Below are 54,715 nucleotides of genomic sequence, written 5' to 3'. Positions count from 1 at the left end.
AGGGCGATCCACCGGTGCAGGGGCAGGCCGGCTTCGCGGGCCAGCGCCCGGGACGCCGCGATCGAGGTCGCGACGACGGCGTTGGCGCCGAGCCTCGACCAGTTCGGGGTGCCGTCGAGGTCGGCGAGGGCACGGTCGATCTCGCTGATCCCGGCCCAGGGGCGTGAGGTGAGGAGGTCGCTGATCTCGGTGGTGACCATCTGCGCGGCTCGTCGGACGCCCTTGCCGCTGAACGCTGCGCCACCGTCCCGGAGTTCGACGGCCTCGTGGGCACCGGTCGAGGCTCCTGCGGGGGCGGCGCCCGAGACGAGGGTGCCATCGGCGAGTTCGAGGTCGACTTGGACGGTGGGGAATCCGCGGGAGTCCAAGATCGACCGCCCGAGGGCGGACACGATCTGGACGGGGTGTGCTCCACCGTGGGTGACGTAGGTGCCGACGTCGTGGGTGTGGATGGTGCGGTTGCTGATGTAGTCGTTCATGTCAGGTTCCTCCTTCGTGGGTGATGACCGCGGCGGCGAGGGCCGCCGCGGCCGGGTCGAGATACGTGCCGCCCCGCGTCAGCGGATGCCCATCGGAGGCGAGGTCGTATATCAGGGGGTGTCCGGTCGGGATGTTGAGCGCGGCGACCTCGAGCGGGGTCAGCGCATCGAGCAGCAGGCAGAGCGCGCGGAGGCTGTTGCCATGGCCGACCACGAGCACGGTGCCGCCGGCGGTCCCGGCCTTGACCGCCTCGGTGACGGGGCGGACCCGGGCGATGACGTCGAGCAGGCTCTCGGCCCGGGTGCGGTTCTCGGGTTCCACCTGACGGAGGGCATCCTGAGCCCACAGCTTGGCGAACAGCGCGTCAGAGGACGGCGGGGGCGGGGTCTCCAGGGAGCGCCGCCACAGGGTGAAGTCCTCCTCGCCGGCGGAGCGGCGCACCTCCGCCTTGGTCCGTCCGGTCAGGTCGCCGTAGTCGCGTTCCCGGAGTCGCACGTCGACGGTGACGGGCACGGGCCACCGGTTCTCGGCCACCATGATGCGGGCAGTCTCAGTTGCACGGGCCAGCGGTGAGCACAGGATCGACGCCGGGCGGAAACCCGCCTCGTCGAGCAGGTGTGCAGCACGGCGGGCTTCTTCCCGGCCTCCGGTGGTGAGGGGTGAGTCGGTGATGCCGGTGAACAGCCCGTCGGCATTGGCCTGGCTTTCGCTATGTCGCACGAGGGCGATCCGGGTTGTCACGGCCGTGCCTCTGAGACCGGCACGACGAGGACCGGCACGAGCTGATGGTGCATGAGGAACGATGCCGTGGACCCGTGCAGTGCAGCCTTCAGGCCCGCGGCCGGACCGTTCGAGGATCCGACGACGATCATCACGGCGTGCGTGTCGGCGGCGACGCGGGCCAACGACTTTCCGGGGTCACCGGCGAGGACACGGACGTCGACCGTGATCTGCGCGTCGGTGCGGAGGCGGGCTACCGTCGCCTCGAGGGCAGATCTGTCCGCGACGACGTCGTCGTACTCGTCGGGGTCGAGGGGAACGGTCGCCCCTCGGCCGCTGCCGTCGTCGGGTTCAGCGGGGACGCGGGAGTCGTCGACCCGGACAACGACGAGTCGCGCCGACAGCCGGGCCGCGAACCGGGCGGCGGTCGAGAGAACGGTGTCGGTCGTTCGGGCATGTGCCCCAACGACGATGGTGTCGGTGGTCATCTGGTCTCCTATCTCGGTTTCTGGGCACGCCAGTGGTTGAGATAGGGACTGTTGTCGACCTGAGTCGAGGTTGGTGACGGCGAGCCCCACCGCCGTGGCGTTTCCGCCACACTCAGTGAAGCACTGATCCGACCAAGCTGCACCTGCTGATACAACATTCTTTTCGACCAAGAAAAGGGTGTGTTCGCCTGTCCCGATAGGGGATCGGTCAGCGGGTCGCCCTGTCTCGTTCCTCGAGCGAGAGCAGCACCCTCCCGCGATGGCCGGCATCGACGTCGTCATGGGCGCGGGCGATCCGATGAAGAGGGAGGACTTCGCGTAGCGGGATGGTGAGGGCGCCCTCGTCGACGGCGGCCACGAGGTCGACCATCGCGGTCCGCTTGGCCTTGAGCGGGAGGTCATCGCTGCCGAGGAACCGGATGACCACGTCGGCGAAGAGCAGCGGCGGGAACGGAAGGGAAACCCTGTCGCCGTGAGCGAAGTAGGTCGCTGTGACGCCGTCGTCAGCGATCACGGCCGCGTCGAGGTCAGCGTTCGCGTCGAGGGCGACCTCGATGATGCGGTCTGCTCCTCCAGGGGCGATCCGGCGGATCGCGGCCACCGGGTCGCTGTCGAGAGCGACGACGTGGTCGACGGGGGTCAATTCGACACGGTCGAGGTCTGTGGACCGGCGGACCGTTCCGATGACGGTCGCACCCTGCCAGGAGGCGAGCTGTGCGGCGATGCCGCTGACCCCGCCGAGGACGCCCTGTACGAGCACGGTGAGTCCTTCGACGGGGCCGTCGGCGAACACGGCCCGGTGCGCGGTGATCCCCGGGATCCCGGGTGCCGCGGCGACGTCGTCGGAGACGGTGTCCGGCACAGGCACCACCAGGTGTTCCGGGGTGACGACGTACTCGGCTGCGGTGCCGAACGCGCGGTACGACTGCGCGCCGTACACGGCGACGCGGCTGCCCAGAAGGGCTGGATCTGCGCCCGCGCCTACCTGGTCCATTGTTCCTGCGCCGTCACTGTGCGGGATGACGAGTGGGACGGGCATGGCCGACCCCAGCCAGCCCTCACGCTTCTTCGTGTCTCCGGGGTCCACTCCCGAACGGGTGAGCCTCACCCGGACCTCGCCAGGTCGGGGCTCAGGTGACGGAGGCCCTCCGCCTAGTCGATGGTCGGCTTGCTGAACAGGTTGACGACGTTGCCGTCGGGATCGCGCACCAGCGCGGACCGGTTCCCCCATGGCATCGTGGTCGGTTCAAGGACGACGTCCTCATCCTTGGGCTGGAGCTCGGCGAACTCCCCGTCGACGTCAGCGACTTCGAACTCGATGAGCACGGATCGATCGGTCGCAGGGGCCAGTGCACCGTCGAGCACGGCGACGGTGGCTGTGCTGGCGATCGCGAGGTTCGCGCCGGGGCCGTTGAACTGGGCGAAGACCGGTGCGGGGCGCTCGGCTCGCTGGCCGGTGACCTGCTCGTAGAAGGCGACGAGGCCGTCGAGGTCGTCGGTGACGATGCGGATGGAGGCGAACGACATAGGGGTTCCTTCGGGCGGGCTGACGAGGTGTGGGCATCAGCTTCACCGGTCGGCGCGACAGCGTCCTGTCGGTGTTTCCAGAGATGACCGGCAGCGGATCAGTCGTCGATGACGGTTCGCAGCCGCCCGTAGGGAATCGCGAGGTCCTCTGCTCGCAGCGTTCGTCGCGGCGATGGTTCGTCGGTCACCTCGACGGAGAGCATCCGGTCTCCCCGGAACGCTCGCACCCCGTCCCGGAGCCGACACCACGCGACCAGGTACCACTGCCCGTCCTTCCCGATCGACCCCAACGGCTCGACGTCTCGTGTGGAGGCAGCGCCGCTGGCGTCCTGGTACCGAAGCCGCACGACACGGTCCGCACGGAGTGCCGCCGCGAACTCCGCCGGCACGACCGTGTCATCCTCGTCCTCCAGGAAGTGGACCCGGGAAGCGAGCGCACCGGCACGTGCAGCGTCGCCGTCCGGCATGACCGCGAGCACCTTCCGCGCGGCGGTCTGAGCGGACTGCCGGAACGGGCTGCGCCGAAGGGAACCGAGCCCGATCAGCACTGCAAGGGCCTCGTCCAGCGTGAATCCTGCTGGGCCGAGCGTGGCTGACGCGTCGATGACGTACCCACCGGTCCGGCCGGGCTCCGCCCAGATCGGCATGCCCGACTGCTGCAACGCAGCGAGGTCCCGCTCGATCGTGCGCACTGACACCTCGAACCGGTCCGCGAGACGACGCGCACTTCGTGGCCGCGGCGACACGGCACGCAACTCCTCCACGAGGCCGTAGAGCCGATCGGTCCTGTTCACTGTTCCATCATCCGACAGGTCGCTCTCTCGATCATGTCGGCAGCTCCGCCGCCGTCCCACAGACGATCGATGGCCGGGTCAGCTCGCGTCGGCCGCGGGTCGCACCCTGGAGCTGGTTTGCGTCGGCGGGTGAGGGCGCCGTGGTTGCATGGTTCGATGGCACCGAACGAGTCGTCGGACGACCGCACCCTGAGCTTCTCGCTCGGTCGCGATGAGATCGTGATCTGGCACAAGTACGAAGTCGCGAGCATCGTCAACGACATCATGGTCGCGGTGTGGTTCGTCGTCGGCAGCATCCTCTTCTTCTCCGAGTCGACTACGACCGCCGGCACCTGGTTGTTCCTCCTCGGAAGCGTCCAGCTGATGATCCGCCCTCTCATCCGGCTCGCCAGGCGCGTGCACCTCCAGCGCTCCGGGAGAGGTTCCCCCGGAGACGCCAGCGGAGACTTCTGACGGCCCCGGCCATCCGGTGCCTCCACGCTCTCGTTCGTCACCTCCGACCTCTCCGACGGAAGGCCCGACATCGGCTGACCGAGCGGGGCATCACCGACGGGTCGTCCTGTGCGCGCCGTCTCATGCCACGGCGTGAGCGGCGCCTCCGACGACGACGCCGATGAGGGTGGACCACCCGGCGATGGCGAGTCCCTGCCAGAACAGCACCCGCGCCTTGCTCACCCCGGAGCTGGCGAGCAGGGTCGCGGTGAACTGGGTGGGCAGCAGGAGGGGGCCCAGCAGGCTCACGCCGGGAACGCCGTAGCGGACGAGCGCGTTCTGGAACTTAGCCCTGCGGGCAGACTTCCTGCCGCGCTCGTCGACCTCGGCGGTCTGGTCCAGAGTGGCCAGTGCGGTTCCCCCTCCGGCAGGGACACCGACAGCGGCCTCTCTCCGGCTCGCCGCTGCCCGGCGGCGCCGTGAGACGAGGGCCGACCGCGCCCTCGAGCTGGTCGTCACCAGCACGAAGACGCACAAGAAGTTGCCGACGGCGCCAGCAGTGATGGCGACGGCGGGGTGAAGGCCGCCGACGATGCCGATGGCTGCGGCGCCCTCGCCCTCGATGAACGGGACCGCGCCGGCGAGGGCCACGATGAGAGGCTGCAGGATCTCGGGCATCTGCGCCACCAGCTCCTGGAATCGTGTGATCAGGTCCATGACGGTCGCTCCTGTCGTTCTCGGGAGGGGCCTGGTCGACCTCTCCGCTGTGGTGACCAGTCCACGACACGGGCGACGTCACCGGCAGTGTCGGGCCGTCACTGGCGAAGGGGCGATGTACCCGTCGGACCCGTGACTTCTGTCACGGACCTATGGTGGGGCCATGACCGCTCCGGCCGACGCCCCCACCGTCGAGGCAGCGTCGTCCCCGCCGGTCTCCAGGGGCACGGCACGTGCCGTCACTGCGACCTGGTGGTACACCGTCGTCGCGCTCGTGCTCTTCGAGCTGACCGTCGTGCTGGTCTGGGCGGCCACGCTCCTGCAGGCGCGCCTCGACCGAGGTGTCGTCCTCGCCGTCCTGGTCGGCGGTCTCGTCTGGATCCTCTCCACGGCTCCTCTGCTGCGTGCCTATCGGCACGGCGGAGGCGACGCCACCGCTCTCGACTGGCGCAGCACCCTCGTGCCGCTGGTCGTCGCCACTGCCTACGGCGTCACGGTGTGGTCGCTGTCCGGGCTCTGGGTGCTGCTGATCTTGCCTCTCGCCCAGTCCCTGCAGCTGCTCCACTGGCCCCGGTTCGTGCGCGCGCGGATGGTATTGGCGGTCACGGCCCTGTTGGCGGGCGTCTTGGTCGTCGACGTCGCCACGGCCTTCTCCGAACCGCCGTTCTCAGCCCACGAAGACCCGTACGTCGCGGGTGTCTTCTCGGTCCTGCTGCCTCTGACCACGGTGCTGTCGCTCTGGTGGTGGGACGTGCTGATGGTGCTCGACCGTGCTCGCGTCTCCGAGGCGCGGCTCGCCGCGACCCAGGAGCGACTCGCCGTCGCCACCGACGTCCACGACCTCCAGGGACACCACCTGCAGGTCATCGCCCTGCAGCTCGAACTCGCCGAGAGACTGCTGCCGGACGACCGCGACGCCGCCCTCCATCAGCTGAGAGCCGCACGCCTCAGCGTCGACGAGGCCCGGCAGGGCACCCGCGATCTCGCGACCCGGTTCCGCACCGTCCCCCTTCCCGATGAACTCGCCAACGCTCGTGACCTGCTGCGCGCCGCCGGCCTCACGGTCGAGGCGGTCATCGACGTCGAAGCCGACACCGCCCCGGCCTCGGTCTTCGGTCCCGTCATCCGCGAGACGACCACCAACGTCCTCCGACACGGCGGGGGGAGGCGAGCCCGCCTGGCCCTCACGCGTCTCGATGACGAGTGGCGGTACGAGATCAGCAACGACGTCCCCGCACCCCTGCCTCCCGCGACGGCACCGTCACCCGGTGACGCCGGGGCACCTCCTGAGCGCATGCGGCAGGGCACCGGGCTCGAAGGCACGGCCAGGCGCGCGGGAGATGTCGGGGGATCGATGGAGGTCCGCGCGGCGGAGGACGACTTCACCGTGATCGTGACGGTTCCCGCAGAGTCGGCCGCGGGCGGGCCGCGATGAGCATCGACACGACTTCCGACGTCGCTGCTCCGGGCAGCTCCCGGCCCATCCGTGTCCTCGTCGCCGACGACGAGGCGATGATCCGCTCGGCGCTGGCCGCGCTGTTGCGCCTCGAGGGCGACATCGAGGTCATCGCCGAGTGCTCCGACGGTGAGCAAGCCGTCGTCGCGGCGGAGCGCCTGCACCCGGACATCTGCTTGCTCGATCTCGAGATGCCCGGCCTCGACGGAGTCCAAGTAGCGGAGCGGCTGCGACGCACCGTCACCGCTCGCTGCGTGGTGGTCACCCGACACGCCCGTCCCGGCGTGCTCCGCCGCGCACTCGCCGCGGGAGTAGCAGGATTCCTGCCGAAGAGCCGCGACGCGAAGGAGGTGGCCGCAGTCATCCGCCGGGTCGCCGCAGGAGCGCGGTACGTCGACCCCGAGATCGCGGCCGACGCGCTGAGCGACGAACGTTGTCCCCTGACCGATCGCGAACGGGACGTGCTGAGGGTCGGGCGTCAGGGCCAGACGACCGCTCAGATCGCGCGCGAGCTCTCCCTCGCGCCCGGCACCGTGCGCAACCACGTCTCGGCCGTCCTCGCGAAGCTGTCCGTGCCGACTCGGCAGCAGGCAGTCCTGATGGCGCTCGAGCGCGGGTGGATCTAGATGCGACCTCAGGCGACGCCCGCCCTGCTCTCGGACGGCAGGGCGACGACGTCTCGTGGTGCTGTCAGTGGAACGGGCACCGGGACGGTGCCCCCGTGGCGCGTACGCGGCCGCCCGACGACGGCTTGGTCGGCAACCGTCGCCGGTCGACGCCGAGACCCTCGTCGAGGATCGCCAGGCGAGGGTCGCTGAGGGCCGCGACCGCGGCGGCGAGGCCTGCGATGGCGAGTTTCTCTCCGGGGCATCGGTGTCCGCCCGCGGGGTCCCCGCCCCCGTGAGGGACGAACGTCGAGATCGCCTCGTAGTCGTCGACGCCGATGAAACGTCCTGGGTCGAACTCGGAGGCGCGGTCCCACGACGCGTCATCCGTGTCGGTGCCGAGGATGTCGAGCAGCACCCGCCCACCAGCAGGCAGACTCCGTCCGTCGATCTCGACGTCGGTGCGGGCCCAGCCAGGCAGCATCGGGACGAACGGCGCGGTCCGCCTGACCTCCTGCGCAAACGCGACGGCGAGCGGCCCACCTGCCGACGCTCCACGCTCGGTGGCTTCCGCGGCGATGCGACCCCGCCACTCGGGGTGCTCGTGCAGGGCCTTGGCGGCGAAGGCGACGAAGCGGGCCACCGCGATCATCGGGCGGATGCTGTTCTGCAGCTCGATCCCCGCCAGCTTCGCGGGCAGCAGCGCGCCGTCGGGGTCCCTGTGCCGAGCCCACTCGTCGAGGGCCGTCCCTGCCCCGGGCTCGAGAGCGCCGGCGCGCGCCGCCTCGACGAGGCGGCGAGCGTGCCGATCTGACCAGGCCCGGTTCGCCGCCGCCAGCAGGTACTCCGGGGAGTAGGGCACACCGAAGCCGTCGACGATCTGCGCGAGACGGCTCGCCCAGCGCGTCCTGGCCGCCGAGGTCCCGGGCAGGCCCGCCCACCGCATGCTCGCGCGGCCGAACGCCCCGACGGCTGCGTCGTAGGCGGAGCGTCGTCCCCCGGACAGCCAGGCATCGATCTCGTGGCGCCACTCGCGCTCGAGCAGGGGCGTCAGCCGGGCGACCTGTTCGTCCTCGTACGCGACGTCGAGGAACGTCGCCTTGCGGTGCCGGTGTTCCGCTCCGTCGAGGCTGTGCACGGACCCACGGCCGAAGAGCGTCTGCTGGATGATCGAGGGCATGGCCCCGTGCCGGACGATGCGCCGCTCGTCGTAGAACAGCTCGACGGCCTCGGCGCCTCGGACCAGCAGCGCCTCCCGCCCGAGGAGGCGAAGTGGCACAGCCCGTGCGCCTGACCGTCTTCGTTCCCAGAGTCGTGCACCGAAACCGTACCCCCGGGTGAGCAGGGAGATCGAGTCGTCGCGAAGCGGGTTCGTCACGGGTGTCGAGGGGAACATGCGGCCATCGTGCCAGCCTCCACGAACTCGCGACCACACCACCTGTCGGAGCGGCAGTCACGTGGCCCTGCAGGCTGCCGCCCGGTCGATCGGGCGACGGCTCGTCCTCGTCTCGGGCCTCAAGCGGCTCAGGTCTCGAGATCGTCCGTGGGGAGCCACACGCGCATCGTCGACGGGCCGCGGTTGCCCCAGGCGGCGTAGGGCACGAGCGGCACGCTGCCGAGGGACAGGGCGGTGGCCGCGGCGTCGCCGTAGGGCCATCCGCTCGCGGGCGTGTGGCTTCGCGAGAGCTCGACCCGCGCACCCGTCGACGTCGTGACCGGGTCGACGGTCGTGTCGACGAGCACGTCGTTGACGCTGCCGGAGGGCAGGTCGACGGATTCGAGCGCCAGCACGAGCGGTCCGCGCTGGACGGCGACCTGACCACGGACGGCGTCGATCGTCGGGGCCGCGCGGACCCACTCGGCCGTCGTCGGCAGCTCGAGCACGACGACGTCGCCCGCCGAGAAGCGGCGGCGGACGACGGTCGTCGAGCCCCGGGCCTGCCTGACCTCCCCGTCCGGCAGGACCACCGTGGCCGGGGCGCCGTCGGCCCACGAGGGGACACGGAGCGTGAGCTCCACCTCGCGCTCGACGTCGCCGCGCCACGTCACCTCGACGCGCCCGTCGAGGGGGTATCCGCTCGCGACCGACAGCGCCAGCGGCGTGCCGTCGTCGAGCACGGTGTCGACGTCGTAGCTGCCGTACTGGTGCAGCTGCACCCCGTCGGAGCTACGGGTCGCGAAGTACTGCTCCACGCTGGCCAGGGTGCGGGCCACGTTCGTGGGGCAGCACGACACCTCGAACCAGGGCGCGCGCAGGCTGGACAGGGCGCGGGCGTTCAGCTCGTCCTCGTCGGGCTCGGTGCCGAGCGTCCTCTGGTGCAGCGTGTTCGTGTAGAAGAACGCGCGACCGTCCTCTCGAGGCGAGGCGAGCACGACGTTGAGCAGTGTGCGCTCGATCAGGTCGGCGTACCGGGGATCGCCCTCCGCGAGCAGCAGCCGCCACGAGAGCATCGTCGAGGCGATGCCCGCGCAGGTCTCGGAGTACGCGCGGTCCGGCGGCAGCTCGTCGTCGGCGCCGAAGGCCTCGTCCTGGTGGTGGGAGCCCATGCCGCCCGTGACGTACGTGCGGTGGGCGACCGTCGCCTCCCACTGTCGCCGGACGGCAGCGGCGAGCTCGTCGTCGCGCGTCTCGACGGCGACGTCGAGTGCGCCCGCGGCGAGGTAGAGGGCACGGACGGCGTGTCCGCGCAGCACGTCGGCGTCGCGCACCGGCAGGTCGTCCTGGAAGTACTCGGAGCCGTACTCGATCTGGCCGAGCAGCCCGTGCCCGCGGCGGTCGACGAAGAGGCGGGCGAGCTCGATCCACCGGGGCTCGTCCACGGCGCGGCCGAGCTCGGCGAGCGCCACCTCGATCTCGGGGTGCCCGCAGATCGCGACGCGCCCCTCGGGGCCGAAGACCGTCCAGAGGTGCTCGGCGAGACGGCGACCGACCTCGACCAGACGGGGCGAGGAGGCGGTGCGCTCGGCGGCGACGACGGCCTGCAGCAGGTGGCCCATCGAGTACAGCTCGTGGCCCCACTCGAGGTCGCTCCACCTCGGTCGCTGCCAGGCGCGGCCGAAGCTCGTGTGGAGGTAGCCGTCGGCCTCCTGGGCCGCGGCCACGCGGTCGACGAGGGAGTCGTAGCGCGCCTGCAGGGCCGGGTCGTGCTCCCGCCCCAGCTCCCACGCCATGCCCTCGAGGAGCTTGTAGACCTCGGAGTCGACGAACTCGATGCCGGAGTGCTCCCACGGCGTGCCGGGGTCGGTGAGGCCGGCTGCGGCGCGGTCGAAGTTGCACGTCCAGCCGATGCGCTCCATCCAGTCTTCGCAGTGCCTCAGCACGACGTCGGCGTTCAGGGCCTGCTTCTCGGCCCAGAAGCCGTCGGTGAGCCGGATCTCGGTCGCGTCGAGCGGGGTGAGGACGGAACGGGACGGATCGACCGGGCCGGCGAAGGGGCGGCTGTCGCCGAAGTCGGTGCGGGAGGCGCCGGTGCGCGGAGAAGTGGTGGTCACGATGTGCTCCAAGAAGAGAGGGGAAGCAGGAGGAAGTGGTGCCGAGGTCGATGTGCGGGTCAGTCCTTGACTGCGCCGGCCGTGACGCCCGCGGCGACGTAGCGCTGGGCGACGACGAGCAGCACCGTCGCGGGGATCGACGCGACGACGGCGGTCGCCATGATCGAGTTCCACTCCTGGTTGTTGTTGCCGATGTAGCGGTAGATGCCGAGCGTGATGGTCTGCGCGTCGCCGCCGCTGTTGAGGGTCGACGAGAAGACGAAGTCCGACCACGCCCAGAGGAACGCGAACAGGCCGACGGTGACGGCGGAGTTGCGGCTCACGGGCAGGACGACCGAACGGAAGGTGCGCCACGCGCTGGCTCCGTCGAGCTTCGCGGCGCTCATCAGCTCGTCGGGGATGCCCCGCATGAAGGCCGTGAAGATGAGCACGCCGAAGGGCACGGCGAGGGTCGAGTCGGCGATGACGAGGCCCCACCACTGGTTGAGGATGCCGAGGTTGAGGTAGATCGCGTAGAACCCCATCGCCATGATCACCTGGGGGATCATCTGCGCGACGATCATCACGAAGCTCAGCGCGCCTCCTCCGACCGGCCGCAGCTTGGCCAGGGAGTACGCGGCCGGTGCCGACAGGGCGACGGTGACGACGACGGTCCCGAGGCCGACCAGCAGGCTGGTGCCGAGGAACGGCAGCTGCTCGGCGACGACGGCCCGGTAGCCGTCGAGCGTCGGGGCGGCGGGGAACCACGACGGCGGGCTCTGCCGCATCTGCGCGGTCGGGGTCAGGGAGACGTTGATCATCCAGTAGATCGGGAACAGCATGATCGCGGTCAGCACGACCCCGATCACGGTGGTGGCGAGGCTGCGGCGACCGGCACGGCTCGAGGAGGCGCGGCGGGCGGCGGACGTGGGGGCCGCGGCGGGCCGGATGGTGACGCTCACGACTGGTCCTGCTTCCTCTGCACTCGCAGGTAGACGAATCCGCAGACGAGCGCCATGACGATCAGCAGGTTGCCGACCGCGGCTGCGGGTCCGAAGGAGGGGAGGGTCGAGCCGAAGCCGAGCTGGTACGACCAGATGGCGAAGGTGGTGGAGGCGTCGCCGGGCCCGCCGCGCGTCATGATCCAGATGATGTCGAAGACCTTGAGCGTGTAGACGAGGCCCAGCAAGATCGTGATGGCCGAGACCGGGCGCAGCAGGGGGAACGTGATGCGCCAGAAGACCTGCCAGGCGTTCGCGCCGTCGAGCGCCGCCGCCTCGTAGATGTCGCCGGGGATGTTCTGCAGCCCGCTGTAGAGGATGACGAGGTTGAACGGGATGCCGATCCAGATGTTGGCGATGATCACGCTGGTGAGTGCCCACTGCGGCGAGGTGAGCCAGTTGACCTGATCGCCGCCGAGCGTGCGGATGACGGAGTTGACGACGCCGCTCTCGCTGTTGAGCATCCACGACCAGGTGGAGGCGCTGACGATCAACGGGAGCAGCCACGGCACGAGGAACAGGGCCCTGAGGGTCGACGACAGCGGGAACTTCTGGAAGAAGAAGACCGCGAGGGCCATGCCGATCGTGAACTGGAACGCGATGGAGATGCCCGTGAACAGCAGGGTGTTCACCAACGCGGGCCCGAAGGTCGGGCTGGAGAAGACGTCCGCGAAGTTCTCGAGCCCGATGAAGGGCGCGGTGCCGTCGATGAACGACCGCACCGTGTAGTCGTGCGTCGAGAGGTCGACGTTGCGGACGAGCGGCCAGACGTAGAAGACGGCGAGGTAGGTGACGACCGGGGCGAGGAACGCCCAGGCGGTGAGTTGTGAGGCGCCGGGCCCACGGCGTCGCCGCTGGGCTCCGTCGCCGGGGAGGCCGGTGTGCGGGGCCGGCCTCCCTCCGGGCGGTGCCTGGCGACGTTCCATCGTGTCGGTGCTCATGGGGCTGCTCCTCGTCGTCGGGCGGTGTCCGGTGCGGTGGGTGGTGTCGCGGTGGGTGGTGCTGGTGGTGCTGGTGGCGCTGCGGTGGCTACTTCGTGGCGGACGCGGCGGCCTGCTGCGCCTCCTGCAGGGCGGCCTCGGGGTCGGACGACCCGCTGAGGCTGTTCTGCACGGCCTTCCAGAGCTGCTCCGAGATCTTCGGGTAGTCGGTGCCCAGGTCGTCGCTGGTGCGGCCCTTGGCGTCGGCGACCGCGGTGATCCACGGCTCGAGGTCGGGGTCGGTGGCGACCTGCTCTGCCTGGGCGTCCTTCGTGGGGGCCACGTAGGACAGCGTCGTGTCGGTCGCGACGAGGTTCTCGGTGCTCGTCAGGCACGACTGGATCTTCTCGCTGACCTCGTAGCGGGCGTCGTCGCTCTGCACCGGCACGGTCAGGAACTCGCCGCCGGTGGGTGCAGGGGCCGCGCCGCCGTCCTTCGAGGGGATCGAGATGATGCCGTAGTCGATGCCCGACTCCTTGACGCCGGCGAGCTGCCAGGTGCCGTTCTCGCTGAAGGCGTACTCGCCGGTCAGGAACTCTTGCCAGCTCGTCGTCTGCGTGTTGTTGATGACCGAGTTGGGGGCGTAGCCCTTCTCGACCCAGTCGGTCCAGAGGGCCAGCGCCGAGACGGCGTCGTCGGAGTCGAGCTCGGTGAGGTCGGCGCCCGAGCCCCAGTACCAGGGCAGGAACTGGAAGCTGCCTTCCTCCGTCCCGATGCCCGAGAAGGTGATGCCCTTGCCGCCGGAGGCGGAGACCGCCTCGAGGGCGGAGGTGAGGCTGTCCCAGTCGGTGACCGACGCGGGGTCGACGCCTGCGGCGTCGAGGACGGCCTTGTTGTAGTAGAGCGCGAGCGTGTTGGCGCCGATGGGGACGCCGTAGGTCTTCCCGTCGAGCTGGCCGGCGGCGAGGATGTTCGCCTCGATGTCGGAGGTGTCGGCCCCGGTCTCGTCGGTGTCCGTGAGCAGGCCCGCCTCGGCCAGGGTCGAGACGACCGGGTTGTCGACGAGCAGCAGGTCGGGTGAGTTGCCCTGCTGGCCGGCCAGCAGCGCCTTGCTGGTCAGGTCGGAGGTGTCGTACCCGGTGCGCTCGACGGTGACGCCCGCGTCGGTGCCGCACTTCTCGATGAGCTTCGCCCAGTCGCTCGAGTCGTCGAACTGGGGGTACGGGTCCCAGAACGTGTAGGTGCCCGAGGCGGCGTCGGACGAGCCGCCGCCTGGTCCGCCGGCACAGCCGGTCAGGGCGAGGGTCGCGGCGGCCAGGCCGACGACCGCGACGGCGGTGCGCTTGCTGCGGATGAACGAGATCACAGGAGGTTCCTCTCTGAACTGCTGCGGATGCTCCGTCAGAGAGCCCGGCAGGTGCAGCACAGGGCGCTCATCGTCGAGAGCAAAGAGACCGAAACTGGTTTCGGGTGCGAAGTTACACGGGCATGACTTGCTCGTCAATCACTTTGTGAACTATTTTCGGTACATGACCACTGCAGGAGGCGGCAAGGCGGCGACGACGCCCGTCACGCTGGCCGACGTGGCCCGGGCCGCCGGGGTCTCGGTCGCCACGGCCTCGAAGGCCCTGAACAACAGGGCACAGGTGCGGGAGTCGACTCGCGTCAAGGTGCAGGAGGCTGCCGCGGCGCTCTCGTTCACGCCCAACTTCTTCGCGCAGGCGTTGAACTCGGCCCGGACCGGCACGATCGGGATGGTCACGAGCGACCTCGACAACCGTTTCGTGCTGCCCGTCCTGCTCGGCGCCGAGGACGCCTTTGGTTCGGGCTCCTTGTCGGTGCTGCTCGCCGACGCCCGCGACGACGCGCTCCGCGAGCAGCTGCACCTGCAGACGCTGCTGACGCGTCGGGTCGACGGGCTGCTGATCGTGGGGCGCACGACGAACCCGCGTCCGCCCGTCCCGTTGCTCGCGGACGTCCCGGTCGTCTACGTCTACGCCCCCTCCAGCGACCCGGCCGACGCCTCCTTCACCCCCGACAACGTCCAGGCCGGACGGCTCGCCGCCGAGCACCTGATCGAGAAGGGGCGGACTCGCATCGCCCTGGTCAACGGCGAGGCGTCCTACGCTGCGGCGCGCGACCGAGCTGCCGGCGTCCAGCAGGCCCTGACGGCGGCAGGGCTCGAACTGGTCGGCGGGACCTCCCTCTTCGGGCAGTGGGGCGAGGGGTGGGGGCGTGACTGCGCCCGCCTCCTGGTCCGGGGCAGCGAGTCGGTGGACGCCATCATCGGAGGCAGCGACCACATCGCCCGCGGCGTCATCGACACGCTCCGGGATGAGGGGGTCGGCGTCCCCGACGACATCTCCGTGGTCGGCTTCGACAACTGGGACCTGCTCGTCCGCGACTCGCGACCACCGCTCACGAGCGTGGACATGTCGCTCGAGCAGCTCGGACGCGCCGCCGCGCAGCACCTGGTCGACGCCATCGGCGGAGCGCCCTCCCCGGGCATCGTGGCCGGCGCTGTGGACCTCGTCGTCCGGGGTTCCGCCTAGGCGCCTGACCCGTCGTCCGCGCCGGGGCCGCGACGCGCAGACTGGGGTGGTCCTCCTCGAAGAAAGAAGACCCCCCCATGTCAGCGTTGACAGTCCTGTTCATCGGCGGCACCGGCATCATCAGCTCGGCGGCCGCGGCCCGAGCCGTCGAGCTCGGCCACGACCTCACCGTCCTCAACCGCGGGGCGTCGTCGACCCGGCCCACGCCTCCTGGGGTCGAGGTGCTCACGGGGGACGTGTCCGACCCCTCGTCGATCCGCCGGGCCCTCGGCGACCGGTCGTTCGACGTCGTCGTCGACTTCGTCGCGTTCACCCCGGACCAGGTCCAGGCCGACATCGACCTCTTCACCGGTCGGGCCGGCCAGTACGTCTTCATCAGCTCGGCGTCGGCCTACCAGAAGCCGGTCGCCGCGCTGCCGATCCGAGAGTCCTCTCCGCTCCGCAACCCGTTCTGGCAGTACTCCCGGGACAAGATCGCCTGTGAGGACCTCCTCGTCGGCGCCTACCGGGAGAGCGGCTTCCCGGTCACGATCGTCCGCCCCTCGCACACCTACGACCGCACCACGATCCCGGTCACCGGCGGCTGGACCGTCGTCGACCGGATGCGGCGCGGCCTCGAGGTGGTCGTCCCCGGCGACGGGACGTCCCTCTGGACGCTGACCCACCACGCCGACTTCGCCCGCGCCTTCGTCGGGCTGCTCGGCCTGCCGGCCGCCGTCGGCGACGTCTTCCACATCACCTCGGACGAGGCCCTGCCGTGGGACCAGATCTACACGACCCTCGCGGCCGCGGCGGGCGTCGACGACCCGGCGCTGGTGCACGTGGCGAGCGAGAGCGTCGCGGTCGTGGAGCCCGAGTGGGGCCCGGGTCTCCTGGGCGACAAGGCGCACTCGGTCGTGTTCGACAACGCGAAGGTCAAGGCGTTCGTGCCCGGCTGGCAGGCGACGACGTCGTGGGCCACGGGTGCTCGGGAGATCGTCGAGTGGTACGACGCCGCCGCCTCTCGTCGCGAGGCCGACCCGGCCGCGGAGGCGGCGTTCGAGCGCCTCCTCGCTGGCGCTCGCGCCTTCGGAGCCTGACCGCGATGTCGCGTCGTGTTCCGCGCCTCATGTCGCGTCACGGCAGGACGCGACGCTCGGAACGTCGCGGCACGGACCGGGGCATGACGCGCCGCGGTGCCCGCTGACCGGCCGGCCGTGGTCGTGTCGGCGGCGACCGGGCGCAGCTCAGCTGTGGGTCGTGCCCGCGCGCATCTCGTCGACGGTCATCTCCGGGGCGCCGCCGGCTGCCGCCTCCGGGTCCATCCAGACGTAGTCCCAGTGGTGGCCGTCGAGGTCGTCGAAGCTCTTGGAGTACATGAAGCCGTGGTCCTGCTCGCCAGCGGGTGTCGCGCCTGCGGCCAGTGCCTTCTCGTGGATCGAGTCGACCTCTTCCTTGCTGTCGGCGCTGAGGGAGAGCTGGACCTCGGTCGAGGTGGTGGCGTCGATGATCGACTTGCTCGTGAACTCGGCGAAGAACTCGCGGGTCAGCAACATCGCGGTGATCGTGTCGCTGATGACGATGCTCACGGCGTTCTCGTCGCTGAAGCCCTCGTTGACCGAGTAGCCGAGCGACTCGTAGAACGCGCGTGAGCGGGACGGGTCGCTGACGGCCAGGTTGACGAAGATCATGGTGGGCACGGGCGGCGCCTCTCTTCCGGTGGCGGACGTCGGACGCGACCGCTCGCCCCTGATGATGGCGACCCGTCACCACGAGGTCAAGAGCCCGCGAGACTGCCGCCGCTCGACGGTCGTGGTCCCTCGTGCAGGGTCACGGGAGCAGCAGGCTGGGCCCGTGTCCGGCGCGGGCCACGCGGGGGCGGGGCGGGGCGGGACGGGCCGGGCCATCGGAGCCGATCCCGGGAGCGCCGTGGGCTGGTCAGCGCCGGACGGCCTCGAGGGAGAAGTCCCAGAGCTCGTCGGCGGTCGTCGGGTCGAGCGCGGCCGACAGCACGCCGTGGTCCGCGGGCTCGAAGACGACGTCGGCGGGTCGAGCGTCCTCGAAGTACTGCCCGGTGACGCCGTCCACGGTCGGCGAGCCGGCGAGGAGGACCGAGGTCGCGGCGCCCTGCTCGACGGTCTTCCACGTTGCAGCGTCGAAGCGGGCGGTCGTCTCCGGGTCCATCTCGGTGTGCCGGGACAGGGACGTCCGGATGTTGCCGGGGTGCACCGCGTTCACGGCGATCCCGTCCGCGCGCCACCTCGTGGCCGCGCCGACGGCGAAGAGGACGTTCGCCGTCTTCGACTGCCCGTAGGCGGTCCAGCCGTCGTAGGGCCTGCGCTCGAAGCCCACATCGTCCAGGTCGAGGCCGCCGAGTTGGTGTGCGCTGGAGGACAGGACGACGACGCGGGCGGAGGCGCCGGCGGCGAGGCGGTCGTGGAGCCCGAGCGCCAGGGCGAAGTGGCCGAGGTGGTTGGTGCCGAACTGCGCCTCCCAGCCCTGAGGGGTCAGCTGGCGGGCGGGCAGGTTCATGATCCCGGCGTTGGCCACGAGCACGTCGAGCGGCACCTGCCGTCGCTCGACGAACGACTGGACGGAGTCGAGGTCGCTGAGGTCGAGCTGCTGGACGTCCAGCCTGCGGTTGCCGGTCCGTCCCTCAATCTGTGCTCGGACGGCCTCGCCGCGGTCGGTGTCCCGGACGGCGAGCGTGACGCTCGCGCCCGCCGCGGCCAGGGCCCGAGCCGTCTCGACGCCCAGGCCGGAGGACGCCCCGGTCACGACGGCGCTCCTGTCCCGGAGGTCGACGCCGGCGAGCACCTCGTCAGCGGTCGAGGAGGAGCTGAACGCGTCACGGACGCTGTCGGAAGTCATCAGCGTAAAGTACACCCGTTGTCTAAAACCGACCTGGTGGACTGGGTAGCTGGGTGCCTCGACGCGAGCGACGGCCCGCGACCTACGGTGCGAGGCTCTGCAGGAACGCGAAGTGGCCGCGCAGCGCCTGCGACCCGGCCGGGGTGAGCGTCACCCACGTCCGGGCCTGGCCCTTCGCGCGCTGGACGCGCGGCAACACTGAGAGTTTCCGAATCGGAAAGTCAACCAGGACGCACGATGCGTCCCACGGCCGTCGCCACGACGTCCTCGTCGGCAGGCTCCGGGTCGAGGGCGCGGTGGATCGTGAGGCCCTCGATCAGGGCGTCGAGCAGGCGGGCCGTCTCGGGGTCGAAGTGCTGCTCGAGCGCGGCACGGCTCCGGGCCATCCAGGCCTGGGTGATCGACCGGTACTCGGGGCGTCGCGCCGCGAGGGTGTAGAGCTCGTGGGTGAGGACCAGGTCGCGCTGGCTGCCGACGACGTCGTGGGTGACGATCTCGACCACCGCGCGCCGCGCCTCCTGTGGTGTGAGGTCGCCGGCCAGGCGGCGTCGGAACCGCTCGGCGACGCGGTCCGCGAAGAGCGCGAAGGCCTCGAGGAGGAGCTCGTCCATCCCGTCGAAGTGGTACGTCATGGATCCGAGGGGCACGTCGGCGGCGACCGCCACGCGCCGGTGGGTGGTGCCGTCCACTCCCACCTCGGCGACGACGTCGAGGCACGACTCGAGGATGCGGTCCCGTCGGCCGGGGTCCGCCCGGCGGGGCGACCGGGCAGCGGTCATCCGGTGACGCTCCGGACGACCCTCGCGGGGTTGCCGACCGCGACGACGCCGGCAGGGACGTCGCGGGTCACGACCGCGCCCGCGCCGATGACGCTGTCGTCGCCGATGCTGACGCCCGGGCAGACGATGACCCCGCCGCCCAGCCAGACGTTGTCGCCGATCGTGATCGGCAGGGCCGCCTCGAGCCGGTCGCGTCGCGGCCCCGGCTCGACGGGGTGGGTCGGCGTCAGGAGCTGGACGTTCGGCCCGATCTGGCAGTCCTCGCCGATCGTCACGGCGGCGACGTCGAGGGCCGTGAGGTTGTAGTTGACGAAGGTCCGGGCGCCGATGCGGATGTTCTCGCCGTAGTCGACGAACAGCGGCGGCTTCACGAACGCGTCTTCCCCCAACGATCCCAGCAGCTCCTCCAGCAGGGGGCGGGCTGCGCCCTCGTCCTCGACCGCGGCGCGGTGGTAGGCGTCGGCGAGCCGGACGGCGCGCTGGGCGAGCCGGGCGCTCTCGGGGTCGTCGGCGACGTAGAGGTCGCCGGCGAGCATCCGCTCGCGGTTGCTGCGGTCATCGCCCGCGAAGTGGTCCTGTGTCATGTGTACAAGCGTACACTCGGCGTCATGACCGACATCGACTGGAACTCCGGCACCTGGACGACGGCCCCCGCACAGGTGCACGTCGCGTCCGACGGCCTGCACGTGACGGCCGTCGAGGGGAGCGACGCCTGGCGCACCACCTCCTACGGGTTCGTGCACGACACCGAGCACGCGCTGCTCGTCCCGTTCGAGCAGGGCACCGCCCAGGAGGTGACGTTCCGGCTGGACTTCACCGCCCAGTTCGACCAGGCGGGCATCTTCGTCGAGGTCGACGACGAGACCTGGACCAAGGCCGGCGTCGAGCGCAGCGACGGCGAGGAGAGCCTGGGCGCGGTCGTCACGCGCGGCGTGTCCGACTGGTCGCTCTCGCCCGTGCCCGGCTGGCACGGACGGGAGGTCACGATCCGCGCGAGCCGCTCCGGCGACGCGCTCACCGTCCGGGCCCGCGTCGACGACGAGCCGTGGCGGCTCGTCCGGGTGGCGCCGCTCGATCCCGGTGCCCGGGTCTCGGCGGGGCCGATGTGCTGCGCCCCGTCGCGCGGCGACCTCACCGTGCACTTCACCTCGTGGACGACAGGCGAGGCCGACGCGAGCCTGCACCCCGAGAGCTGACGCGAGCCTGCACGCCGAGGGCCGAGGAGGCGGCGAGCCGGGTGCCGGTCGGCTGCAGAGACGGTAGACAGGAGTCCCCGCACACCGACAGGAGCACCATGACCGACCCCGACGAGCTCGGTGGCTCCGCCGCGGATCGCCGTTTCCGCGAAGCACTCCGTGAGGGCCTCGCTGCCGCCGAGCGTGAGAGCCAGTCCGAGGCCGAGGCCGAGAACGGGAGCCTGAGCGAGGGTCGCGGGCACGGCGGTCACGAGGCCGGGGCGCGCGGCCCGGCGACTCGCCGACGTGGTCGTGGCTCCGGTGCGGCCGTGCCTCCCCGGTCCCGCTCCGAGGTGTTCATGGACTGGGCGCCCCTCGCCGTGGCCGTGCTCGCGATCGGGGCCGTGATCGGCATCGCCCTCTACGGGATCAACGGCGGCGACCTCGGCCCCTGGTGAGCGCCGGGACTTGCACCTGACGCGACGTCATGTGGTCTGGTGGGGAACGTCGCACCACCTCCCACGCACCCTCAGGAAGGCCCCGCCGTGTCCTCGTCCTTCATCCCGCCTCGCCAGGTCGCCATCGGCGACGCCGCCTCGTTCGTCGGCACGACGCCGAGGGCGATCCGTCACTACCACGCGCTGGGGCTGCTGCCCGAGCCCTTGCGCGACGGCGGCGGGCGTCGCCGCTACGACTACGACGCCATGATCCGGCTGCTCTGGATCCGCAAGATGACCGACGCGGGCATCGCCCTGGGCGACATCCGTGACGCCTTCGCGGGCGCCTCCGCCGGCGGTCCTGCCGCCCTCGACTCGGTCGACGCCGGAGCTCCGGACCGTGCCGCTGCCGGCCAGGGCGACGTCGCGGACGTGCTCGAGCAGCTGGAGGCGACGCTCGAGGCGAAGGAGGCGGAGCTGCAGCGCCAGCGCGCCGCGGTCCGCCGCATGCGCGCCCTGGGCAGCCGGACCGGCCTGCTCGACGAGTTCGTCTCTCGGCGGCTCACCGGCCTGCCCGAGGGCTCGCTCCGGCAGGACGATCTCGACGCCCTGCTCGTCACCGAGCGGATCTTCGGCCCGCTCGGCGCCGCCGTGCAGGCAGGCCGGTTCGTCGCGCTCGCGACCCGACCGGAGCTCCGCGCAGAGTCCGATCGCGTCGATGCGGCCGAGGCGGCGCTCGACGACACGGTCGCCGTCGACGACCCCCGCGTGGCCGAGGTGGCAGCCGAGCGGCACGCCTTCGAGGGAGTGCTGCTCGCGGTCATCGAGGAGTCCGGTCAGGACTCGGAGGACGACGCGCTCGTCGCGGCCTGGGACGAGCTGCACCCGGAGGGGGCCGACCCTGAGCCCGACACCGACACCGACACCGACACCGACACCGACACCGGCGCCGGCGGCAGGGCCGGGTCCGGGTCCGGGTCCGGGTCCGGGTCTGGTGGCCGGCGGAGGTCGCGGAGCCTCGCGGACGCCGTCGGCCTGATGCCCTACGACTTCTCCCCGGCCCGGGCTCGCTGCCTGGAGCTCGCCCTCGAGCTGTCCCTGGCCGACGCCGTGGACGAGTCGAGCACGAGCCCCGAGTTGCACCCCGGTGGGTGAGCCGGCACGACGTGCTCTCGCGAGGGCCAAGCCGAGCCTTCTCCGCCGGTTCACCTGGTCCGTCCCGGGGTGAGAGGCCGCAGATCGACCTCAGGAGGTTCGGTGAGGTCGATTCGAGGCCTCTCACCAGCACAGCGGCGACGAGTTCACGCGCGGTGCCGCCTGCGAGGGGACAGACTGCGGCGCCAGGTGGAGGCACGCCTCGCGCAGGAGGCGCTCGCCGTGGTGCCGCCAACTGGGGCCGACCGCAGTTCGCCGAGCCGCAGCTCACAGCGCCGCCCCTCACCGGGCTGCGCCGCCGTCTCTCGTCGGGGGTGCCCCACCGGAGCACCCATCCGGACGCCCCGGCGTCGTACGGTCGAGGCCATGGACAACAAGAGCGAGGTGCGGGACTTCCTCACCACGAGGCGAGCCCGTGTGACACCCGAGCAGGTCGAGCTGCCCGGCGGCCCTGGTCGGCGGGTGCCGGGCCTTCGACGGACCGAGGTGGCGATGCTCGCCGGCGTCAGCGTCGAGTACTACTCGCGGCTCGAACGCGGCGACCTCGGGGGCGTCTCGGAGGCGGTGCTCGAGGCGATCGGAAGCGCGCTGCTCCTCGACGACGCCGAGCGGTCGCACCTGGGCGACCTCGCCCGTGCGGCGAACGAGTCGCCCGTCCGCAGCCGCTCGCGGGCACGCTCGCGGCCGTCGGGCATCTCCCGTGCCCTGCAGCTCGCCCTCGACTCCGTGACGGCCGGCCCGGCCTTCGTCCGGAACGGCCGGATGGACGTGCTCGGCGAGAACGCGCTCTTCCGCGCCCTCTACTCCGACCTGTACGCGCTGCCCGACCGGCCCGTCAACCTGGCCCGCTTCGTGTTCCTGCACCGCGAGCTGGCCGAGGCGTTCTACCCGTCGTGGTCGATCGCCGCCGACATCAACGTCGCCATCCTCCGCACCGAGGCGGGCCGCGACCCGCACGACAAGGCGCTGCACGACCTCGTCGGCGAGCTCTCGACGCGCAGCGACGAGTTCCGCGCCCGCTGGGGCGCGCACGAGGTGCGGCACCACGCGTCCGGGAACAAGTCGTTCCGGCACCCGGTCGTCGGCGACCTCGAGCTCGTCTACGAGGCCATGGAGCCGATGGGGCAGCAGGGGCTCAACTTCTTGATCTACAGCGCAGAGCCGGGCTCGCCGACCGAGGAGCGCCTCCGCCTCCTCGCCAGCTGGGGCGCGACCCCCGCCAGCCAGGAGGTGCGGGAGACAGGGCTGGCCGGCCGGCACCCGAGGAACGACGACGCGCGACGAGAGGACACCCCACGATGAAGTACGGACGACTCGGCACCACGGGCCTGCGCGTCAGCAGGATCGGCCTCGGCTGCATGAGCTACGGCGACCCCACGCGGGGCCTGCACACCTGGACCCTCGACGAGGAGGCGTCCGCGCCCTTCTTCCGCCAGGCGGTCGAGCTCGGCGTGACGTTCTGGGACACCGCGAACGTCTACCAGCAGGGCACCGGCGAGGAGTTCGTCGGCCGTGCCGTGCGCGACTACTCGCGGCGCGAGGAGATCGTGCTCGCCACCAAGGTCAGCGGCAAGGTGCACGACGGGCCCGGCGGCTCGGGGCTCTCGCGCGCGGCGATCCTCGAGCAGGTCGACGCGTCGCTGCGGCGCCTCGGCACCGACTACATCGACCTGTACCAGATCCACCGCTTCGACGACGAGACGCCGGTCGAGGAGACGATGGAGGCGCTGCACGACCTCGTGCGCGTCGGCAAGGTCCGGTACACGGGTGCGTCGAGCATGTTCGCGTGGCAGTTCGCGAAGCTGCAGACGGCCGCGGCCGTGCACGGCTGGACGCCGTTCGCGGCGATGCAGGACCAGTACAACCTCCTGAAGCGCGAGGAGGAGCGAGAGATGATCCCGCTCTGCGCCGACCTCGGCGTCGGGCTCGTCCCGTACTCGCCGCAGGGCAAGGGGCGGCTGACGAGGCCGCGCGACGTGACGACCGACCGCTCGGCCGTCGACGAGGTCGCGAAGGCGTTCGACACCGACGCCGACGGCCCGATCGTCGACGCCGTCGAGCAGGTCGCCGCCGAGCACGGGGTGTCGATGGCGCAGATAGCGGTGGCCTGGGTGCTCCGGAACCCCGTGGTGTCGGCCCCGATCGTCGGCGCGACCAAGCCGCACTACATGGCCGACGCCGTGGCCGCGCTCGAGGTCGAGCTGACCGACGACGACGTCCGCCGCCTCGAGGAGCACTACGTGCCGCAGGCGCCCTTCTGGTGGTGACCCACGGCGCTCGACCGGCTCGGTCGGCATCCGGGACGTCCGGACCTTGACGGCGGGGATGCCGAGGACGAGGGTGTGCGCATGTCCCTCTTCCTCAGCTGCCCCGTCGCGGACGTCGAGCGCGCGACCGCCTTCTACGCCGCGCTCGGCTGGGACCTGCAGTCGGCGATGTCGGGCCCCGAGTCGTCGTGCTTCGCGATCGCGCCCGAGCAGAACGTGATGCTGACGAGCCGCGCGATGTACGAGAGCGTCGGCGGCGTCGAAGAACTGATCGGCGGGCCCGACACCCCCTCGAAGGTGACCGTCTCGTTCGACCTGCCCAGCCAGGAGGCGGTCGACGAGCTGGTCGAGCGCGCCGCGGCCGCAGGCGGTCGCGTCGGCGACACCGACGACTACCCGTTCATGTACCAGCGCCAGTTCGACGACCTCGACGGTTACCACTATTCGCCGTTCTGGATGAAGCCGGACGCCGACGCCGACGCGACCGCTTCCGCGTAGGCGCCCACCGCCTCCTGGAGTGCACGGCCTGCTGCCTGCGGTCTGGCTGGACGCCTCTTCGTGCGCGGGGTGCACTCTCGGGGCATGACCGAACGAGACGACACCTTCACCGCCCTCAGCGTCCAGTGCGCCCAGGAGAACGTGGACGCCGGGGGCAAGCCCTTCGCGTGCCTGCTCGTCCGTGCCGGCGAGGTCGTCGTCGAGGCGAGCAACCACGTCGCCCAGACGGGCGACCCGACCGCGCACGCCGAGATCCTCGCCATCCGCCAGGCCGCCGAGCAGGGCATCACCGACCTGCGCGGCTTCGACGCCTACGTGACGGCGTACCCGTGCCCGATGTGCCTCGGGGCGCTCTACTACGCACAGCCCGACCGGGTGATCTACGCGGTGAGCCGCGAGGAGGAGGGCGAGCACTACGAGGACGGCAACCGCCTGATGAGCCTCGCGACCTTCTACGACGAGTACGCGAAGGCCCCCGAGGACCGAGCCCTGGCGGCCGAGCAGGGGCACGTCGAGGGTGCGACGGCGCCCTTCGCGGACTGGACCTCGCGGCACTCGTCCTGACGCCTCGTCGACGGGTGCGTCGCGACGCCCCTTGACAGCTGCGACATGTAAGTGTTCACTCAGTCACATGTCCCCGACCAGCACAGGCACTGCCGCCGGCGCAGCCCTCCGCTCGACCGCCGAGGCGCAGCGCGCCCGGATCACCTCGGCCGCGGTGCGCGTCTTCGCCGAGAAGGGGTACCACGCGACGCCCGTCGCGGACGTGGCCGCCGCCGCCGCGGTGTCGCCGGCCTACGTGTTCCGGCTCTTCCCAGGCAAGCTCGGGGTGTTCCTCGCGGCCGTGGAGGACACGTACTCGCGAGTGACGGACGCCCTCGTCGAGGCAGGCGAGGCGAGCTCCTCGACCGACCCGGCCGGCCGTCTCGACGCGATGACGGAGGCGTACGTCGCCCTCGTCGAGGACCGCGACCTGATCATGATGCAGTCGCAGGCGCAGAGCGCGAGCGCCGTGCCCGAGATCCGCGCCGCCGTGCGTGACGGTCTCCGCGACGTGGTCCGGGCGGTCGAGCGGGTCTCCGGCGCGGCGCCGGCCGACGTGCAGCGGTTCATCGCGTACGGGCAGCTGTGCCACCTGATCGTCCAGACGGACCTCGCCTCCGTGGGCGACTCGTGGGCCGCCTCGGTGACCGCGGGGATCCGGCACCGGTGACGAGCGCCTCCTGCACCCGTGTTCTTTCTTGTCCGCAGTTGTGACTGACCAGTCAGTAATTACCCACCACCCACTCGAGAAGAGAGATCACCATGACCGACACCACCGCCACCACCACCCGCGTCGTCCTGCCGGGCGTCGTGCAGCCCTCAGGGCTGCTGATCGAACAGGTCGCGACGCCCGAGCCGGGAGCAGGCGAGCTGCTCGTCACCGTCGAGGCGACCGGCATCTCGTTCGCGGAGCAGGCCATGCGCCGCGGGCGCTACCCCGGGCAGCCGGCGTTCCCCTTCACGCCCGGCTACGACCTCGTCGGGACGGTGTCGGCCGTGGGCCCGGGCGGGGACGGCTCGCTCGTCGGCCGCCGCGTCGCCAGCCTCACCAAGACGGGCGGGTGGGCGACCCAGGCGGTCGTGCGCGAGCGCGACTCGGTCGTCGTGCCCGACGGCGTCGCCGCGGAGGACGCCGAGACCGTCACGGTCAACGGGGTGACGGCGTGGCAGATGCTGCACAGGTCGGCGCGGGTGCGGCCCGGCGGGACGGTGCTCGTGTTCGGCGCGAACGGGGGAGTGGGCGGCATCCTGATCCAGCTCGCGCTGCACCACGGCGTGCGCGTGATCGCGGCCGCGTCGCCTCGCCATCACGACCAGCTGAGTCGTGCCGGCGCCGAGCCCGTGGACTACGCCGATCCCGGCCTCGCCGCGAAAGTCCGTGAGCTCGCCCCCGGCGGCGTCGACGCCGTGTTCGACAACATCGGCGGCGAGGTCACGCGCACCGCGTGGACGATGCTCGCGCCCGGCGGCACGCTCGTCGCCTACGCGATCGCCAGCGCGACCGGAGGCACGGGGAGCATCTGGCCGCCGTTCCTCCGGCAGCTCGTCCGCATCGGGGCCTGGAGCGTCCTCCCCAACGGCCGACGGGCGACGTTCTACGACCTGTGGAGCGGGCACTCGCGCACGCCGCGACGGTTCCGCGCCCGTCTCGAGCACGACCTGGGGCAGGTGCTCGAGCTCGTGCGTGACGGCGTCGTGACGGCGAACGTCGCGGCCCTGTTCTCGCTGGAGGCGGTGGTCGAGGCCCTGGAGCTCGCCGAGTCCCGCACGCTCGCCGGCAAGGTCGTCCTGGTGCCGTGAGCTGAGGGGCGGCTGCTGGCCGCGGGCGGCCGGCTGCCGACGGCCGGCGCGGCAGTGTCGGCGGCCGGTGCTACCGTCCGGGCATGACGTGGGAGGAACGACCGTGACCGAGGTGATCGGCGCGGTGGGCGGCGAGCCGCGTCCTGATCACCTCCTCCCGCAGCAGGCGGCCGAGGCGGTGCACGCCGGGTTCCCGTCGCCCGCGCAGGGGTACTACAACGGGCCCGTCGACCTGAACCGGCACCTGATGCGCGACCCGACGGCGACGTTCCTGGTGCGGGTCAGCGGCGACAGCATGACCGGCGCCGGCATCTTCGACGGCGACGAGCTCGTCGTCGACCGCGGGCTCGACGCGCACGACGGGCACGTCGTGGTCGCGGTCGTCAACGCCGAGCTGACAGTCAAGCGCCTGTCGTGGCGCGACGGGCAGATGGTGCTCAGCCCCGAGAACCCGGCCTACCCCGAGATCGTGCTGTCCGAGCTCGACGAGGCGACGATCTGGGGCGTCGTGACGAGGTGCCTGCACCGTGTCTGAGCATCTCGTCCCCGTGCCTGCGCCTCGTGTGTCCGGTCGCAGCATCGCGATCGTCGACGCGAACAACTTCTACGTCTCGTGCGAGCGGGTCTTCGACCCGTCCCTCGAGGGCCGGCCGGTGGTCGTCCTGTCGAACAACGACGGCTGCGTCATCGCCCGGTCGGAAGAGGCGAAGGCGCTGAACGTCGACATGGCCGCGCCCTGGCACAGCATCGCGCCGATCGCAGAGATGCAGGGCGTCGTGGCCGTCTCGAGCAACTACGAGCTCTACGGCGACATGTCGGCCCGGTCGGCCGAGGTGCTCAGCCGCTACACGAGCAGCCAAGAGGTGTACTCGATCGACGAGTCGTTCATCGAGCTCACCGGCACCCTCGACGAGACGATCGCGCAGGCGCGCGAGATCCGGCGGGCCGTGCGCAAGCTCATCGGCCTGCCCGTCAGCATCGGCATCGCGCCGACGAAGACCCTCGCGAAGCTCGCGAACCGCGGCTCGAAGCAGAACCGGGCACTGGGAGGCGTCTGTCACCTGGGCAGCTACGCCCCCGACCGGCAGACCGCGATCCTCGCCAGCGTCGACGTCGGCGACGTCTGGGGCATCGGACGCCGCACCGCGAAGAAGCTCGCGCCGCTCGGCGTCCACACGGCAGCCGACCTCCGCGATGCCGACGCGGCACGGATCCGCGCGCGGTTCGGGGTCGTGCAGGCCCGGGTCGTGCATGAGCTGCGCGGGGTCGACTGCCTGCCCATCGAACAGGTCCAGCCCGAGCGTGAGCAGATCTACCACTCGCGGTCGTTCGCCGTGCCGGTCACCACGGTGACAGAGCTCGAGGAGGTGCTGTCCGTCTACACGCAGCGGGCTGCGGCTCGCCTGCGGAGACAGGGCTCGCTGACGCGGATGATGCGCTGCTTCGCCGCCACCTCCCCGTTCTCCGACAGCGCCGCGCACACGAACCACTCGGTGTCGGTGGCGTTCCCCGAGCCCACCGACGACGCGGCGACCCTGTCCCGGGCGGCGATCGCCGCGCTCGGCCCGCAGCTCGAGCCAGGCAAGCGCTACGTGCGCGCGGGCGTCACGCTGATGGAGCTGACCCCACGCGACGAGCACGCCAGCCTCGACGTGTTCGATCTCGAGGGCGCCGCGCCCCCGGCCTACGGCGCGGTCATCGACCGCATCGCGGGCAAGTTCGGCGAGGACACCCTCGGGCTCGGGGTCGCCGGGCTCCGTCACCGACGAGGCTGGTCGATGAAGCGCGACATGGTCTCGCCCCGAGCGACCACCCACTGGGACGAGCTCGCCACGGTCAGGGCGAACTGACCCGCGTCACCGGACGAGCCTCACGACGGGCAGCACCACCGGGCCGAGCGACTCCTCCTTGGCGGCGCCGTCCCGGGCGAACCCGTGGCGGCGGTAGAAGGCCTCGGCCCGGGGGTTGTCGTCGGCCATCCACAGGTAGGCGGGGCCGTCGCCGATCGCGGCGTCGAGCAGCAGGCGGCCCGCACCCGACCCGTGTGCGGCGGCGACGACGTAGATGCCCTCGAGCTCACGTGGTGCCGGGCGCAGGCGATCACGACCTGCGCTCGCCGAGGCCCAGCCGACGATGCGCTCCGTGTCGAGGGCGACGAGCACGTCGGTGACGTCGTCGTCGAGGATGCGAGCCCACCCGGCGGTCCGCTCGCCGACGTCGAGGCCCGCGAGGAAGCCGGCCGGCACGAGGTGCGCGTACGTCTCACGCCACGACTGGACGTGCACGGCGGCGATGCCCGTGGCATCTGAGGCCCGGGCGGGGCGGACTGTGAGGCTCATCACCCGACGCTATCGGCCGCGGGTGGCCCATGTCGGCGGGTTCCTGTCGGTCGCGGCGGGTTCCCGTCGTCGACGGCGAGTCCGCGCCCGCCCGCCGCGGGCGACGAGAACCCGCCAGCACCTGCTCTGAGCGCCGCGGGCTCGCGGGTGTCGCGGCTCAGCGGGGCGTGACGTCCCCGCCGTCGGGGGCGTCGCCGTCAGGGGCACACGTGTCCTCGGTTCGATCGCCGTCCGCCGAGGGAGGTGCGGGTGCGGCCGATGCCGGAGGTGCGGCTGGCGCCGGCGCCGAGGCTGGAGCTGCGGTCGCGGGGGCGGATGCGGCGGCCGGTGCCGGGGGTGCGGCAGCGCCCGACTCGGCGAGCAGCGTCTCGAGGCGCAGCTCGCGCTCACGGCTGAACACGGTGAGCGCTCGCGTGGCCACGAGCACGAGTCGCATCAGCAGGACCGCGAGCGCGATGCCCAGCCCGAGCAGCGCCACCGCGGCGAGCGTCGTGAGGATCGACGAGAAGCTCGGTCCGTAGTCGTAGGCCACCATCGGTTCTTCGTAGGACATGCTGCTGACGCTAGGGCCGACCGCCTCGGCACCGCGCCCCCTCGATCGAGGGGAGCACCGCCTCCTCAACGACGGAGGAGGCGCACGGCGGGTGCCGTGCGCCTCCTCGGCTCACCTGGGCGGGCAGCTCAGTGCTCCCGGCCAGTGCCCCGCAGATCAGTGCCGGCGTGCCGGCTTCCGCGGACGACGGAGCACCAGCAGGGTGCCGCCCGCGACCAGCAGCAGCACCGCGATGCTCGCGGGCACCGCCAGCTCCGTGCCGGTGAAGGCGAGGCTGCCGCCGCCGGGTGCGGTGACGACCACGCCGCCTCCGTCAGCTGCCGGGGTGACGGTGACGCCCAGCGCCGCGGGCACCGTCACGGCCAGCTCGGCGGTCGAGCGGCTGCCGTCCTCGTCGGCGACCGAGTAGGTGACGGTGGCCGTCCCGGAGAACGCCGCCTCGGGGGTGAAGGTGATCGTGCCGTCGATGCCGACCCGCCACGTGCCCGTGCGGGGCACCGCTACCGACGAGACGAGCTCGCCGGTGGCCGGGTCGACGAGCTGCACCGAGCGCGGGTCGAGCGCGGTCGAGCCCGAGCTGTCGTTGCCCGTCACCGTGACGGTCACGGGCGTGCCCGGGGCCGTCGTGCCGCGGTCGTCCACGGCGGTCGGGGGAGCGCCCACCGTCACGGTGACGGTCGAGCGGGCGGTGCCGCCGTCGACGTCGCTGACGACGTAGGGCACGGTCACCGTGCCGGTGTACGCGGCCTCGGGGGCGAAGGTGATCCGTCCCGTCGTGGCGTCCACCGTGAAGGTCCCGGTGCCGCCGACCGTGACGGTCGTGACCGGCGAGCCGGTCCCGTCGAGCAGCCGGACGGACGTCGGGGCCAGCGGGGTGCGGGCGTTGCCGGGCGCGTCGTTCGCCAGGGGGTCGATCGTCACGGGAGTCCTGGCCGGCGTCTGCGCGCTGTCCGGTGCGGCCGTGGGGGCGACCGAGGTGACGGTGACCACGACGGTGGCCGTCGCGGTCAGCCCGCGGGCGTCGGCGACCTGGTAGGTGACCGGTGCCGTGGTGCCGACGAAGGCCTGAGCCGGCGAGAAGACGACCGAGCCCTTCGCGGGGTCGACCCGCAGGACTCCGAGGCCGGGCAGGGTGAGGGTCTTCCCGCCGTCGGCGAGCACGGCTCCGGCCGGCTGGCCGGTCGTCGTGAACACGACCGAGGCCGGGTCGATCGCCGCACCGCCGCGGACGCCGGCGGCGTCGTTGGCGACGAGGTCGACCGTGACCGGGGTGTTCTGCGGGGTGGTCGCCCGGTCGTCCACGGCACGCGGGACGACCGGGGTCACCGTGACCGTGGCGACGGCGGTGCTCGTGGCGCCCCCCGCGTCGGCGATCCGGTACGTGACCGGCGTCGTCGTGCCGGCGAAGCCGTCGGCCGGCGTGAAGGTCGCGACGCCCGAGGTGCGGTCGACGGTCCACACGCCCTGCGCCGGGACGGTCAGCGTGCGGCCGCCGTCGGAGACGACGGCGTCCTTCGGCTGGCCCGCGGCGGTGAAGACCACGGTGCTCCGGTCGACCGCCGTGCCGCCCGACACGCCGGGGGCGTCGTTCTGCGGGAGGTCGACGGTGACCGCGGTGTTCTGCGGCGTGCTGGCCGTGTCGTCCTGGGCCTTCGGCCCGACCTCCCGCACGCTGACGGTGAGCGTCGCCGTGGTCGAGGTGCGGTCGACGTCGGAGACGCCGTAGACGACCGGCGAGGCCTCGCCGCGGAAGCCCGCGACGGGGGCGAAGGTGATCGCTCCGGTGGCCGGGTCGATCGTGTAGCTGCCCTGGTCGGCGACCGTGAGGGTGCGGCGGTCGGTCGACACGGCTGCTCCCGCGGGCTGTCCCTTCGAGGGGAACACGACCGAGGTCGGCTCGATCGGGGTCCGGCCGTTGCCGCCGCGGTCGTTCCCGACGACGTCGACCGTCACCGGGGTGCCCTGACGGGTCTCGGCGGCGTCGTCGGTCGGGGTCGGGGTGACCGGCGCCACGGTGACCGTGATCCGGCCGGTGCCCTGGGCCTCGCCCGTGTCGGCGACCTGGTAGACGACGGGGCTCGTCGTGCCGGTGGCGCCCTGAGCGGGCGTGTAGGTCACCTTCCCGGTGGCCGGGTCGGCCGTCCAGGTGCCCTGGCCGGGGACGGCCAGGGTGCGGCCGTCGTCCGAGACCGTCGCGCCCGCGGGCTGGCCTGCGGTCGGGAAGACGACGGTGGTCGGGTCGAGCGGGGTGCCGCCCTCCACGCCGGGGACGTCGTTCGAGGTGACGTCGATCAGGACGGGCGTGTTCTGGCTCGTCGCGTCCGTGTCGTCGGCGGGCGCCGGGCCCACCGGGGTGACGGTGACCGTGACGGTCGTCACGGACGACTCGCCGTCGCTGTCGGCGACCCAGTAGCTGACCGGAGTGGCCTCGCCGCGGAAGGCGGGCTCGGGCGTGAAGGTGATCGCGCCGGTCTTGGCATCGATCTCGTAGACGCCCTGGTCGGGCACGGTCAGCGTGCGGCCGTCCTTCGACACGGTGGCGTCGGCGGGCTGGCCGGGGGTCGTGAACGACACGGTGGTGGGGTTGATCGGCGTCTGCTCGTTGCCCGCGTCGTCGTTGTCGAGCACGTCGGTCACGACAGGGCGTCCCTGCGTGGTGGTCGGACGGTCGGGGTTCGCGGTCGGGGCGACGGTGTTCACCCTGACCTCGATGGTGGCGGGGTCCGTCAGGCCGCTGGTGTCCGACACCTGGTAGGTGACGACCTTCACGGGGCCGGCGTAGCCGGGCGCGGGCGTGAAGGTCACGATGCCGGTGCGGGGGTCGGCCTGGTAGCTGCCCTCACCGTCGACGGTCGCGGTGCGGCCGTCGTCCGAGACCGTGACCCCGGCAGGCTGGCCCGCGGCGGGGAACACGACGGTGGTCGGGTCGACCGGGGTGCCGCCGGTCACGCCGGGGGCGTCGTTGGCGGTCACGTCGATCGTGACGGGGGCGTTCTGGCCGGTCGTCGCGATGTCGTCCGTGGCGCGGGGCGCGAGCGCGGTGACCGAGACGGAGATCGGAGCCGTGGAGGCGGTGCCGTCGGCGTCCAGGGCGCGGTACGTCACCGGGGCGGCGTCGCCGCGGAACGCGGGGTCAGGAGCGAAGGTGACTCCGCCGGTGGTGGCTGAGGCGGTCCAGGTGCCCTGGCCGGGCACGGTCAGCGTGCGTCCGTCGTCCGAGACGACGGCGCCGGCGGGCTGGCCGCTCGCGGGGAACGTCACCGAGGTGCGGTCGATGCGGCCGCGGTCGTTGCCGAGCACGTCGATCTCGACGGCGGCGCCCTGGCTCGTGGTCGCGGCGTCGGCGACGGCGGTGCCGGCGAACGCGACGGTGATCGTGGCCGAGCCGCGCTTCCCGCGGACGTCGTCGACGGTGTAGGTCACCGGGGTCGGGTCGCCGACGAGGCCGTCGGCGGGGGTGAACGTCACGCGGCCCGTGGTGGCGTCGACCGTCCAGGTGCCCTCGCCGGGGACGACGAGGGTGCGGCCGTCGCTGGACAGCTGCGAGCCGGTGACGCCGGGAGCGAGGAGGCGCACGGTCGTGGCGTCGAGGTCGCCGGAGTCGTTCGCGAGCACGTCGACGGTGACCGGACGGCCCTCGGCGGCGCCGCGCGACGAGTCGTCCTGCGCGGTCGGGCCGGCGAGCGGGTTGGTGAACTCGCACGTCACGTTGCTGCCGTTGGCGGACGGGACGGTGAAGGCGGCCGTGCTGCCCTTGCCCTCCGAGACGACGGCGCCGGTGCCCAGGTCGGTGCACTGGTAGGCCGTGGCGTAGTCCGCCGGGTTCGTCTTGTCGTTAGCGGGCGTCTGCGTCGCCGTGTACGACTGGCCCGGCAGCAGGATGACGGGACCGGCGGTCGCTGACGTGTCCTTGTCGACCGTGCTCGCGGTGGCCGGCTTCGGGACGTCCCCGCCGCCGACGGCGACGGTGAACTGGTCGTCCGCGTCGTGGCGCCCCTCGGAGAGCGTCGTCGACGCCTGGCCGGTGGAGGGGTACTGGCGCGTGCCCATGTCGGTCAGCGTGACCGAGGGGGTGCGACGGTCGAGGATCGCGCCCGTGACCGGGTTGACCTTGAGGAAGCTGGCGCCGCTGCTGCCCGAGATGTAGAGGTAGCCGTCGTCGGCGAAGGCGAGCGACGTGAGCGCGGCGGGCGGGGTGATGACCGGGCCCACGGGGACCGCGGTGACGGCTGTGGTCGCAGTCCCGCTGAGGGCGGCCGCGTCGACGCGGTAGATCTGTGCGTTGCCGGCGCTGCTCGAGATGAAGTACATGTTGCCGAGGCGGTCGAAGGCGAGGTCGCCGTTGCCCCCGGGAGGCGTCGGCGCCGTCACCGTGATCGCCGTCGCGGCGATCTTGTTCCCGTCCGGGTCGTAGCTGGTGAACGAGAACTTGTCGGCCGAGCCCTGCACGAACCCGCCGAACCAGTACTTGTCCGTCCGGGGGTCGACCCCGCCCATCTGGTTGGCCACCGTGGCGCCGGTCGAGCGGGCGGTGGTCTCCCAGGCGGTGCCCGGCGCCGTCGCCGACGCCGTGTACTCGTACACGTTCGTCCCGTTGGTCATCAGCAGCTTGTCGCCGTCGTTCGTGAAGCCGAGCTGGTTGAGCCCGGTCGCGCCGGTCGGCTCGGTGAGCACGGTGGTCGCCGTCCCGGTGGTCCGGTCGATCGACACCACGGAGGAGGAGCCGGACACGGTCCCGTAGATCGCCGCGGTCGAGAACTTCTCGGCCGCGGAGGCCGTCTGGGGCAGGACGAGAGCGGAGCCGCCGGCGACGAGCGCGACGACGCAGCTGCCTGCGAGCAGTCTGAGGTGGGGGCGCGCTGATCGAGCGCGGTGCTTGGCGGGCACGGCGGAGCCTTTCGTCGGGTGGGTGCTCGGCGACGGGGGATCGCGGAGCCGTCAGAGTCAAGCGGCCGGGAGGCCGGACGCAGACCCCTTGTCCTCAGATGTGCCGTCAAGTGGGGTACCCCGGCGCCGTCAGGCAGGGTCCCTCACTCGTTCTGCGGACAACGCAGGAGGCGCGGGTGCGCTCAGCGGACCGCCCGCGTCGACGGGCAGCGGCGACGGAGTACGGTCGCGCTCATGGGGGCGACGGAGCTGGCACGGTGGATGCTGCGTCCGGTGCTGCGCCTCCGGCTGGCCTGGTTCCGCCACCTCGTGCGCGGCGGGACGTTCCCGCCTGCCCCGACGTCTGCCGCTCTCCGGGCGGCGGTCGAGGCCCGTGCCGACCCGTCGGCCGACCGGGTCGGCTGGCTCGGCAGCCCCGCCGGGGCCCGCTTCGGCGTGCTCCACGACGACCTCACCACCCTCGCCCGGGTGGCCTCGCTCGTCGAGGCGCAGCGCGGTCGACCGATGGTCTGGATCGAGGACGGGACCGCCCTGCTCACGGTCCGCGACGCGGCGGAGAACGGGACCGCGGCGCTCGCCGGCGTCGACGTGACCGTCGTCGCCCTCGGCTTCAGCGACGTCATGCTGATGACCTCGGCCGAGGCCTGGACGCGCGACCTCGACCGGCTCCTCGACTGTGCTCGTCGGCCCGGCCGTGTCCTCACCCCCGTGATCGTCGGCGGCATCCCGCCGATGGACCGCTTCACCGAGACCGCCTGGACGGGCCGGGAGCTGATCCGGCGGCAGGTCGCTCGGCTGGACGCGGCGACCGCCGAGCTCGTGCGTCGCCGCGGCGACTGCGTCTTCGTGCGCTTCCCCGACCTCGACGCGGGCGCCGCACAGGTCCGCGGCCGGCTCTGGTCGTGGTCGCGGGTGCACCAGCTCTGGGCCGCGGCCCTCGCGCCCGAGCTCACGCGCCTCCTCGACGAGGGCGCCTAGGGCGCCGGTCTGCGACCGGTGGCGGGAGCCCGACGGGCACCGTCCGACGCAGGGGCGCGCCCGCACGGCAGGATGGCCTCATGACGGACATCAGCGGCATCGACCTCGCCCACGAGCTGCGCCAGGTCGAGGCGCACTGGACGCCCCGGGTCGTCGGGCAGGTCAACGACCAGTACGTGAAGGTCGCGAAGCTGCTCGGCGAGCTCGTCTGGCACGCTCACGACGCCGAGGACGAGATGTTCCTGGTCGTCTCGGGCCGCCTCCGCATCCAGCTGCCGGACGACCAGGAGGTCGTGCTCGGCCCGGGCCAGTTCCACGTCGTGCCCCGCGGGGTGCAGCACAACCCGATCGCCGACGAGGAGGTGCAGATCGTCCTGATCGAGACGGTCACCACCGCGCACACCGGCGACGTCGTCGTCGAGGGGACCGTGCCGGTCGAGCGCCAGCTGGGCGCCTTCCGCTGAGCGGAGGCGTCGCCGACCGTGGAGGCGTCGCCGACCACGGAGGCCAGGCCGGTAGGGGAAAAGGGACCGGGCTGGCGTGGGCCCGCCCCTGACGCGTCCCTTCTCGCCTACGCCCCGAGGTCGGCGGGCGGGCGGAGCCCCACGGCGGGCAGGACGACGCCGTCGATCAGGCCGAGCAGGAACGCACGGTCGACCGGCTGCTTCATGATGATCGTGCGGTAGGCGACCATCGACGGCGAGATGAGGGCGAGGTCGTCGATCGCGATGTCGGCGGGGATCTCGCCCCGGTCGATGGCCCGCTGCAGCAGCCGGCGGTTGATCTCGACCCGGGGCTGGACGATCGCCGTGTTGACGGCCGCGGCGAGCTCGGGGCTGTCGGCGAGCAGCGAGACGATGCCGGCCATGACCTTGAGCTTCTTCTCGTTGTCCTGGATCGAGTGCGGCCTGATCATGGCGACGAGGTCGCCGCGCAGGGTGCCGGTGTCGGGCAGGCCCACCGGGTCGCCGGGACCGGGGGCGGCCTTCATGCAAGCCACGGCGTCGATGACGAGGTCGCTCTTGGACGCCCAGCGCCGGTAGACGGTGGCCTTGCCGGCCTTCGCCCGCGTCGCCACCATCTCGATGGTCATCCCGTCGTAGCCGGTCTCGGCCAACACGTCGATCGCCGCCTGCAGGATCTCGGCGTCGCGCGAGGGGTCGCGCTTGCGGCCGAGCTTCGGGGGAGCCGTCCCGGCCTCGACGGCGGATCCGGGCTCGACGGGAGTCTCGACCTCGACGGCTGCGTCGTCCTGCGTCATCGCTCCCTGCCTCCTTCGTCGGCTTCCCCATCCTAGGCGGACATATCCGAAACCGGGTAGTTCCGAAACTGTCGCGGACCGTATAGAGTCCCCGACATGACCCAGACCTCACCCGCCACGAGCGGCCCTCCCGCCGTGGCGTCCCGCCGCTGGTGGACCCTCACCACCGTCGCGCTGGCCCAGCTCATGGTGGTGCTCGACTCGACCGTCGTGAACATCGCCCTGCCCAGCGCACAGGCCGACCTCGGCTTCTCGGACGGCGACCGCCAGTGGGTCGTCACCGCCTACTCGCTCGCCTTCGGCAGCCTCCTCCTGCTCGGCGGACGCCTCTCCGATCTGATGGGCCGCAAGCGCACCTTCGTGATCGGCCTCGTCGGCTTCGCGCTCGCCTCGGCCCTCGGCGGCGCCGCGGGCAGCTTCGGCATGCTCGTCGCGGCCCGGGCCCTGCAGGGCGCGTTCGGCGCGCTGCTCGCCCCGACGGCGCTCGCCGTCCTCACCACCACGTTCACGGTCCCCAAGGAGCGTGCGCGCGCCTTCGGCGTCTTCGGCGCGATCGCCGGGGCAGGAGGCGCGCTCGGGCTCCTGCTCGGAGGCGTCCTCACCGAGAACGCCGACTGGCGCTGGAACCTCTACATCAACGTCGTGATCGCGGTCGTCGCCGTCGTCGGCGCCGTGATGTTCCTGCACACCGTGCCGCGTCAGGGCCCTCGCCCGAAGCTCGACGTGCCCGGCACGGTGCTCGTCTCGGCCGCGCTCTTCTCGCTGGTCTACGGCTTCTCGAACGCGGAGGCCGAGGGCTGGGGCTCGCCGCTCACCTGGGGCTTCCTCGCCGCCTCCGGCGTCCTGCTGGTCGCGTTCGTCGTGTGGCAGCGCCGTGCCGAGCACGCGCTGCTGCCGCTCAGCGTCGTCCTCGACCGCAACCGCGGCGCGGCCTACCTGTCGGTGACGATCGCCGGGGCCGGCATGTTCGGCATCTTCCTGTTCGTCACCTACTACCTGCAGACGTCGCTGGCGTACACGCCGATCCAGACGGGCGTCTCGTTCCTGCCGATGATCGGCATGCTGATCCTCGCCGCCCAGCTCTCGACGAACGTCTTCGTGCCGCGGTTGGGGCCGAAGGTCATGGTGCCGTTCGGCATGCTCCTCGGGGCGGCGGGCATGCTCTACCTGACCCGTCTCGGCCTCGACAGCACCTACGCCCGCGACGTGCTGCCGGCGCTGATGGTGCTCGGCTTCGGCATGGGCTCGATCATGCCCGCCTCGATCCAGACGGCCACCCTGGGCGTCGACCGAGGACATGCAGGAGTCGCCTCCGCGATGGTCAACACGGGCCAGCAGGTAGGCGGCTCGATCGGCACCGCCCTGCTCAACACCCTCGCGGCCACGGCGGCGACGGGCTACGTCGCGTCGCACCTGCCCGCCGACGCCCGCACGGCGGCCGAGGCGGCGGTGCACGGCTACGCGACGGCGTACTCGTGGGGTGCCGGCTTCTTCCTGCTCGGCGCCGTCCTCGCGGTGACGCTGTTCCGCACGAAGGCCGACACGCGGGCCCGGGCCGAGGCCGCGGCCGCCCGGGCGGGCGAGGCGGGCGACACCGGCGCCGCGGACGCGGGTGCGGGCTCGCCGGCTCCCGAGCCGGTCGTCGCGCACTAGCCCCGCCGGCCCGGACGCACGGAGCCCCCGCCGACCGCCTCCGAGGCGACGTCGACGGGGGCTCTCCCGCGTCCGGCGGACCGCACCGGATAGCCTTGGCCGCATGGCACGCCGGGGTCCGTACGCGAAGGGCGTGGCCAAGCGTGAGGAGATCCTCCGGACGGCCCTCGAGGTCGTCGACCGGAACGGGATGCGGGGCACCTCGGTGCGCGAGCTCGCCGACGCCGTCGACCTGACCCAGGCGGGTCTGCTGCACCACTTCGGCAGCAAGGAGGCGCTGTTCCTCGCCATCCTCACGGTGCGCGACGACGAGGACGCCGAGCGAGCCGCGGGGCTCGACGTCATCGACCAGTTCCTGCTGGTCATCCAGCGCAACGCGCGGACACCGGGCATGGTGCAGCTCTTCACGAGCCTGTCCGCGGCCGCGACCAGCGACCCGGCGCATCCGGCGCACGCCTGGTTCGCCGAGCGCTACGTCCGCTTCCGCACCCTGCTGACCCAGACCATGCGCGAGCGCCAGGCCCGCGGCGACATTCCCGCCGACCTCGACGTCGAGAAGCTGGCCGCCGTGATGATGGCGGTCAGCGACGGCATGCAGCTGCAGTGGATGCTCGACCCGTCGACCGACATGTCCGCCCACGTCCGGCTCGTCTGGGAGCTCGCGCTCCGGAGCGCCCCGCGGTCGTCGTGACCTGAGCGGATCGGCAGTTGCCTTCGGCGGGTCGCTGTCGTCCGCGGCGGGCCGTTGCTCGCAGTCGACGGGTCCCCGTCGTCCGCGGCGGGTGGCAGCGCGAGGTCGGCGGGTCCCCGTCGTCCGCGGCGGGTGGGCGCTGACCCGCCGTCGGCCACAGGAACCCGCCGAACCCACTGGGCCGAGCAGGGTCGAGCCCGGAAGGAGGCGGTGGCCGCGTCCCTAGGCGCGGGCGCGGTCAGCCGCAGCGGGGCGGCTGGCCCCGGCTGGCCCCGGCGGCCCCGGCGGCCCTAGGCCCCGCCGGCGTCGCCGGCGTCGCCGCAAGCGCACGCGCGCGACGTCGCCGCCCACACCGCGACGGCCGCGGCCGCCGACCACGCCTGCGGCCGGCACGACGCCGGGTACGGCACCGGCGCGGGCACGTCGGCCGCGGCGTCGCCCCCGTGCAGCTCGGGCATGCGGTAGCCGAACCACGGCGCCGCGGCGAGCAGTCCCTCGGACAGCAGACGCGCCTCCTCGTGGTGGTGCGTCGCGGCGAGGCCGGCGACCGCGACGGCGGTGTCGTGGGTCCAGACGGTGCCGAGGTGGTAGCCGAGGGGCCAGAAGCCGGCCGCGTCCGAGCTGAGCGTGCGGAGGCCGAAGCCGCTCGCGAGCTCGGGGCCGGCGAGGCGGGCGGCGACCAGCGACTCCTCGTCGGCGTCGAGCAGTCCGGTGCCGAGCAGGTGCCCGATGTTGCTCGTGACCGTGTCGACCGCGCGCTTGTCGGCGTCGAGGGCGACGGCAGGGAACCTGCCTCGCGCGTCCGTGACCCAGAAGCGCTCACGGAACGCCGTCCGCAGCCGGTCGGCCCAGCCGCGCCACTCGTCGGCCCCGGGGCGGTCGAACGCGTCGAGCAGATCGGCGCCGTGCACCGCCGCCTCGTGCGCGTAGGCCTGCACCTCGCACAGCGCGATCGGGCCGTCGGCGAGGCGCCCGTCGCTCCACTGGACGCTGTCGCCCGAGTCCTTCCAGCCCTGGTTCGACAGGCCGTGGCCGGTCTCGTCGACGTACTCGAGCAGGCCGTCGCCGTCGCTGTCGCCGTGGTCGCGCATCCAGTCGAGCGCCGCCTCCAGGTGCGGCAGCAGGGCCCGCACCTCGTCGTCGGGGAGGCCCGCTCGCCACGCGTCGTGCAGCAGGCAGATCCAGAGCGCCGTCGCGTCGACCGTGCCGTAGTAGAGGGGCGCGAGCGTGACGCCCTCCCCGTGGATCTCGAGCGGCCGCTGCCGCAGCTCGTGCATGACCTTGCCGGGCTGCTCGGCGCTCGCCGCGACCTCGCGCGTGCCCTGCAGGCCGGCGAGCACGCGCAGGGTGCCGGCCGCGACGCCCAGGCCCACGCGGAGGTCGGGGTCGAGCGGCAGCGCCAGCCGCGCAGCCCAGAGCGAGTCGCGGCCGAAGAGGGTGAAGAACCAGGGGGCGCCCGCGGCGAAGAACACGTCGTCGGGTCGGTCGGTCGTCGTCATGCGGAGCGCGGACAGGTCGCCGAGCGCCTGGTCGAGCCAGCGTGCCAGGCGGTCGTCGTGCGGCGCAGGGTCGAGGGCGCCCCAGCGCTGGTCGCCCTCGACGCCGGCCACGACCGCGCCGTCGAGCACCGTCGTGAGCTCGAGCCCGGCCGAGGCGGCACCCCGGGCCGGCACGCGCAGGTGCCAGGTCAGCCGCAGCTCGCCGTCGGCGGTGGCCTCGATCCGCACCGCGCCTCCTGCGTCCGCGCTGACCGTCTCGCCTCCGTCGTCGGCCCCGCCCGCCGCGCTCCCTGCGCCGGTCAGCGTCAGCGTCGTCACGGCGTCGCCGCCCGACCAGGAGGCGCGTACCCCGTCGACCCGCAGGTCACGCGGCGGCACGGCCGGCAGCCCCGCCTTCACCTCGTCCATCGACGACGCGTCGGGCTGCACCGCCACGGTCAGCACGACGTCGAGCTCGCGAGCCAGGCGCGACGTCGCCGTGAGCGTCTCGCGGACCCCGCCGGTGCCGACCTCGCGCAGCAGCGACAGCCGCACGTCGGGGTCGGCCCCGTGGTCGTCGAGGCCGCGCAGCAGCGACTCGAACCGGATCGAGGAGGCGCCGAGCGGCACCGAGGCGATCGTCTCGACCCTGCTGCCCCGGACCTCGACCCGGTGCCCGCGCAGCACGCGGGTGTCGCCGGCCCAGACGCCGTGGATCGCAGCGCCGCCCATCGCGCCGGTCGAGTCGGACCAGGCCTGGGCGGGCGCCTTGAGCACCACGGTCTCGGCGGCGAGGAACGGCTGGAGCGGCTCGGCCGAAGGGGCCGACGTGGCCGACGCGGCGTCGGCGGCTGCGGCGCCTGAGTCGGCGACGGTCGTGGGTCGTGACGTGGTGTCGGTCATGACGGGAGAGGTCCTTGCGCTGAGGGGCGTGCGGGGGAGGTGCTGCGGGCGTGAGCGGGACGGAGCCGGCCCCGGTGGAGGGCCGGCTCCCTGCCCTCACTCCTTCACGGCCCCGTCGCTGCTGTTCATGATCTGGCGCTGGAACACGAAGAAGATCACGGCGACGGGGATGGTCATGACGACCGCGGCGGCGAGCTTCACCGGGTACTGGCTGCCCTGGCTGAGCTGCCCGGAGGCGAGCCCCGCGACGCCCTTCGTGAGGGTCGTCAGCTCGGGCGACTGGGTCGAGATGATGAAGTGCGAGAGCTCGTTCCACGACCCCTGGAACGACAGGATGACGATCGTGACCAGCGCGGGACGGGCCATCGGCAGCACGATCGACCAGAAGACACGGAACGTGCCGGCGCCGTCGATCCGGGCCTGCTCCTCGACGCTCGGCGGGATCGACTCGAAGAAGTTCTTCATGATGAACACCCCGGCCGCGTCGACGAGCAGCGGGATGATCATGCCGGCGTACGAGTCGTAGATGCCGAGCTGGTTGATCACCAGGAACTTCGGGATCAGCAGCACCACGCTCGGCACCGCCATGACGCCGATCAGCGCGGCGAACACGACGCCCCGCCCGCGGAACCGCAGCCGGGCCAGCGCGTAGCCCGCCAGCGAGTCGAAGAACACGCGGCCCGCCGTCACGAACACCGCCACGATCGCGCTGTTCGTCGCCCAGGTCGGGAAGTCGCTGTTGACGAAGAGCGTCTGGAACGCCGCCGTCGTCCAGGTCGCGGGCACCAGCGAGAGCGGGTCGGCCGCCGCGTCCGCGTCGGTCTTGAACGACGTCGCCACGCTCACCAGGAACGGCACGATGTAGACGAGCGCCAGCGCGACCAGCGCCGCGTAGAGCACCGACGACGACACCAGCGAGGAGGTGCCGCGCGGCGGACGAGGACCCTTGCGGTCCGCAGCAGAGGACGACGGGGGAGGCCCGGCGGGCCGGCCGGTGCCGACGAGGTCGGTGACGGGAGCCGTGGCGGTCATCGGCCTGCCTCCTTCGTCGTCGAGGACGTCGGTTCGTAGAGCGACATCCGCCGTCGGGACACCGGCCGCTCGCGCAGCACCGCGCGCTGCACGATCGTGAGCACGACGATGATCGCGAAGAGCACGAACGCGATGGCCGCGCCGCGGCCCCAGTCCTGCCCGGCGAAGGCCGAGGTGTACGAGAGGTACGAGGGCGTCAGCGTCGTCTTCGCGGGCCCGCCCTGTGTGCCGGTGTAGATCTGGTCGAAGACCTGCCAGGTGCCGATCAGGCCGAGCGTCAGCACCGTGAACAGCGTCGGCCGCAGCTGCGGCAGGGTGACGCGCCAGAAGCGCTGCCAGGCGTTCGCGCCGTCCATCATCGCCGCCTCCTGCACGTCGCCGCCGAGGTTCTGCAGCGCAGCGATGAACAGCAGCATGAAGGTGCCGCTCGTCGTGAAGACGGCCATCAGCACGAAGGCGCTCATGGCGACGGAGGGGCCGGCGAACCAGTCCCACCAGCTCACGCCGAGCAGGTCGTGGTCGGTGAGGAACGCGGGGCCGGTGACGCCGATCGCGCCGAGGGCGTTGTGGACGACGCCGCTCGGGTCCTGGAACCAGGCCGGCCCCTCGATCCCGAGCCACGACAGGGCGCGGTTCACGGCGCCGGTCTGCGTGAACAGGAACAGCCACACCACGGTGATCGCGACCGAGCTCGTCACGGACGGGAAGTAGAACGCGGTGCGGAAGAAGCCCCGGCCGCGCAGCACCTGCCGGTTGACCAGCACTGCGAGGAACAGCGAGACCGCGGTCTGGATCGGCACGACGAAGACGACGTACCAGGCGTTGTTGCGCAGGGAGATGCCGAAGTCGCGGGCCGCCAGCCCGCCTCCGTTCACGAGGTCGTCGTAGTTCTGCAGGCCGACGAAGCCGACGGAGGAGCTGAAGGGCGAGCCGCGACCGCTCCAGTCCGAGACGCTGACCCACAGGGCCATCACCATCGGCACGAGCAGGAACAGCCCGAGGACCACGATGGTCGGGGTGACGAAGAGCCAGCCCGAGGTGGCCTCGCCCCGCGAGGCGGTGCCGGGGCGGGCCCTTCGGCCGACGCGGGGCTAGGCGGTGCTCACGGCAGGATCGCCGCGTAGTTCGACTGGAACGACTCGAGCAGGTCGGCCGGCTCGGCCGTGCTGAGGCCCTCGAGCTGCGAGTTGAAGTCGGCGATCACGTCGGCCGCGCCCTGCTGCGTGGGCACGCCGACGGCGAAGTCGGCCGAGTCGAGGAAGGCCGCGGAGTCGGGGTTGTCCGTCTTCCACTGGTCGGCGGCCGACTGGACGCTCGGCATCACGCCGAACGCGTCGGCGAAGGCGAGCTGCTGGTCGGTGCTGACGAGCTGCTCGACGAGCTCGAGCGCGGCCTGCTGGTTGGGGCTGTCGGCGGCGATGCCCCAGCAGTTGGTGAACTGCAGGGTGCCCTGGCCGCCGGGGCCGGAGGGCATCTCGGCGACGCGGTAGTCGACGTCGGGGTAGTCGGCGTTCATCGCGCCGGCGATCCAGTTGCCCTCGACCGTCATCGCGGCCTTGCCGGTGCCGAAGGCCTCGCCGCCCCAGCCGGCGCCGAGGTCGGCGGCGAACGCGGCGTCGCCGCTCGTGACCAGGTCCTTGACGTAGGTCAGGCCCTCGACGTTCTCGTCGGAGTCGACCGTCGCCTCCGTGCCGTCCTCGTTCGTCAGCGAGCCGCCGGCCTCGGCCATGAAGGCGCCGACGCGGGCGTACTCGGCCCCGAAGGCGAGGCCGACGTGGTCGGCGGTGGTGAGCTTCGCCGCGACGTCGGCGAGGCCGTCCCAGTCGGTGGGCACGTCTGCGTCGGTGAGGCCCGCCTCCTGCCACATCTGCTCGTTGATCACGAGGCCGAGCGTCGAGAAGTCCTTGGGCGCGCAGTAGAACTGGTCGTCGTAGGTGAAGCTGTCGACGAGCGTGGGGAAGAAGTCGTCGGTCTCGCTGAGCTGGTCGCCGTAGGCGAGCAGGCTGCCGTTCTCGGCGAAGCCCGCGAGGGCGTCGGTCGAGAGGTAGAAGACGTCGGCGGGCGAGCCGGAGGCGAAGCCCTGGCTGAGCTGCTGCGGCAGGTCGCTGGCGACGCTCACCTCGGCGTCGGTGCCGCTGTCGCCCGACCAGCTCGCGACGGCGTCGCGGACGGCCGCGGCCTCGGCGTCGCCGCTCGAGGCGATCAGCACGGTGAGCGAGTCGTCGCTCGAGGTGAGGGCGCCGTCGGAGCTCGCGCCGTCGCCGCCTCCCTCGCTGAAGCCGGAGCCGCACGCGCTGAGCGCGAGCCCGGTCACGGTGGCGATGGCGCCGAAGGCCATCAGGCGGCGGATGCGTCGTTGCACGGTGTCTCCTCGTCGAGAACGGTCGTCCCGGTGGTCGCGTCGTTGCGGATTTGAACGATCAAAACCGGGTGGTCGCTAGAGTAGGCACCTGCTCGCGCGGCTGTCAATCGAGGCTGCGGCGGGGTGCGCTCCGCGGACGACGCAGAGCCGCGACGCGGGGCTGATCGATGACGACGAGCGAGACGAGGTGGGCCGTGCCGAGTGTCGAGTCGCCGCGCCTGCCCACGGTCGTGGACGTCGCCAAGGAGGCGGGCGTCTCGCGCCAGACCGTCTCCAACGTGCTGAACACGCCCGACATCGTCGCTCCCGCCACGCGCTCCCGGGTCGAGCAGGCGATCGCCTCGCTCGCCTACCGCCCCCACGCATCGGCGCGGCGGCTGCGCACCCGCAAGAGCTCGACGATCGGGGTGCGCCTCGACCCGGTCGCGAACGGCATCTCGGGGGCGGTGCTCGACCGCTTCCTGCACGCGCTGACCGAGCGGGCCGACGAGCACGGCCTCCGCGTGCTGCTCTTCACGGCGAAGGACCCGCTCGACGAGGTCGCCCAGTTCCGCCGCCTCCTCGACGGGGCCGACGTCGACTCGTTCGTGCTCACGTCGACCTCGTACGACGACCCCCGCACCGACTGGCTGCTGCGCGCGGAGGCCGACTTCGTGTCGTTCGGGCGGCCGTGGGGCAGCGACGTGGCCGACCCGGCCCGGCGCTGGGTCGACGTCGACGGGCACCAGGGGGTCGCCGAGGCGACCCGCGCCCTGCTCGACGGGGGAGCCCGCCGCGTCGTGTTCCTCGGCTGGCCGTCCGCGTCGGGCATCGGCACCGAGCGACGGCAGGGCTGGCGCGACACGATGCTCGCCCACGGCGTGCTCGCCCCCGCGGAGCTCGACGAGGTCGACCTGACCGTCGACGACCAGGTCTCGCTCGCCTCCGACCGGATCGGCGAGCTCGCGGCGCACCTCGCCGAGACCGGCCGCACGATCGACGCGGTCGTCTGCGCCAGCGACTCGCTCGCCCTCGGAGCGTTCATGGTGCTCGGCCGCTCGGTGCCCGTGGTCGGCTACGACGACACCCCCGTCGCCGCGGCCCTCGGCCTCTCGAGCGTGCACCAGCCCGTCGAGGAGGTGGCCCACGCCACCCTGGACCTGCTGCTGCACCAGGGCCCCGCGGCCCGCGTCGCCTCGCCCGGGTCGGCCGCCGACCCGCGGCACCGCCTGCTCGCCCCGCGGCTCGTGCTCCGCTAGCTCGCCGCCCCCTCCTCGCTCGCTCGCCCCGCCCCTCGCCCTCCTCATTCAGGAGATGCGTCCTGGCCCGCGCAACTCAGGTCCGGATCGTCCTGATCCGTGCACAGTTCAGGAGGCGCGGGCCGAGCCTTCCTGAATGCGTCGCGCCTGCCCCTGGACGAGACGCCTGCGACGTGCGAGGGTCGGCAGATGATCTGGTGGGTGGCGCCGATCGCCGCAGCGGCGGGGTTCGTGGGGCTCTGCGTCGTGCTGCGCGACGAGCAGCGGCAGCGGCGTGCGACGCGTGCAGCGGGAACGACCGAGCGAGCACCGGAGGCGCGGCCAGGGCCGTCAGGGCCGGGCCGGTCCCCGAGGCGCCAGGCCGGGGAGGGGGCGTCGTGAGGAGTCCTGTGGGCCGAGGCCGCCGCCTCCTCCGGGTGCTCGGCACCGTCGGGCGCGTGCTGCTGGTCGGCGTGCAGACCGCCCTCTCGGCCGTGGCCGTGCTCGGCAGCGACGGCGCGCAGAAGCCGCACCCCGGCCCCGTGCTGGGCCCCGACCAGCGCCCCGAGTACCGGCCCTGAGGCCCGGCCCCACATGCGCACCAGGGGGACACTGTTCGCGACCACGCTGGCGATCGCCGTGCTCGGGACGACCGCGGGCTGCTCGTCCGGCTGGGGCCCGTCGGTCTTCGAGGACGAGCAGGTGGCAGCCGACGCACTGCCCGGCGGCCAGGAGGCGGTCGACACGCTCGCGCCGGAGTCGTCGCGCCTGCTGGGAGACGCCGAGGGCAGCCGCTGGTGGGCAGCCCGCGACGAGGCCGGCGAGTTCTGCCTCGTGAAGGCGGTCGTCCGCACCGGCGGCGCGTTCGACGACGTCTTCTCGGGCTGCGGCGGCGACGAGGGCGGCGGCATGTCGGTCGAGGACGGCGACGGCGTGCGCGGCACGTGGTCCGCGGTCGCCGACCCGGAGGTCCCGGCCGGCTCCACCCTGCTCCGCGAGCACCTGATCGTCACTCCCGCGCCGTGACCGGGCTGGTCTTCCTCGGCGGCGGAGGCTCCGAGGCCGACGAGGCCGCGTTGTGGGCCGAGGCGTTCCCGGCTGGTTCGCGGGTCGTGGTCTGGCCGTTCGCCCACCGCGCCGCCGTCGATCGTCGAGCAGCCGGCGCGTGGGCGACCACGGCGCTGCTCGCGAACGGCGTGGCCGACGTGGACGTCTGGGCCACGACCGAGCCCGGCGTCGACCGGCCCCGGCTCGGTGAGCCCGGCGCCCGCGGGCGACGCGGTCTCGACGGCGTGGACGTCGTGGCCGTCCCCGGCGGCAACACGTTCGACCTGCTGCAGGCGCTGCGGGAGGCGGGCCTCTTCGACCTGCTGCACGCGCACCTCCTCGGGGGCGGGTCGCTCTACGGCGGCAGCGCCGGTGCTGTGCTCGCGGGGGCCGACATCGACCTCGCCCGCGCCGCCGACCCCGACGACGTGGGCACGACCGACACGCGCAGCCTCGACCTCGTGCACGGCCACGACGTGCTGCCGCACTGGACCGACGACCAGGAGGCGGCGGCCCGGCGGCACTCCCGCGTGACCGGCCGCCCCGTGCTCGCGATCCCGGAGCGCGGCGGGGTCGTCGTCGCGCCCGACGGCACGGCCCGGCCGGTCGGTCCGGACGACGTCCAGGTGATCACCGCCGAGCGCACCGTCCGGCGTGCCGTCGGCGAGGAGTGGTGGCTGCGCTGAGGCGAGCCTCGCGGGGGACAGCGCTCGGCCGCACCCCAGGATCCCGCGCACAACCGCGCTCGCGTCGACGGGTGTGCGCGGGTCCGAGGGGTGCGGAGGCGCCCGGCGTCCGGCGGCAGGGTGCACGGCCTGCACACGGTCGAGGAGGCGGTCCTAGGCTGACGGGACGAGCCCGGCACGCAGACGTCCGGGCCGCCGTCGCGGAGCAGGGCTCCCCGGCGGCGACGACCACGAGGGGGACACCGTGACCGATCCGCAGCGAGACGACCGGCTCCTCGGGGGCGCGACGGGCGCCTCCTCGTCGCGACCGGCGGCGCCGACGGCCGCCCCGCCGACCGGCCCGACGGCCGCACCGGTCACCGAGCAGGCCGAACCCCGGCCGCCGGTGACGGGGCAGCAGATCGGCGCGACCCCGTACGTAGCCGCGATCGCGCTCTCGCCGATCGTCACGCTCGTCGTGGCCGCGGTCGAGATCCGGCGGTCGGTCGAGCTCCTCGCGCCGGGCAGCACCGGCGTGCAGCAGGGCGACTACACGCTCGCCATGGTCGTCAGCCTCGTCGTCGGCATCGGCCTCGTCGTGCTCTCCTGGCTCGACCGGCGCACGCTGCGGGCGCGCGGCGTCGAGCGGCCGTTCCACTGGGGCTGGTCGATCCTCAGCGTGCTGATCTACCTGATCGGCCGCAGCGTCGTGCTGCGGCGCCGCGTGGGAGGGAGCGCCGCACCGCTCTGGCTGTTCCTCGGGCTCTCGGTGCTCGGCGGAGCCGTGGCGATCATCATCGGCATCTCGTCGGGCGTCGCCACCATGGACCGTCCGCCCGTTGACTTCTAGCCTCAGCCGCCGGGCGCGCCCGTGCCCGGGCGCGGGCGCCGCCGCCACCACGAACGACACCCCCGGTCCGGCACGACACCCTCGGGACCAGGGGTGCAGTGCGTATTCGGGGGTGTCGTTCGAGCCAGCTCGGCCCGAGCGGAGTCAGCGCGCGAGCACGCTCAGCGCTCAGCGCGCGAGGAACTCCAGCACCACGCGGTTGAACTCGTCCGCGTCGCTGACGTTCGCGCCGTGCGGCGCACCCGCGATGACGTGCAGCTCCGAGCCGGCGATCGCGGCGTGCGTGCGCGCGCCGGAGCCCTCGTAGGGGACGGTCGCGTCGCCGTCGCCGTGGATTATCAGCGCCGGCACGGTGACCTTCGTCAGGTCCTCGCGGAAGTCGGTCGTGGCGAACGAGTTCATCGCGGCGAGGGCCGCGGCCTTGTCGGCCTGCTTGGCGAGGCGCAGCGCGTCCTGGCGGTCCGCCTCCGACACCTTGAGCACGCCGTCGACCGAGAAGAAGCCAGTGGTGAAGTCGTCGTAGAACGAGTCCTCGTCCTTGGTGAGGCCGGCGGTCATCTCGGCAGCCGCCTCCTTGGTGAGGGGCCCGTCGGGGTTGTCGTCGGTCTTCATCAGGTACGGGGGCACGGCCGACGCGAAGACCACGCTGTGCAGGCGCTCGGTGCCGTACTTGCTGCCGTACCGCGCGACCTCGCCGCCGCCCATCGAGAAGCCGACGAGCGTCACGTCGTTGAGGTCGAGCTCAGTGAGGACGGTGTGCAGGTCCTCGGCGAGGTGGTCGTAGTCGTAGCCGGTCTTCGGCTTGTCGCTGCGTCCGAAGCCGCGGCGGTCGTAGGTGACGACGCGGTAGCCGGCCTCGACGAACGCGGGGACCTGCTTGCTCCAGGACTCGCCCGAGAGGGGCCAGCCGTGGATGAGCACGACGGTGCGTCCGCTGCCGCCGAAGTCGTCGACGTGGAGGTTCGTGTCCTTGAAGAGCCCGTGGTGGGCGGTGATCTCGGTCATGGTTCCTGCCTTCCTCGGCCGCACCTGCGGCCTGTCCTCTCGTTCGTACCCGCGCCTCCTGGCGGTTTGCCCGAGGGCCGGACCCCCTGGTGCGCGCAACGGACAGCACCAGCACCAGCAGCCGCGTCGCCCGACGCGCAGCGCGACGCGTCAGCCGTGCGGCTGCGGCTGCGGGTGCTGCAGCGGGTGCCGGCGCCCCGCGAGCACGCCCGACAGCGCGAGCACGACGAGCCCGACCGCGGGGATGAGCAGCAGCCCGACGCGCAGCGAGCTCGCGTCGGCGACGGCGCCGATCATCGGCGGGGCGGCGAGGAACCCGAGCCGCATCAGCCAGCTGACGAGCGTGAGTCCCGTGCCCGGCCGGAACCCCGGCAGCGTGTCGGCCGCGTGCATGGCGGCGGGGATCAGCGTCGCGACGCCGAACCCGGCGAGGGCGAAGCCGAGGATGGTCGTGCCGACCGACGGGAACGCCAGGGCCTGCCCCATCCCGACGAACACCAGCGCCCCGCCGACCCGGGCGACGGCGCGCTGGCCGAAGCGGTCGACGAGCCGGTCGCCGAGGATCCGCCCGACGAACTGAGCGCCCTGCAGCGCGACGAAGCCGAGTGCGGCCACGGTCACGCCGGCGCCGAGCGAGCCCGAGAGGTAGAGGGCGGCCCAGGTGTTGCCGGCGTCCTCGACGACCGTGCCGGAGGCGGCGATCAGCACGAGCGCGACCAGCACGCCCCACGTGCCGAGCTTGACGGCCGAGCGGCGCACGCGCGCACCGGCGTCGGAGCCGGCACCCGCCACGGGCACCGGGGCGGACGTCGACGACGACGCGACCCCCTCGGTCGGCGTGGCGGGTGCCTCCTCGAGCTCGGAGGCGGGCTCCGGCCCCCGCAGCATCAGCCGGGAGGAGACGACGGCGACCACGCCGAAGACGAGTCCCGAGATCGCGAGGTGCACGCCGATCGGCACGCCGAGCCCGGCGGCCGCGCCGCCCATCAGGCCGCCGGCGACGGCGCCGACGCTCCAGATCGCGTGGAACGAGTTGAGGATGGAGCGCCCGTAGCGCCGCTGTACTCGCAGGCCGTGCGAGTTCTGGGCGACGTCGACGATCGCGTCGAGCGCCCCGGCCACGAAGAGCGCGGCGGCGAACAGGGCGCCGACGGGGGAGAGGCCGGCCAGCAGCACCACGCCGGCGGTCACCACCGTGCCGAGGACGGCGACTCGCGACGACCGGAAGCGGCGGATGAGCCAGCTCGCCGCGAGCCCCGCGACGATCGCGCCGACCGGGCCGGCGGCGACGGCGAGGCCGAAGGAGGCGTTCGACAGGTCGAGCGCCTCCTTGATCGCCGGGTAGCGCGGCAGCAGGTTCGAGAACAGCGCGCCGTTCGTGAGGAACAGCAGCGCGACGGCCAGCCGCGCCCGTCGGGTCTCGTGATCGGGTGCGGCGGGCCGGCCGGGTCGGGGGGACGTCGTCGACATCGTCGGGTCTCTCGTGTCTGTCTGGGCGGGGGAGGCGCGGCCCGGGGAGGGGGCGACCACGGCGCTGCTGATCACGGCAACCGCTGATCGAATCGATTCGATCTCGCGACGATGCTAGCGGGGCTGAGCGCCGGGAGGCAACGCCACGCGCGAGTCCGACCCGCGCACGCGGCCTCTCAGCTGGCCGGCCCGAGCAGCACCGCGAGCATCGTCGCGGCCGAGCCGACCAGGAAGCTGAAGGTGCCGAGCTGCATGGTCCGTGTCTTGTTGCGGTCGGCGACGGGCACGCTCACCTCGAGGATCGGGCAGCCCGACCAGCCGATCAGGCCGAGGCTGAGCGCGACGACGGAGGCGCCGATCCAGAAGAGCGACTCGACCGGCGTCGAGAGCACGTCGGGTCGCCAGCCCGACACGAGCACGGCGCCGAGGGCGAGCGCCACGGCGACGACAGCGGCGGCGAACCACAGGGTGCCGGTCCACATGATGCGCGTGAGGTTCTCGACCGGCCCCATCAGGTCGCGGCCGTCCGGCTGGGGAGCGTGCGAGGCGTCGTCGACGGTTCCCGTCCGTCCGCGTCCGGGTCGTGCGGCGGTGTCTGGGGTGCTCTGGTAGTCGGTCACCCTGCCACGTTGCCACCACTCGGCCCCGGCCGCCCGCCGATGTCCGGTCCGGGCGTCGCCCTCTCCGCTCGCGGGCGGGGCTCGTCCCCGCGCGGCGGGGCCCGTCAGCTCCGCAGCGTGACGCTCGGGTGCTCGCCGAACCGCTCGTGGTACGACGCCGAGAAGCGTCCGAGGTGGCTGAACCCCCAGCGGCGCGCGACGCTCCCGACCGTGGCGGTCTCGGGCGTCGCGACGGAGAGGTCCGCGTGCACCCGGTCGAGCCGGATCTGGCGCAGCAGCACGGTCGGGCTGACGTCGAGGGCTCGCTGCAGGGCCACCTGCAGCCCCCGCACGCTGAGGTCGGCGGCCCGGGCGACGTCGGCGACGCCGATCGGCTCGTGGGCGTGCTCGTGCAGGTACTCGACGGCGAGGGCGAGGCGTCGGGCCCCCGGCGCGACGGGGGCGCCAGGGGCGAGCGCCACGGCCGAGGCCCGCCCGGCCTCGTGCGGGAACGTCTCGAGCACCGCCAGCGCGAGTCGACGGTTCGCCCCCGCCCGCAGCAGGGGAGGCGCGGCGAGGTCGAGCAGCACCGGGGTCGTCTCCGAGAGCACGGCCCGCCAGCGCCGCAGCGCCGCCTCCCCGACCGGTGCGGCGTGGAAGAAGGTGACGGGCCCCGACGTCACGTCGCCGCGCTCGGCGGCCAGCCGCTCGAGGTGCGCCGCGCCGACGTGCACGAGCCGCTGCCGGTAGTCGGCGAAGTCGAACGAGTAGGCCCGGGTCGGCGCGATCCGGGGCACGAGCGGCTGCAGGGCGACCTCGTCGCGACCGACGTCGACGGTGCCGTGCCCGTCGACCAGCCACGACACGACGTACTCGGGCACGGCGTCGGCCGTGCCGCGGGCCGACCCGTGGAACTCCGAGGTGCGGAGCGACACGTCGCCGTCGCCGACCGCCGCGTAGCGGTACTCGAACGGACGGTCGAGCTGGTCGAGCCGGAACCCCTCGCCCGGGTACTGGGCCTCGTAGAGGTCGCGGGCGGCGTCGAGGTCGTCGCCGTGCACGGCACCGCGGAACGGCGGCGGTGTCGCCCCGGTGCCGACCTCTTCGTCCATCGTCGACATCCTCACACGCAGGAGGCGCGGGTCGCGTCCGCGACGCCCTGACCGGACAGCCGCCTCCCGGCCCCCTACTGTGCAGGGACCATGCCGCACGCCCCCGCCGCGCCTCCTCGGCCGCCCCGCCCGACGCTCCGTCGGGCGCTGCGGCACGGCGTCTGGTGGCTGCAGGACTACGCGTTCGCGGCCTGGTGGCAGGTGCGCGCGGTGCTCTCGCCGCGCGGCGCCGACGACTACCTCTCGGGCGACGGGCGGCCCGTGCTCGTGCTGCCGGGCATCTGGGAGACCTGGGCGTTCCTCCGTCCGCTGATCGAGCGCGTGCACGACGAGGGCCACCCGGTGCACGTGATCGCGTCGCTCGGGCGGAACGGCCGACCCGTGGAGGCGACCGCCCGCGACGTCGCCGCCTACGTGCTCGAGCACGACCTGCACGACGTCGTGGTCGTCGCGCACAGCAAGGGCGGGCTGGTCGGCAAGTACCTGATGGCCCTGCTCGACGACACCCGTCGGGTCGACAGGATGGTGGCCGTCTGCACGCCCTTCAGCGGCTCCCGGTACGCGGCCTGGCTGGTGCTGCCGAGCCTGCGGGCCTTCTCGCCCCGCGACGCGACGACCGTGATGCTGTCGCGCGACGAGGCCGTCAACCAGCGCATCACGTCGATCTACGGCGAGTTCGACCCGCACATCCCCGAGAGCAGCGTGCTGGTCGGCGCCGACAACGTGCTGCTGCCGACCGGAGGGCACTTCCGGGTGCTGGCGCACCCGCGCACCGTGGCGACGGTGCTCGCGGTCGCCGGTCGGCCCGCTCCCGACGCGGACCGGTCAGCCGCGATCTGAGAGGATGGGGCACCGTCACCTCGACCAGGCAGGAGCCTCCCATGGCCGAATTCTTCATCGGACTCGTCAGCGCGATCACCCTCGTCGGCCTGGTGCTGACCGTCGCGGCCTTCGTGGCCCTCTCGACGTCGAAGTAGTCGCGTCGCGGCGCGCGCCCGGCAGGCCCCGACGGGTGCCCGGCGGGCGGCGCGTGGCTAGAGTCGTCGCATGAGAGCGCTGCAGGCCACCATCATCTCCGAGCTCGCCGTCCGCCCCGACATCGAACCGGCCGCCGAGGTCGAGCGCCGCGTCGCGTTCCTCCGCGACTACCTCGAGACGACCGGGGCCGGCGGCTTCGTGCTCGCCGTCAGCGGCGGCCAGGACAGCACGCTCGCCGGGCGGCTCTGCCAGCTCGCCGTCGAGGGAGTGCGCCGCGACGGCGGCGCGGCCGAGCTCGTCACCGTGCGGATGCCCTACAAGGTGCAGGCCGACGAGGACGACGCCCAGCTCGCCCTGCGGTTCATCGACGGCGCCGAGGGGCTGGTGGTCAACATCCAGCACGGCGTCGACGGCACCGCGCAGGACGTCGCCGAGGCGACGGGCGCCCCGCTCAGCGACTTCGCCAAGGGCAACGTCAAGGCGCGCACGCGCATGGTCGCCCAGTACGCGATCGCGAGCGAGCGCGGCCTGCTCGTCGTCGGCACCGACCACGCCGCCGAGGCGCTGACGGGCTTCTTCACGAAGTACGGCGACGGCGGCGTCGACCTCGTGCCGCTCACCGGGCTGAGCAAGCGCCAGGGCAAGGCCCTGCTCGCCCACCTCGGCGCCCCGGCGCGACTGTACGAGAAGGCGCCGACCGCCGACCTGCTCGACGAGACCCCCGGCCAGACCGACGAGGCCAACCTCGGCCTCACCTACGCCGACATCGACGAGTACCTCGAGGGCGGCGACGTCGACGACGCGATCGCCGAGCTGATCGAGGCCCGCTACCTCGCGACCGAGCACAAGCGCCGCGTGCCCGCGAGCCCGGTCGACGAGTGGTGGCGCGCCTGACGCGCGTCCCCCTGCCGGTCGACCGGTGTTGACTGCGAGCCATGATCATCGTGACCGGACACCTGCTCGTCGAC

At 72.6% G+C, this 54,715-nt stretch carries 56 protein-coding genes (2 of these 56 running past the window's edge); 28 read left to right on the top strand and 28 right to left on the bottom strand.

Annotated elements, in window-relative coordinates:
• From eno to EDF20_RS06230, 6 genes are all read right to left on the bottom strand, one after another.
• A protein-coding gene (eno, locus tag EDF20_RS06255) for a phosphopyruvate hydratase (protein ID WP_123546891.1) crosses the window boundary here: on the bottom strand, positions 1 to 479 show its start. The gene continues 874 nt to the left of window position 1, outside the view; 479 of the gene's 1,353 nt are visible here — the first part of the coding sequence; its start codon is at positions 477 to 479; its stop codon lies beyond the left edge, outside the window.
• Position 480: 1 nt separating this feature from the next.
• Positions 481 to 1,221 (bottom strand): 2,3-bisphosphoglycerate-dependent phosphoglycerate mutase, encoded by a 741-nt coding sequence (locus tag EDF20_RS06250; RefSeq protein ID WP_166644762.1) that lies wholly within the window; start codon positions 1,219 to 1,221, stop codon positions 481 to 483.
• Positions 1,218 to 1,859, bottom strand: coding sequence for a universal stress protein (locus EDF20_RS06245; protein WP_166644761.1), 642 nt, complete (start codon positions 1,857 to 1,859; stop codon positions 1,218 to 1,220). The genes EDF20_RS06250 and EDF20_RS06245 overlap by 4 nt, the downstream gene beginning before the upstream one ends.
• Before the next feature lie 37 nt (positions 1,860 to 1,896).
• Positions 1,897 to 2,727, bottom strand: coding sequence for a zinc-binding dehydrogenase (locus EDF20_RS06240; RefSeq protein WP_208292580.1), 831 nt, complete (start codon positions 2,725 to 2,727; stop codon positions 1,897 to 1,899).
• A gap of 113 nt (positions 2,728 to 2,840) precedes the next feature.
• Positions 2,841 to 3,215 (bottom strand): VOC family protein, encoded by a 375-nt coding sequence (locus tag EDF20_RS06235; protein ID WP_123546887.1) that lies wholly within the window; start codon positions 3,213 to 3,215, stop codon positions 2,841 to 2,843.
• Between the two features lie 98 nt (positions 3,216 to 3,313).
• Positions 3,314 to 4,009 (bottom strand): YafY family protein, encoded by a 696-nt coding sequence (locus tag EDF20_RS06230; RefSeq protein ID WP_123546886.1) that lies wholly within the window; start codon positions 4,007 to 4,009, stop codon positions 3,314 to 3,316.
• A gap of 156 nt (positions 4,010 to 4,165) precedes the next feature.
• Between EDF20_RS06230 and EDF20_RS06225 the strand changes: the two genes are divergently transcribed.
• A complete protein-coding gene (locus EDF20_RS06225; protein ID WP_133738013.1) occupies positions 4,166 to 4,462 on the top strand; it encodes a YrhK family protein in 297 nt (98 codons plus the stop codon).
• 120 nt (positions 4,463 to 4,582) lie between these two features.
• Here EDF20_RS06225 and EDF20_RS06220 read toward each other — a convergent pair whose 3' ends face one another.
• A complete protein-coding gene (locus EDF20_RS06220; protein ID WP_123546884.1) occupies positions 4,583 to 5,158 on the bottom strand; it encodes a small multidrug efflux protein in 576 nt (191 codons plus the stop codon).
• 163 nt (positions 5,159 to 5,321) lie between these two features.
• Here EDF20_RS06220 and EDF20_RS06215 point away from each other — a divergent pair, with 163 nt between their 5' ends.
• Together EDF20_RS06215 and EDF20_RS06210 are read left to right on the top strand one after the other, a co-directional pair.
• Positions 5,322 to 6,593: a histidine kinase gene (locus tag EDF20_RS06215; RefSeq protein ID WP_133738012.1), complete on the top strand. Its 1,272-nt coding sequence runs from the start codon at positions 5,322 to 5,324 to the stop codon at positions 6,591 to 6,593.
• Complete coding sequence (locus tag EDF20_RS06210; RefSeq protein WP_133738011.1) at positions 6,590 to 7,240, top strand: response regulator transcription factor; 651 nt, start codon at positions 6,590 to 6,592, stop codon at positions 7,238 to 7,240. The genes EDF20_RS06215 and EDF20_RS06210 overlap by 4 nt, the downstream gene beginning before the upstream one ends.
• Positions 7,241 to 7,304: 64 nt before the next feature.
• On the opposite strand, the gene EDF20_RS06205 is transcribed toward EDF20_RS06210, so the two are convergent.
• From EDF20_RS06205 to EDF20_RS06185, 5 genes are all read right to left on the bottom strand, one after another.
• Positions 7,305 to 8,498, bottom strand: a complete 1,194-nt coding sequence (locus EDF20_RS06205; RefSeq protein WP_347876487.1) for a cytochrome P450 — start codon at positions 8,496 to 8,498, stop codon at positions 7,305 to 7,307.
• A gap of 245 nt (positions 8,499 to 8,743) precedes the next feature.
• Positions 8,744 to 10,711 (bottom strand): beta-L-arabinofuranosidase domain-containing protein, encoded by a 1,968-nt coding sequence (locus tag EDF20_RS06200; protein WP_133738009.1) that lies wholly within the window; start codon positions 10,709 to 10,711, stop codon positions 8,744 to 8,746.
• Between the two features lie 59 nt (positions 10,712 to 10,770).
• Positions 10,771 to 11,652, bottom strand: coding sequence for a carbohydrate ABC transporter permease (locus tag EDF20_RS06195; RefSeq protein WP_243833386.1), 882 nt, complete (start codon positions 11,650 to 11,652; stop codon positions 10,771 to 10,773).
• Positions 11,649 to 12,632, bottom strand: a complete 984-nt coding sequence (locus EDF20_RS06190; protein WP_133738008.1) for a sugar ABC transporter permease — start codon at positions 12,630 to 12,632, stop codon at positions 11,649 to 11,651. Before EDF20_RS06190 ends, EDF20_RS06195 begins: the two co-directional genes overlap by 4 nt.
• 88 nt (positions 12,633 to 12,720) lie before the next feature.
• A complete protein-coding gene (locus EDF20_RS06185) occupies positions 12,721 to 13,977 on the bottom strand; it encodes an extracellular solute-binding protein (protein ID WP_243833385.1) in 1,257 nt (418 codons plus the stop codon).
• 163 nt (positions 13,978 to 14,140) lie between these two features.
• On the opposite strand from EDF20_RS06185, the gene EDF20_RS06180 reads away from it, so the two are divergent.
• Both EDF20_RS06180 and EDF20_RS06175 read left to right on the top strand, forming a co-directional pair.
• Positions 14,141 to 15,163, top strand: coding sequence for a LacI family DNA-binding transcriptional regulator (locus EDF20_RS06180; protein ID WP_123546877.1), 1,023 nt, complete (start codon positions 14,141 to 14,143; stop codon positions 15,161 to 15,163).
• Positions 15,164 to 15,240: 77 nt separating this feature from the next.
• Positions 15,241 to 16,242, top strand: a complete 1,002-nt coding sequence (locus EDF20_RS06175; protein ID WP_133738007.1) for an NAD-dependent epimerase/dehydratase family protein — start codon at positions 15,241 to 15,243, stop codon at positions 16,240 to 16,242.
• Between the two features lie 147 nt (positions 16,243 to 16,389).
• On the opposite strand, the gene EDF20_RS06170 is transcribed toward EDF20_RS06175, so the two are convergent.
• The 4 genes from EDF20_RS06170 to EDF20_RS06155 form a co-directional block, all read right to left on the bottom strand.
• Entirely contained in the window at positions 16,390 to 16,833 is a 444-nt protein-coding gene (locus EDF20_RS06170; protein WP_123546875.1) for a VOC family protein, read from the bottom strand.
• Positions 16,834 to 17,080: 247 nt separating this feature from the next.
• Positions 17,081 to 18,013: an SDR family NAD(P)-dependent oxidoreductase gene (locus EDF20_RS06165; RefSeq protein ID WP_123546874.1), complete on the bottom strand. Its 933-nt coding sequence runs from the start codon at positions 18,011 to 18,013 to the stop codon at positions 17,081 to 17,083.
• A gap of 221 nt (positions 18,014 to 18,234) precedes the next feature.
• Positions 18,235 to 18,792 (bottom strand): TetR family transcriptional regulator, encoded by a 558-nt coding sequence (locus tag EDF20_RS06160; RefSeq protein ID WP_123546873.1) that lies wholly within the window; start codon positions 18,790 to 18,792, stop codon positions 18,235 to 18,237.
• Entirely contained in the window at positions 18,789 to 19,376 is a 588-nt protein-coding gene (locus tag EDF20_RS06155; RefSeq protein ID WP_123546872.1) for a sugar O-acetyltransferase, read from the bottom strand. The genes EDF20_RS06160 and EDF20_RS06155 overlap by 4 nt, the downstream gene beginning before the upstream one ends.
• Before the next feature lie 24 nt (positions 19,377 to 19,400).
• Between EDF20_RS06155 and EDF20_RS06150 the strand changes: the two genes are divergently transcribed.
• The 11 genes from EDF20_RS06150 to EDF20_RS06100 all read left to right on the top strand — a co-directional run bounded on the left by EDF20_RS06150 (position 19,401) and on the right by EDF20_RS06100 (position 28,517).
• Positions 19,401 to 19,988, top strand: coding sequence for a DUF1349 domain-containing protein (locus EDF20_RS06150; protein ID WP_123547341.1), 588 nt, complete (start codon positions 19,401 to 19,403; stop codon positions 19,986 to 19,988).
• A 98-nt stretch (positions 19,989 to 20,086) separates the two neighbouring features.
• The gene (locus tag EDF20_RS06145; RefSeq protein ID WP_133738006.1) at positions 20,087 to 20,425 is read left to right on the top strand and encodes a hypothetical protein; all 339 of its coding nucleotides are present in this window, start codon (positions 20,087 to 20,089) and stop codon (positions 20,423 to 20,425) included.
• An 87-nt stretch (positions 20,426 to 20,512) separates the two neighbouring features.
• Positions 20,513 to 21,559, top strand: coding sequence for a MerR family transcriptional regulator (locus EDF20_RS06140; protein ID WP_133738005.1), 1,047 nt, complete (start codon positions 20,513 to 20,515; stop codon positions 21,557 to 21,559).
• Positions 21,560 to 21,925: 366 nt separating this feature from the next.
• Positions 21,926 to 22,861, top strand: a complete 936-nt coding sequence (locus EDF20_RS06135; RefSeq protein ID WP_133738004.1) for a helix-turn-helix transcriptional regulator — start codon at positions 21,926 to 21,928, stop codon at positions 22,859 to 22,861.
• Positions 22,858 to 23,826, top strand: coding sequence for an aldo/keto reductase (locus EDF20_RS06130; protein ID WP_133738003.1), 969 nt, complete (start codon positions 22,858 to 22,860; stop codon positions 23,824 to 23,826). The genes EDF20_RS06135 and EDF20_RS06130 overlap by 4 nt, the downstream gene beginning before the upstream one ends.
• A gap of 81 nt (positions 23,827 to 23,907) precedes the next feature.
• A complete protein-coding gene (locus EDF20_RS06125) occupies positions 23,908 to 24,324 on the top strand; it encodes a VOC family protein (RefSeq protein ID WP_133738002.1) in 417 nt (138 codons plus the stop codon).
• 84 nt (positions 24,325 to 24,408) lie between these two features.
• Positions 24,409 to 24,888, top strand: a complete 480-nt coding sequence (locus EDF20_RS06120) for a nucleoside deaminase (RefSeq protein ID WP_133738001.1) — start codon at positions 24,409 to 24,411, stop codon at positions 24,886 to 24,888.
• 67 nt (positions 24,889 to 24,955) lie between these two features.
• Positions 24,956 to 25,537, top strand: coding sequence for a TetR family transcriptional regulator (locus EDF20_RS06115; RefSeq protein ID WP_123546865.1), 582 nt, complete (start codon positions 24,956 to 24,958; stop codon positions 25,535 to 25,537).
• A 92-nt stretch (positions 25,538 to 25,629) separates the two neighbouring features.
• Positions 25,630 to 26,667 (top strand): medium chain dehydrogenase/reductase family protein, encoded by a 1,038-nt coding sequence (locus EDF20_RS06110; protein ID WP_123546864.1) that lies wholly within the window; start codon positions 25,630 to 25,632, stop codon positions 26,665 to 26,667.
• A 124-nt stretch (positions 26,668 to 26,791) separates the two neighbouring features.
• Positions 26,792 to 27,202 (top strand): translesion error-prone DNA polymerase V autoproteolytic subunit, encoded by a 411-nt coding sequence (umuD, locus tag EDF20_RS06105; protein ID WP_233569061.1) that lies wholly within the window; start codon positions 26,792 to 26,794, stop codon positions 27,200 to 27,202.
• Positions 27,195 to 28,517 (top strand): Y-family DNA polymerase, encoded by a 1,323-nt coding sequence (locus tag EDF20_RS06100; protein ID WP_123546863.1) that lies wholly within the window; start codon positions 27,195 to 27,197, stop codon positions 28,515 to 28,517. The genes umuD and EDF20_RS06100 overlap by 8 nt, the downstream gene beginning before the upstream one ends.
• 6 nt (positions 28,518 to 28,523) lie before the next feature.
• Here the strand turns inward: EDF20_RS06100 and EDF20_RS06095 are convergent, their stop codons facing one another.
• The 3 genes from EDF20_RS06095 to EDF20_RS06085 all read right to left on the bottom strand — a co-directional run bounded on the left by EDF20_RS06095 (position 28,524) and on the right by EDF20_RS06085 (position 34,446).
• On the bottom strand, positions 28,524 to 29,006 hold the full coding sequence (locus tag EDF20_RS06095; RefSeq protein ID WP_347876486.1) for a GNAT family N-acetyltransferase: 483 nt from the start codon (positions 29,004 to 29,006) through the stop codon (positions 28,524 to 28,526).
• 157 nt (positions 29,007 to 29,163) lie between these two features.
• A complete protein-coding gene (locus tag EDF20_RS06090) occupies positions 29,164 to 29,559 on the bottom strand; it encodes a hypothetical protein (RefSeq protein ID WP_133737999.1) in 396 nt (131 codons plus the stop codon).
• 156 nt (positions 29,560 to 29,715) lie between these two features.
• Entirely contained in the window at positions 29,716 to 34,446 is a 4,731-nt protein-coding gene (locus tag EDF20_RS06085; protein WP_133737998.1) for a tandem-95 repeat protein, read from the bottom strand.
• 234 nt (positions 34,447 to 34,680) lie between these two features.
• Between EDF20_RS06085 and EDF20_RS06080 the strand changes: the two genes are divergently transcribed.
• Both EDF20_RS06080 and EDF20_RS06075 read left to right on the top strand, forming a co-directional pair.
• The gene (locus EDF20_RS06080) at positions 34,681 to 35,424 is read left to right on the top strand and encodes a hypothetical protein (RefSeq protein WP_133737997.1); all 744 of its coding nucleotides are present in this window, start codon (positions 34,681 to 34,683) and stop codon (positions 35,422 to 35,424) included.
• 80 nt (positions 35,425 to 35,504) lie between these two features.
• Positions 35,505 to 35,888, top strand: coding sequence for a cupin domain-containing protein (locus EDF20_RS06075; RefSeq protein ID WP_133737996.1), 384 nt, complete (start codon positions 35,505 to 35,507; stop codon positions 35,886 to 35,888).
• 107 nt (positions 35,889 to 35,995) lie between these two features.
• On the opposite strand, the gene EDF20_RS06070 is transcribed toward EDF20_RS06075, so the two are convergent.
• Positions 35,996 to 36,685 (bottom strand): TetR/AcrR family transcriptional regulator, encoded by a 690-nt coding sequence (locus EDF20_RS06070; RefSeq protein ID WP_133737995.1) that lies wholly within the window; start codon positions 36,683 to 36,685, stop codon positions 35,996 to 35,998.
• Positions 36,686 to 36,781: 96 nt separating this feature from the next.
• On the opposite strand from EDF20_RS06070, the gene EDF20_RS06065 reads away from it, so the two are divergent.
• Together EDF20_RS06065 and EDF20_RS06060 are read left to right on the top strand one after the other, a co-directional pair.
• Positions 36,782 to 38,338, top strand: a complete 1,557-nt coding sequence (locus tag EDF20_RS06065; RefSeq protein ID WP_133737994.1) for an MFS transporter — start codon at positions 36,782 to 36,784, stop codon at positions 38,336 to 38,338.
• A gap of 103 nt (positions 38,339 to 38,441) precedes the next feature.
• Positions 38,442 to 39,029 (top strand): TetR/AcrR family transcriptional regulator, encoded by a 588-nt coding sequence (locus EDF20_RS06060; RefSeq protein WP_133737993.1) that lies wholly within the window; start codon positions 38,442 to 38,444, stop codon positions 39,027 to 39,029.
• A gap of 290 nt (positions 39,030 to 39,319) precedes the next feature.
• Here EDF20_RS06060 and EDF20_RS06055 read toward each other — a convergent pair whose 3' ends face one another.
• The 4 genes from EDF20_RS06055 to EDF20_RS06040 all read right to left on the bottom strand — a co-directional run bounded on the left by EDF20_RS06055 (position 39,320) and on the right by EDF20_RS06040 (position 44,780).
• Positions 39,320 to 41,410 carry a glycogen debranching N-terminal domain-containing protein gene (locus EDF20_RS06055; protein ID WP_133737992.1) on the bottom strand — a complete coding sequence of 697 codons (2,091 nt, stop codon included), beginning with the start codon at positions 41,408 to 41,410 and terminating at the stop codon, positions 39,320 to 39,322.
• 96 nt (positions 41,411 to 41,506) lie between these two features.
• On the bottom strand, positions 41,507 to 42,442 hold the full coding sequence (locus EDF20_RS06050) for a carbohydrate ABC transporter permease (RefSeq protein WP_133737991.1): 936 nt from the start codon (positions 42,440 to 42,442) through the stop codon (positions 41,507 to 41,509).
• Entirely contained in the window at positions 42,439 to 43,452 is a 1,014-nt protein-coding gene (locus EDF20_RS06045; RefSeq protein WP_243833410.1) for a sugar ABC transporter permease, read from the bottom strand. The genes EDF20_RS06050 and EDF20_RS06045 overlap by 4 nt, the downstream gene beginning before the upstream one ends.
• Before the next feature lie 92 nt (positions 43,453 to 43,544).
• Positions 43,545 to 44,780, bottom strand: coding sequence for an extracellular solute-binding protein (locus tag EDF20_RS06040; RefSeq protein ID WP_208292595.1), 1,236 nt, complete (start codon positions 44,778 to 44,780; stop codon positions 43,545 to 43,547).
• 191 nt (positions 44,781 to 44,971) lie between these two features.
• On the opposite strand from EDF20_RS06040, the gene EDF20_RS06035 reads away from it, so the two are divergent.
• From EDF20_RS06035 to EDF20_RS06020, 5 genes are all read left to right on the top strand, one after another.
• On the top strand, positions 44,972 to 46,042 hold the full coding sequence (locus tag EDF20_RS06035) for a LacI family DNA-binding transcriptional regulator (RefSeq protein ID WP_133737989.1): 1,071 nt from the start codon (positions 44,972 to 44,974) through the stop codon (positions 46,040 to 46,042).
• A 377-nt stretch (positions 46,043 to 46,419) separates the two neighbouring features.
• Entirely contained in the window at positions 46,420 to 46,602 is a 183-nt protein-coding gene (locus EDF20_RS06030) for a hypothetical protein (protein ID WP_133737988.1), read from the top strand.
• Positions 46,603 to 46,615: 13 nt separating this feature from the next.
• Positions 46,616 to 47,047 carry a hypothetical protein gene (locus EDF20_RS15615; protein ID WP_166644760.1) on the top strand — a complete coding sequence of 144 codons (432 nt, stop codon included), beginning with the start codon at positions 46,616 to 46,618 and terminating at the stop codon, positions 47,045 to 47,047.
• Complete coding sequence (locus EDF20_RS06025) at positions 47,044 to 47,754, top strand: Type 1 glutamine amidotransferase-like domain-containing protein (RefSeq protein WP_166644759.1); 711 nt, start codon at positions 47,044 to 47,046, stop codon at positions 47,752 to 47,754. The genes EDF20_RS15615 and EDF20_RS06025 overlap by 4 nt, the downstream gene beginning before the upstream one ends.
• 244 nt (positions 47,755 to 47,998) lie before the next feature.
• Complete coding sequence (locus EDF20_RS06020; RefSeq protein WP_133737986.1) at positions 47,999 to 48,583, top strand: hypothetical protein; 585 nt, start codon at positions 47,999 to 48,001, stop codon at positions 48,581 to 48,583.
• 168 nt (positions 48,584 to 48,751) lie between these two features.
• Here EDF20_RS06020 and EDF20_RS06015 read toward each other — a convergent pair whose 3' ends face one another.
• From EDF20_RS06015 to EDF20_RS06000, 4 genes are all read right to left on the bottom strand, one after another.
• Positions 48,752 to 49,588, bottom strand: coding sequence for an alpha/beta hydrolase (locus EDF20_RS06015; RefSeq protein ID WP_133737985.1), 837 nt, complete (start codon positions 49,586 to 49,588; stop codon positions 48,752 to 48,754).
• 150 nt (positions 49,589 to 49,738) lie between these two features.
• On the bottom strand, positions 49,739 to 51,058 hold the full coding sequence (locus EDF20_RS06010; RefSeq protein WP_133737984.1) for an MFS transporter: 1,320 nt from the start codon (positions 51,056 to 51,058) through the stop codon (positions 49,739 to 49,741).
• A 176-nt stretch (positions 51,059 to 51,234) separates the two neighbouring features.
• A complete protein-coding gene (locus EDF20_RS06005; protein ID WP_133737983.1) occupies positions 51,235 to 51,678 on the bottom strand; it encodes a hypothetical protein in 444 nt (147 codons plus the stop codon).
• 104 nt (positions 51,679 to 51,782) lie between these two features.
• Positions 51,783 to 52,769 (bottom strand): helix-turn-helix domain-containing protein, encoded by a 987-nt coding sequence (locus EDF20_RS06000; protein ID WP_166644758.1) that lies wholly within the window; start codon positions 52,767 to 52,769, stop codon positions 51,783 to 51,785.
• Between the two features lie 90 nt (positions 52,770 to 52,859).
• Between EDF20_RS06000 and EDF20_RS05995 the strand changes: the two genes are divergently transcribed.
• From EDF20_RS05995 to EDF20_RS05985, 3 genes are all read left to right on the top strand, one after another.
• Entirely contained in the window at positions 52,860 to 53,609 is a 750-nt protein-coding gene (locus EDF20_RS05995) for an alpha/beta hydrolase (protein WP_133737981.1), read from the top strand.
• 207 nt (positions 53,610 to 53,816) lie between these two features.
• On the top strand, positions 53,817 to 54,641 hold the full coding sequence (nadE, locus tag EDF20_RS05990; RefSeq protein WP_133737980.1) for an ammonia-dependent NAD(+) synthetase: 825 nt from the start codon (positions 53,817 to 53,819) through the stop codon (positions 54,639 to 54,641).
• A gap of 41 nt (positions 54,642 to 54,682) precedes the next feature.
• Positions 54,683 to 54,715, top strand: the beginning of a protein-coding gene (locus tag EDF20_RS05985) for an antibiotic biosynthesis monooxygenase family protein (RefSeq protein WP_123546840.1). The gene runs 279 nt beyond the window's last position; the window shows 33 of its 312 coding nt (coding positions 1-33); its start codon is at positions 54,683 to 54,685; its stop codon lies off the right edge, out of view.

The sequence above is a fragment of the Frigoribacterium sp. PhB116 genome (genome assembly GCF_004364285.1).
In the GTDB taxonomy this organism is placed as follows: Bacteria; Actinomycetota; Actinomycetes; order Actinomycetales; family Microbacteriaceae; genus Frigoribacterium.
The sequence above is the reverse complement of the archived record's forward strand: the minus strand, read 5'-3'. Positions and strand labels throughout refer to the sequence as shown.

What these genes read in the sequence shown, in the direction of transcription:
- EDF20_RS06240 (WP_208292580.1), bottom strand. Translation starts at nt 2,727, where the DNA reads ATGCCCGTCCCACTCGTCATCCCGCACAGTGACGGCGCAGGAACAATG.
- EDF20_RS06235 (WP_123546887.1), bottom strand. Translation starts at nt 3,215, where the DNA reads ATGTCGTTCGCCTCCATCCGCATCGTCACCGACGACCTCGACGGCCTC.
- EDF20_RS06225 (WP_133738013.1), top strand. Translation starts at nt 4,166, where the DNA reads ATGGCACCGAACGAGTCGTCGGACGACCGCACCCTGAGCTTCTCGCTC.
- EDF20_RS06220 (WP_123546884.1), bottom strand. Translation starts at nt 5,158, where the DNA reads ATGGACCTGATCACACGATTCCAGGAGCTGGTGGCGCAGATGCCCGAG.
- EDF20_RS06215 (WP_133738012.1), top strand. Translation starts at nt 5,322, where the DNA reads ATGACCGCTCCGGCCGACGCCCCCACCGTCGAGGCAGCGTCGTCCCCG.
- EDF20_RS06210 (WP_133738011.1), top strand. Translation starts at nt 6,590, where the DNA reads ATGAGCATCGACACGACTTCCGACGTCGCTGCTCCGGGCAGCTCCCGG.
- EDF20_RS06190 (WP_133738008.1), bottom strand. Translation starts at nt 12,632, where the DNA reads ATGAGCACCGACACGATGGAACGTCGCCAGGCACCGCCCGGAGGGAGG.
- EDF20_RS06180 (WP_123546877.1), top strand. Translation starts at nt 14,141, where the DNA reads ATGACCACTGCAGGAGGCGGCAAGGCGGCGACGACGCCCGTCACGCTG.
- EDF20_RS06175 (WP_133738007.1), top strand. Translation starts at nt 15,241, where the DNA reads ATGTCAGCGTTGACAGTCCTGTTCATCGGCGGCACCGGCATCATCAGC.
- EDF20_RS06170 (WP_123546875.1), bottom strand. Translation starts at nt 16,833, where the DNA reads ATGATCTTCGTCAACCTGGCCGTCAGCGACCCGTCCCGCTCACGCGCG.
- EDF20_RS06165 (WP_123546874.1), bottom strand. Translation starts at nt 18,013, where the DNA reads ATGACTTCCGACAGCGTCCGTGACGCGTTCAGCTCCTCCTCGACCGCT.
- EDF20_RS06160 (WP_123546873.1), bottom strand. Translation starts at nt 18,792, where the DNA reads ATGACCGCTGCCCGGTCGCCCCGCCGGGCGGACCCCGGCCGACGGGAC.
- EDF20_RS06155 (WP_123546872.1), bottom strand. Translation starts at nt 19,376, where the DNA reads ATGACACAGGACCACTTCGCGGGCGATGACCGCAGCAACCGCGAGCGG.
- EDF20_RS06150 (WP_123547341.1), top strand. Translation starts at nt 19,401, where the DNA reads ATGACCGACATCGACTGGAACTCCGGCACCTGGACGACGGCCCCCGCA.
- EDF20_RS06145 (WP_133738006.1), top strand. Translation starts at nt 20,087, where the DNA reads ATGACCGACCCCGACGAGCTCGGTGGCTCCGCCGCGGATCGCCGTTTC.
- EDF20_RS06135 (WP_133738004.1), top strand. Translation starts at nt 21,926, where the DNA reads ATGGACAACAAGAGCGAGGTGCGGGACTTCCTCACCACGAGGCGAGCC.
- EDF20_RS06130 (WP_133738003.1), top strand. Translation starts at nt 22,858, where the DNA reads ATGAAGTACGGACGACTCGGCACCACGGGCCTGCGCGTCAGCAGGATC.
- EDF20_RS06125 (WP_133738002.1), top strand. Translation starts at nt 23,908, where the DNA reads ATGTCCCTCTTCCTCAGCTGCCCCGTCGCGGACGTCGAGCGCGCGACC.
- EDF20_RS06120 (WP_133738001.1), top strand. Translation starts at nt 24,409, where the DNA reads ATGACCGAACGAGACGACACCTTCACCGCCCTCAGCGTCCAGTGCGCC.
- EDF20_RS06115 (WP_123546865.1), top strand. Translation starts at nt 24,956, where the DNA reads ATGTCCCCGACCAGCACAGGCACTGCCGCCGGCGCAGCCCTCCGCTCG.
- EDF20_RS06110 (WP_123546864.1), top strand. Translation starts at nt 25,630, where the DNA reads ATGACCGACACCACCGCCACCACCACCCGCGTCGTCCTGCCGGGCGTC.
- EDF20_RS06095 (WP_347876486.1), bottom strand. Translation starts at nt 29,006, where the DNA reads ATGAGCCTCACAGTCCGCCCCGCCCGGGCCTCAGATGCCACGGGCATC.
- EDF20_RS06090 (WP_133737999.1), bottom strand. Translation starts at nt 29,559, where the DNA reads ATGTCCTACGAAGAACCGATGGTGGCCTACGACTACGGACCGAGCTTC.
- EDF20_RS06080 (WP_133737997.1), top strand. Translation starts at nt 34,681, where the DNA reads ATGGGGGCGACGGAGCTGGCACGGTGGATGCTGCGTCCGGTGCTGCGC.
- EDF20_RS06075 (WP_133737996.1), top strand. Translation starts at nt 35,505, where the DNA reads ATGACGGACATCAGCGGCATCGACCTCGCCCACGAGCTGCGCCAGGTC.
- EDF20_RS06070 (WP_133737995.1), bottom strand. Translation starts at nt 36,685, where the DNA reads ATGACGCAGGACGACGCAGCCGTCGAGGTCGAGACTCCCGTCGAGCCC.
- EDF20_RS06065 (WP_133737994.1), top strand. Translation starts at nt 36,782, where the DNA reads ATGACCCAGACCTCACCCGCCACGAGCGGCCCTCCCGCCGTGGCGTCC.
- EDF20_RS06060 (WP_133737993.1), top strand. Translation starts at nt 38,442, where the DNA reads ATGGCACGCCGGGGTCCGTACGCGAAGGGCGTGGCCAAGCGTGAGGAG.
- EDF20_RS06055 (WP_133737992.1), bottom strand. Translation starts at nt 41,410, where the DNA reads ATGACCGACACCACGTCACGACCCACGACCGTCGCCGACTCAGGCGCC.
- EDF20_RS06050 (WP_133737991.1), bottom strand. Translation starts at nt 42,442, where the DNA reads ATGACCGCCACGGCTCCCGTCACCGACCTCGTCGGCACCGGCCGGCCC.
- EDF20_RS06040 (WP_208292595.1), bottom strand. Translation starts at nt 44,780, where the DNA reads ATGGCCTTCGGCGCCATCGCCACCGTGACCGGGCTCGCGCTCAGCGCG.
- EDF20_RS06035 (WP_133737989.1), top strand. Translation starts at nt 44,972, where the DNA reads ATGACGACGAGCGAGACGAGGTGGGCCGTGCCGAGTGTCGAGTCGCCG.
- EDF20_RS15615 (WP_166644760.1), top strand. Translation starts at nt 46,616, where the DNA reads ATGCGCACCAGGGGGACACTGTTCGCGACCACGCTGGCGATCGCCGTG.
- EDF20_RS06015 (WP_133737985.1), bottom strand. Translation starts at nt 49,588, where the DNA reads ATGACCGAGATCACCGCCCACCACGGGCTCTTCAAGGACACGAACCTC.
- EDF20_RS06010 (WP_133737984.1), bottom strand. Translation starts at nt 51,058, where the DNA reads ATGTCGACGACGTCCCCCCGACCCGGCCGGCCCGCCGCACCCGATCAC.
- EDF20_RS06000 (WP_166644758.1), bottom strand. Translation starts at nt 52,769, where the DNA reads ATGGACGAAGAGGTCGGCACCGGGGCGACACCGCCGCCGTTCCGCGGT.
- EDF20_RS05995 (WP_133737981.1), top strand. Translation starts at nt 52,860, where the DNA reads ATGCCGCACGCCCCCGCCGCGCCTCCTCGGCCGCCCCGCCCGACGCTC.
- nadE (WP_133737980.1), top strand. Translation starts at nt 53,817, where the DNA reads ATGAGAGCGCTGCAGGCCACCATCATCTCCGAGCTCGCCGTCCGCCCC.